The sequence below is a fragment of the Ruegeria sp. CDSB136 genome (genome assembly GCF_059610965.1).
The window spans coordinates 113,326-170,052 of record NZ_JBXWOP010000005.1 but is presented as its reverse complement, the minus strand read 5'-3'; the positions used below and the strand labels follow the sequence as shown (position 1 = coordinate 170,052).

Genomic DNA, 56,727 nt, shown 5'->3' with positions numbered 1-56,727 from the left:
CAGATGAGGATCCGATCGAAACCGCCAGCTTTCCGGTCAAAATCGAGACGCTGCGCGAGATTGATGCGTTTTCCCGCGATCTCGACCCCCGGGTGGTTCAGGTCAGCGCAACCATCGCAGCCGCAGTACAGGAGGTTGAGATTCTGCGCCCTGATGGCGTTCTGGTGCGCGACGTGCGCCCGATGACCCGTCTGAACATCTCGGTCATCGTGGAGCAGAACGGACGCCGCGAAAGCGGTTCGGCAGGCGGCGGTGGCCGTGTCGGTCTGGATGGGCTGATCGATCCGGCGGACTGGCAGGACAAGGCGCGCGAGGCATTGCGCATCGCTCTGGTCAACCTGGACGCAGTCCCTGCCCCGGCCGGTGTGATGGAAGTGGCCCTCGGCCCCGGCTGGCCCGGTATCCTGCTGCACGAGGCGATTGGGCACGGGCTTGAAGGGGATTTCAATCGCAAGTGCAGTTCAGCCTTTGCCGGGCTGATGGGGCAACCGATCGCGTCCAGGGGTGTGACTGTCGTCGATGACGGCACCATCGCGGACCGGCGTGGCTCGATCACGGTGGACGACGAAGGCACGCCCAGTTCCCGCACGGTTCTGATCGAAGACGGAATACTGACGGGGTATATGCAGGACCGCCAGAACGCACGGCTGATGAATGTCGCGCCCACCGGCAACGGGCGGCGGCAAAGCTATGCGCACAAGCCAATGCCACGCATGACCAACACGATCATGCTGGGAGGCGATGCGGACCCTGCCGCCCTGGTTGCGGACATCAAGGACGGTATCTGGGCCGTGGGCTTCGGCGGTGGCCAGGTGGATATCACCAACGGCAAGTTCGTTTTCTCCTGCACCGAGGCGTATCGGGTCGAGAACGGCAAGATCGGTGCGCCAGTCAAGGGCGCGACGCTGATCGGGGATGGCCCTTCCGCCCTGAAGCGCATTCGCGGGCTTGGGAATGACATGGAGCTGGACCCGGGCATGGGCACCTGCGGCAAGGACGGGCAATGGGTGCCCGTAGGGGTCGGCCAACCAACCGTTCTGATGGATGGCCTGACAGTGGGCGGATCGGCCGCCTGAGCGGGAATCAATTGGAGACTCAAGGGCGCAGGGTTAACACTGCGCCTGATTTTTTGATTTCTGCATTGGAATGACCGCGAACTGCGCAAGGAAAGCTATCGCGGTTTTTCTTTTTACTTTCCGATGGTTATCCTGCAACCAAAGTACACCACCTGTGCAAATAGCATATAATTTTCAACGATTTACAGGCTGTTAACCCCGCATCCCGTAAACCAGTTCTGCAATCAGGCGGAGCAACGGATGACTGAAGAGCAGCTTTCTTCCTATCACCCCCCACTCCCACCCACCACGGAAGAGGACCGGTTTTCCTGGCTCCGTCTGTTGCGCTCACGCAAGGTTGGCCCGGCAACATTCCGGCGACTGTTGCGCGAACATGGCTCGGCGCAGAATGCGCTGGCCGCGTTGCCGGAAATGGCACGCGCCGCCGGGATCGAAGACTATGAAATATGCCCACCCGGCGTGATTGAGGCGGAACTCAGGGCTGCAAAAGCCGCAAAAGCGCGGCTTCTGTGCCTTGGGGCCGCTGACTTCCCCGCTTCCCTGTCGACCCTGTCTGATGCACCCCCGATGCTGTGGGCCATCGGTGACATCAGCGTACTGGCAAAACCCGCAATTGCTTTGGTCGGCGCGCGCAACTGCTCGTCCCTCGGGGGGCGTATGGCCCGGAACCTGGCGAAAGAGCTTGGGGCGTGCGGTTATACGGTCGTCTCAGGCATGGCGCGCGGCATCGACACATCCGCGCACATCGCGTCGCTGGACACCGGGACGGTGGCTGTTCTGGCAGGCGGGGTCGACGTTGTTTATCCGGCGGAAAATACCGATCTTGCGAACGATATTGCACGCAAGGGCCTGCGATTGTCCGAACAGCCGATGGGGGTGACGCCGCAGGCACGGCATTTCCCGCGGCGCAACCGCATCATCTCGGGCCTCGCGCAGGCGGTTGTGGTGGTCGAGGCGGCGGCAAAATCCGGCAGTCTGATCACGGCGCGGGACGCGCTGGATCAGGGGCGCGAGGTTCTGGCCGTACCCGGCCACCCGTTCGATGCCCGCGCCGCCGGGTGCAATCTGCTGATCCGCGATGGCGCAACGCTGGTCCGTTCCGCGCAAGACGTGATTGACGCGCTGCCGCCGCAACAATCTGTGGCAGAGGCGCCGGAACTTCCGCTAAGCCTTCAACCTTCGTCTGACGCCCCTGCAATGCCAGAGGCGTCAGTCTTGCAGGCCGAAATTCTGGCGCGGCTGGGTCCTTCGCCAGTGGCCGAAGACCAGTTGATCCGGGACATTGCCGCCTCGGCCGAGGCCATCGCCCCGGCCTTGCTGGATCTGGAACTGGACGGACGAATCCAGCGGCAGGCGGGCGGCCTGCTTTCGCGAGTAGCCTGATCACCGGCTTTTGCTTGGCCCCGTCTGTTTGAAGAAATTTGGCCCGGCCAGAGCCCTGAAATTGCGGGAAAAACTGGATGCGGCAAGGTACGCATTGACAATTCGATCTTGCCGCACACATTTTGCACCGCCATACAAAGCGCAAAGCCTGTCGAGCAAGGATTCATCTTAAATGCCTGTAGTTGTTGTAGAATCTCCGGCCAAAGCAAAAACGATCAACAAATATCTGGGCCCCGACTACACCGTTCTGGCCTCGTACGGCCATGTACGCGACTTGCCGCCGAAGGATGGATCGGTTGATCCAGAGCATGAATTCTCGATGAAATGGGAAGTCGGCAATGACAGCCGCAAGCACGTCAAGGCCATCGCCGACGCACTTAAGGACGACAATGCGCTGATCCTGGCCACTGACCCCGATCGCGAGGGCGAAGCAATCAGCTGGCACCTGCAGGAAGCGCTGACCAAGCGGCGCTCGATCAAGAAAGACACACCGGTCAGCCGGGTTACATTCAACGCCATCACCAAAGAGGCTGTGACGCAGGCGATGCAGAACCCGCGTCAGGTGGACATGCCGCTGGTCGAGGCTTATCTGGCCCGCCGTGCGCTGGATTACCTGGTGGGGTTCAACCTGTCACCCGTTCTGTGGCGCAAGCTGCCCGGCGCGCGGTCGGCTGGCCGGGTGCAGTCGGTCTGTCTGCGGTTGATCGTCGAGCGCGAGATGGAGATCGAGGCGTTCAAGCCGGTCGAATACTGGTCGGTGCGGGCCTTGTTCGAAACGCCCCGCGGCCAGACCTACGAGGCCCGGCTGGTCACGCTGGCCGGAAAAAAGCTGGACACGCACGACCTGACCAATTCGACACAAGCCGAATTGGCAGTTCAGGCCATCACCAGCCGCGCGTTGAGCGTGACATCAGTCGAGGCCAAGCCTGCCGCCCGCAACCCAAGCGCGCCGTTCATGACATCCACGCTGCAGCAGGAAGCCAGCCGCAAGTTCGGCATGGGAGCCCGCCACGCGATGCAGGTGGCGCAGCGGCTGTATGAGGCGGGTTACATTACATATATGCGGACTGACGGCATCGACATGGCACCCGAAGCTGTGACTGCCACCCGCGACGCCATCGCCGACCGATATGGCGCAGAATACGTGCCAGACAGCCCGCGCATGTATAAGAACAAGGCCAAGAACGCTCAGGAAGCGCATGAATGTATCCGCCCGACGGATATGACCCGCGATGCCAAGGCGCTGAAGGTCACGGATGAGGATCAGCGCAAGCTTTATGATCTGATCTGGAAACGTACAATCGCCTGCCAGATGGCCGCCGCCCGGCTGGAGCGGACCACGGTCGAGATTGGCAGCGCCGACGGTCAGGTCGGTCTGCGCGCCACCGGGCAGGTGGTTTTGTTCGACGGGTTCATGCGCGTCTATGAAGAGGGCCGCGATGACGTCACGGATGACGACGAAAAACGCCTGCCTCAGATCATGAAGGGGGACCCTGCCCCGTTTGCCAAGACCTCATTGCGGGATCAGCACACAAAGGCCACGAACGATGACAAGGCCGCCATCCTGTCCGAGAATGAAGCCGTTCTGGCCCTGCAACATCACACCCAACCGCCCCCGCGTTACACCGAGGCCACTTTGGTCAAACGGATGGAGGAATTGGGGATCGGTCGCCCTTCGACCTATGCCTCGATCGTGACGACGATCCAGGACCGGGAATATGTGCGCAAGGACAAAAACCGGCTGATCCCTGAAGAAAAGGGCCGCATCGTCACCATCTTCCTGCTGAATTTCTTCCGTCAGTACGTGGGCTATGAGTTCACCGCCAATCTGGAAGAACAGCTGGACGACGTCAGCGCCGGGGATCGCGACTACAAGGATCTGTTGGGCAAGTTCTGGCGCGAGTTTTCGGCTGCAATTGGCGAGACCTCGGAGCTGCGCATTTCGGAAGTGCTGGACAAGCTGGACGAAGCGCTGGCACCGCAGCTTTATCCGCCGCGCGAGGACGGGTCGGATCCGCGTATCTGCCCGAAATGCGGCGTGGGGCAATTGCACCTGAAGACGTCGCGCACCGGCGGATTCGTCGGGTGCGGCAACTACCCGGAATGCACGTATACCCGTCCGATCGCCGGTGAAGGCGCGGAAGGCGACGAACGTCTTCTGGGCGAGGATGCGGGTGATGAGATCTGGCTGAAATCCGGCCGCTTTGGTCCTTATGTCCAGCGTGGCGAGCCGACGCCGGAGAACAAAAAACCACCCCGTGCGTCGCTGCCGCGTGGCTGGAGCAAGGATGACATGGATTTGGACAAGGCGCTGACCCTTCTCAGCCTGCCCCGCCAGATCGGCGAACACCCCGAAGGCGGAATGATCAGCGCGAATTTCGGTCGCTTCGGGCCTTACCTGATGCATCAACTGGCCGATGAAGCCAAACCGGTTTACGCCAACCTCAAAGACCCTAATGACGTGTTCGAGATCGGGATGAACCGGGCCGTGGAACTGCTGGCCGAAAAACGGGCCAACCCCGGTCGGGGCCGTAGTGCGGCGGCCAAACCGCTGAAGGAACTGGGCGAGCATCCCGATGGCGGCGCGATGCAGGTTCTGGACGGGCGCTACGGGCCGTATGTGAAATGGGAGAAAGTCAACGCGACCATTCCCAAGGACGTAAAACCCGAAGACGTGACGCAGGAAATGGCCGTTGAACTGGTCAACGAGCGTGCGGCCAAGAAGGGCACCAAGAAAAAAGCTGCGCCAAAGAAGAAGGCCGCTGCCAAGAAGACAGCCAAGAAGGCGGGCTGAGACGGGGCTAGGTAGAAATACCATTGCCCTCTGGTTTCATTGACTTCCCCGTGACGTGGCGGCACAACCTGCCGCATCACCATGTCATTGGGGGAGTTTTCCATGAAGAAAATCTATGCCAATGCCACTGAAGCGCTCGATGGGGTGCTGTCGGATGGCATGCTGATTGCGGCGGGCGGTTTCGGCCTGTGCGGTATTCCCGAACTGCTGCTTGAGGCGATCCGGGAATCGGGCGCCAAGGATCTGACTTTTGCCAGCAACAACGCCGGGGTCGACGATTTCGGTATCGGCATCCTGCTGCAGACGAAGCAGGTCAAAAAGATGATCAGCTCGTATGTCGGTGAAAACGCCGAATTCATGCGCCAGTACCTGAGCGGCGAGTTGGAGCTGGAGTTCAACCCGCAAGGCACTCTGGCCGAGCGTATGCGCGCAGGCGGCGCGGGCATCCCCGGCTTTTACACCAAGACCGGCGTGGGTACCGTGATTGCCGACGGCAAGGAACACAAGGACTTCAACGGCGAGACCTACATCATGGAGGAAGGCATTTTTGCCGATCTCGCCATCGTCAAAGCCTGGAAGGCCGATGACACCGGCAACCTGATTTTCCGCAAGACTGCACGCAACTTCAATGTACCTGCCGCGACCTGCGGCAAGATCTGCATCGCCGAGGTTGAAGAGATCGTGCCGCGCGGCTCGCTCGACCCGGATGGGATCCATCTGCCCGGCATCTACGTGCACCGCATCATTCAGGGGAGCCACGAAAAGCGCATCGAACAGCGCACCACCCGCAAGAAGGAGGACGCATAATGCCCTGGGACCGCAATCAGATGGCCGCACGCGCGGCGGAAGAGCTGGAAGACGGCATGTATGTGAACCTCGGCATCGGCATTCCGACGCTGGTGGCAAACTATGTGGGGGACAAGGACATCACTCTGCAATCCGAGAACGGCATGCTGGGCATGGGTCCATTCCCGTTCGAGGGTGAAGAAGACCCCGACCTGATCAACGCGGGCAAGCAGACGATCACCGAACTGTCCCGCACGTCCTACTTCGACAGCGCCACGTCCTTTGCCATGATCCGGGGCGGCAAGATCGCTGCGGCGATTCTGGGTGCCATGGAAGTGGACGAAAAGGGCGATCTGGCCAACTGGATGATCCCCGGCAAGCTGGTCAAGGGTATGGGCGGCGCGATGGATCTGGTCGCCGGCGTCGGTCGTGTGATCGTGGTCATGGATCACACCAACAAACATGGCGATTCAAAAGTGCTTAAGGAATGCACCTTGCCGCTGACAGGTAAGGGCGTCGTTGATCGCATCATCACCAATCTGGGCGTGCTGGATGTGGTTGAAGGCGGCCTGAAGATTGTCGAACTGGCCGACGGTGTCAGTGAAGACGATATGCGGGCCTCGACCCAAGCCACGATCGTCGGCTGATTGACCTGATATTGAATGGCCCGCCGACTCGCGGGCCATTTTCAGTTTAGCGTCTGAAATACGCAGCCATCCGAGATCAGTTCCGGCGGGGTCGAGCACAACGCGCGCGCCACCTGAAACGCCGCAAGCACTTTTGGCACGTAATCGCGGGTTTCCGCATAAGGCGGCACACCACTGTGTTTGCGAACGGCTCCTTCGCCCGCATTATATCCGGCCAGCACCAAAATCGGGTCGTTTTTGAATTCCCCCATCAGCCAGTTCAGGTATTTCACACCGCCCGCGATATTCTGCGAGGGCTGAAAACTGTCCTCAACACCGAACCTTTCGGCCGTGGCGGGCATCAGTTGCATCAGTCCTTGCGCACCGGCTGAACTGACAGCATCCGCCCGGCCGGCCGATTCCACGGAAATCACCGCAAGGACAAGCGCCGGGGAAACCTTGGTTCCCACTGTCGAGCGCAGAATGTCGATCCCCTGCAGCTGTGCGATATTTTGAAGGGTCTGCAAACGTGGTGAAGCAACATTTGTGGATGAAAGCGCATTGATCGCCATATCCAGCCGCCCTGCCCCGGCCTCAGCCAGTTCCGGCGAGATCTTGTCCCAGAAGGCGGTGTAGGAGCCGACAGGTTTTTCAGGGCTGTTCGACCCCGGCAGGTTCTCGGGCGGAAGCGCGGTGCGCTTGACCACTTCAGGCGTTTCAAGCTCGGCCCCGGTGCTGGGGGCAAAAGGCTGGGATGCATGTTCTTCAGCCGTGATCTGAACGGTGATACGCGGGCGCGCGCCGGGCTTTGGCGCCTTGATCCTTTTATAGACGCCTCTCGGCTCGATATCGGCGGCGATCACCGGAACCGTGCCCGATATCAGAAATGCCGACACGCCGGCGCATGTGATTGCGTACCGGAGATTCATTTTTTGCCTGCCTCTTGTTTTCTTTTTATGAATTTGAACCTCGAATCCGGCCGCAAGGCCAGAAAAACAAAGCGAATTGGGGCAATTTCGCCTCATTTGGCGCAATTTTGCATCTCTTGCGAAGGTCATCACCGTCACTTTGAAAATTTTTTTTGTTATTTTTCAATGCGGTGCCGAATTCGTCACCAAAAAGTTAAGAGGAGGCGCAAAAAAACTGTGTTTGGCCCAATTCCTGCCACGCACAACGGTCAAACATATATCCATACCGAGACGGTCATGAGCGGACTGAGAGAGAAAGCTCTGAAAGACGCCAAGGTTAATTGACTTAGATCCTTTAGGAGGGACGTAACATGATCAAGTTCATCAAGAACTTCCGCAAAGACGAAGACGGCGCCGTAACAGTGGACTGGGTTGTTCTGACCGCAGCAGTCATCGGTCTGGGCACCGTGGCTTACCAGCAGATCGCTAACGGCGCACAGGGCATGGCAACCGACGTGAACACCGCGCTGAGCAGCGCAACCATTAACACCGGCACCAGCGATGGTACCGTTACAGGTGGTATCACCGCTTCGGGCACCAACTAAGCCAGACAATTCCCAGAAATGGAAACAGGCCGCGCCAACACTGGCGCGGCTTTTCTTTTGGAACCGTTAACTCAAGAACCGGCCAGGCAAGGCATCGGCGATTTGGCAACCGAGCGAAAATCAGGCGCGGTCACGGCCATGCGCATCTCAAAGAAATCCAAATAAGTCATATTATTCAATGTTTTGCCCAATTCCCGCCATTCCGGCAAAGCAAAACATAATGAGTGCATCAGCAAAGGTTGTAAGTGAACAGATTCTATTGGTCGGTTCTGCCCCGACCCTGCTTTAATGGAGTGACCCGGAATGATCAGGTTCACGAAATCCTTTATCACCTCTGAAGACGGTGCTGTCACCGTCGACTGGGTCGTTCTGACTGCCATAATCATTGCGCTTGCGACACTGATTTACTTCGGTATCCAGACAGCAACCATCAGCCTGAGCGGGAACACCAACTCGGCGATGTCCAGCGCGACCATCAGTACCGGATCCAACAACGCGCCTGGCGGGATCGTTGTTTCAGGGACCGCGGGCGGCGGTAGCTGAGCTACTGCCTAAGGTTTCCAAGCATAGTTCAGCCAACTCTGGGCTCTTCACGCTGGACGTTTGAAACGTAGCCCCCCGGGGCCTGCGCTTGACCTGAGTGTGTTGCCAACTCGCCCTACAATCGTGGAACAGTGATAGAAATGTCTTCTTTGTCCTACATTTCGACACAATTCCTGTTTAGGAAATAAGCTGTTTCAAAGTTTCCCACTGGCCGAAATGACTCTGGCCATCGAAAATATGAGGTGCACGCATGCGAGCTGTGTTTGGTCTTGTTCTGATCGTCGGGGTGGCTCTGGCCGGCGGCGCGGTTTACATGGCGCGCAACTATATCACCGCCTATCAGGATGCTCTTGCACGCGAGCGCTTGGCAGCCCAGGAAGCTTTGGCAAACGCGAACGTCAATGTAATTCCGACCGTCAGCGTCATCGTGTCCAACCGTTCGCTAAAGTATGGCGAACGCGTGAAGGAAGAAGATGTGCGTATCGTTGATTGGCCGGAAAACGCGATCCCCGAGGGCACATTCACGGAAATGACCGTCCTGTTCCCCGAGACCGGAGACAATGAGCGTTATGTCATGAGGGCCATGGAAAAAGACGAAGCGATCATGGAGGTCAAGATTACCCGGCCGGGCGAAGCCGCGGGTCTGACCTCGCGCCTGGAAAAAGGCAAGCGGGCCTTTGCCATAAGCGTTGATGTTGCGTCCGGCGTGTCCGGGTTTCTACGCCCAGGAGACGACGTCGACATTATCTGGACCGGCTCGTTGCGGGGCGCGGTCGAGGGTGCCAGCGGTGAACTCACACGTTTGATCCTTCCTAGTATCAGACTGGTTGCCATTGATCAGTCCGCAGGCTCGGACGTCACAGGCACAACAATTGCACGTACAGTTACGGTTGCCGTTACACCGGAACAGGCGATCTCGCTGGCCCAGGCCCAGAGCACCGGCCGCCTGTCCCTCGCCCTGGTTGGGGTCGAGGACGAGGCCATCACCGCGGCAATCGAAGTCGACCAGCGAAAACTGTTGGGTATTAAAGAGGCGGCGCCCGCTCCGAAGAAAGCCCAGGAAAGAGTGTGTACGATCCGGACCCGCCGCGGCGGAGAGATCGTCGAAACCCCAATTCCCTGCACAAACTGACGTTAAATCAGAGCGTTACGGATTTGAGCCGCGCAGTCTGCGCGGCTCTTTCTGTTTTGATTGTTGCCCAATCCCCACATAAGGAACAATCCGGAAACCATTGATTATTGCAATAAATTCTGAATTCGCGCAGTGTTTCGTATCAGAGGGCGATAGACCCAAAAACGAGGCGTGATCGGAGAGGCAGGTCACATGACAATACGTTCCTGGATCAGCGCAACCCTGCTGGGGTTGGCGCTTGTTGTGAGCCCGGTCGGCGATGCCGCCTGGGCGCAGAATCTTCGCGTGGTGAAAAAGGGCACGGCGGAAACGCTGGATGTCCCTATGAATCGCGCAATTGTTGTTGAGAGTGAAGAGCCGTTCGCAGAACTGAGCATCGCCAACGCGGGCATCGCCGACATCTCGTCGCTTTCGGACCGCACGATCTATGTTCTTGGTAAGGCTCCTGGCATCACAACGCTGACGTTGTTCGATGGCGTCGGCAATCTGATCACGAACGTTCGCGTTCGCGTGGCACCAGATGTGACCGAATTCAAGGAAAGGCTGCGCCAGATCCTGCCCGATGAGCGGGTCGAGGTGCGTACGGCAAATGACGGCATCGTGCTGTCCGGCACCGTGTCCAGCTCAGCAAAGCTGGCCCGCGCGCTGGAACTGGCGGAACGTTATGCCCCGGATCGCGTTTCGAACCTTATGAGCGTTGGCGGCGTGCAGCAGGTCATGCTGAAAGTCCGCTTTGCAGAGATGAACCGCTCGGTCGCCAAGAGCCTGTCAGCATCGCTGGGCTTCGGTGGCGGCGATGTGACCGGCGGTATCAACACGCTGAACAACTCGCTGGCATTGCAGAACGCACTGAGCAACAACATTCCCGCCGTGCAGTCCAACACGGGTGCCATCCTGTTTGGATTTGGCGCAGGTTCGACCCAGGTTCGCCTGTTGCTGGAGGCCCTTGAGGCCAAAGGCCTGGCCCGCAGCCTGGCTGAACCCAACCTGTCTGCACTGTCCGGGCAAGAAGCGACATTCCTGGCCGGCGGTGAAGTACCCATCCCGGTTCCGCAGGACGATGGTGTCGTTACCATTGAATACAAGGCCTTCGGTGTCGAAATCGACTTCATCCCGCGTGTTGTCGACGGCGAGCTGATCAATCTGGAGATGGCCGCGTCCGTCTCGGCGATCGATAACAGCTCGAACTTCACGATCAATGGCGACAACGTTCCAAGCTTTATCACACGCCAGACCAGCACGACGGTTGAACTGCGCGACGGTGAGAGCTTTGCCATCGCCGGGCTGATCCAGGACAACTTTGCCGACCTGAACAACCAGATCCCGTGGCTTGGCGACGTACCGGTCCTGGGCGCCCTGTTCCGCAGCGCAGAATATCAGCGCGAACAAAGCGAACTGGTTATTATCATCACCGCACATCTTGTGTCGCCGACGCGAGGTGAAGCCCTGGCTCTGCCCACCGATCGGGTCAAACCGCCCAGCGAATTCGATCTGTTCGTGAATGGCAAGACCGCCCGGACAACACGTGCCGGTGCAGGTGCCGCAACAGAAGTGGCCAAACAGGGCTATGGCAGCTCTTACGGCTACGTCCTGGATTGATGAGGAGGATAGGACCCATGCAAAAGTGGATGATGACACTATGTCTGTCGGTCGCTGTCGCAGGCTGTACACGGGAAGCGGGATACGAAATTGATTCGGGCGCTTTCGGCAACGCAACTCTCAACAATATCCAGGTGATGAACGGTGAGTTGTCCTATGCCCAGATCCTGGCTCAGCGGTTTGCGGCAGAGGTTCCAACCCAGATCAACTTTGCCTTCAACAGTTCGCAACTGGATGCTTCGGCGCAGCGGATCCTGGCGCAGCAGGCGGCCTGGATCAAGCAATTCCCCGAAGCCCGGTTCCGGGTCTATGGTCACACCGACAGGGTCGGTTCCGCGTCCTATAACCAAAGCCTGGGACAGCGTCGCGCAAACTCAGCGGTCGCATTCCTGGTCAATCAGGGCGTTTCCCGGTCGCGGCTTGAAGCTGTGGTTTCTTTCGGCAAGTCACGTCCTTTGATCGACACACCGAATCGCGACCGCCGCAACCGGCGTACCGTGACCGAAGTGTCCGGATTTGTAGATAACCACCCCAACTTGCTGGACGGCAAATACGCCGAGGTTATCTATCGCAGCTACGTGGAAAGCGCCATTCCGCCCTCGGGTCTGGCATCCCAGACCAGCGTTGGCACCACACAAGAACAATAAAGCACAATTGGGCGGCATCGTCGCCCAATTCCCTACAATTTGTTCTTTTACGCCCAATTCTCGCCCAACTTCCAAGAGACGTTGTCAACAATTGGGTGACCTGCGGCCAGATTTGACCGCATCGGGGCGACAGCCAATCCGACCAGACCGCTTGTGTTTGTAAGATTTGCCAAGCCCTCACTACGAGGATTGTGTTAATGACAAGCGCCACGCCGCAAGACGAAAATAACGCCATTCTGGCCTGCACAATCAGCCGTGATGTCCAGAATTTCGATCTGTTGATCGAAGACATGGAAGTTGCGCTGGGTGAACGCTGGGGCGATCTTGGATTTGCTGAGGCACTGGCTTTTTTCAGCCAGCCCGAGGCAGATTCTCTTGAATTTGTGGCACTTGCAATCGACGGGGAAGACGAAGACAACCTGACGCTGATGGGTGAAATCATCACCCGCGCCAAGGACAAGAAAATCAAAGTTGTTCTGATCGCCGAAGATGTCACACCTGCGTCTCTGCATCAGCTGCTGCGCAAAGGTGCCGATGAATTTGTCCCCTACCCGCTGCCCGAAGGCGAGTTGCAGGAGGCCATCGAGCGCATGAAACAGCCCGATCCGGTTGCCGCGCCCCAGGCGGCGGCAGTCCCCCTGACCCAGGGCGAATCAAAAGAAGGCGCGCTGTTTGTGGTGCACGGCCTGGCCGGAGGCGTAGGCTCGACCACTCTGGCGGTCAATCTTGCCTGGGAACTGGCTACGGTTTCGGACAAAGAAGCACCGACCGTGTGCCTGATTGACCTGGATCTGCAATTTGGAACAGTTTCCACCTATCTGGACCTGCCGCGTCGCGAGACAGTGTTTGAAATGCTGTCGGACACGGCGTCCATGGACGACGATGTTTTTTCCCAGGCGCTGCAGACATATGAAGAAAAACTGCAGGTTCTGACCTCGCCTTCCGACATTGTACCGCTGGACCTGATTACGCCTGAGGATATTCAGCGCGTCATCGACACCGCGCGCAAGCATTTCGACTATGTGGTCGTGGATATGCCAAAAACGCTGGTGCACTGGTCCGAAACGGTGCTGGCGGCGGCGCATGTCTATTTTGCACTGATCGAGCTGGATATGCGGTCCGCCCAGAACGCGCTGCGCCTGAAGCGTGCCTTGCAGGCCGAGGAGCTGCCGTTCAACAAGCTGCGCTTTGCATTGAACCGGGCGCCAAAATTCACGGATCTGAACGGCAAGGGCCGGGTCAAGCGCATGGGCGAAAGCCTGGGAATCTCCATCGATCTGCAGCTGCCCGAAGGTGGCAAACCGGTGCTGCAAGCCGGCGATCACGGCCTGCCGCTTGCAAAATCTGCCGCCAAGAACCCACTGCGGCGGGAAATCGCCAAACTGGCCAAGTCGCTTCACAGCCTGGGCTCGAGCAACGCGGAAGCCGCGTAACAACTTCTCAAGGGGACAGCCGTCATGTTTTCGAGATACAAGAAGCAGCCTGATGCGCAGCCGGTCAAGACTGCGGCCAAAGCCCCCGAGGCCGCCCCGGCCGCGGCAAACGCTCCTGCCTCTGCCACAACGGCGGTTGTCCGCAAACCGGTGCAAAAAAAGGCCGCCGAGGCCTCATCTTCCGACCGTGACCGCAAGCGCAAGGAACGCTTGAGTGAAATCAAGATCGATCTGCATCGCGAATTGCTTGAAAACCTGAACCTCTCGGCGCTGGAATCAGCCGCCGAGGCTGAGCTTCGGGCTGAGATCAGTGCCATTGCCAGCGAAGTTCTCGAATCGCGCAACATCGTTCTGAACCGCGAAGACCGTTCGCAGCTCAACAAGGAACTTTATGACGAGGTCACCGGGCTTGGGCCTTTGGAAACCTTGCTGCAGGATGACACGGTCAACGACATTCTGGTGAACGGTCCGCAGCAGATCTTCGTAGAACGCGACGGCAAGCTGCAACTCAGCGACATCACCTTCAAGGACGAAAAGCACCTGATGCGGATCATCGACAAGATCGTGTCCGCCGTGGGTCGCCGGGTCGATGAATCTAACCCTTATGTTGACGCCCGTCTTGCTGACGGATCGCGTTTCAACGCCATGGTGCCGCCGATTGCGGTGGACGGATCTCTGGTATCTATTCGTAAGTTCAAAAAGGACAAGCTGGGCATCGATGATCTGGTCAATTTCGGTGCGTTCAGCGAAGAAATGGCTGCCTATCTTCAAGCTGCGGTGTCTACGCGCCTGAACGTTATCGTCTCGGGCGGTACTGGTTCCGGTAAAACGACCACCCTGAACGCCCTGTCCAGCTTCATTGACGACGCCGAACGCATCCTGACGATCGAAGATACAGCGGAACTTCAGCTGCAGCAGACCCATGTGGGCCGGATGGAAAGTCGTCCGCCCAACGTGGAAGGCAAAGGCGAAGTCAGCCCGCGCGACTGTCTCAAAAACGCCCTGCGGATGCGCCCCGACCGTATCATCGTGGGTGAGACGCGTGGTGCCGAGGTGATCGACATGTTGCAGGCCATGAACACTGGCCACGACGGGTCAATGACTACGATCCACGCCAACTCAGCCCGCGACGGGATCTCGCGCCTGGAAAACATGATCGCGATGGCCGGGATCGAGATGCCGATCAAGGCCGTGCGCAGCCAGATTGCCAGCGCTGTGAACCTGATCGTACAGGCCAGCCGCTTGCAGGACGGTTCGCGCCGCATGACATCGATCACCGAGATCACCGGGATGGAAGGCGATGTGATTTCCATGCAGGAAATCTTTCGTTTTCAACGTGTTGGCCTGACACCTGACAACAAGATTATCGGTCACTTCACCGCAACCGGCGTGCGCAGCCACTACTCCGAGCGCTTCCGCCTGTGGGGCTTTGACCTGCCCGCGTCCATTTACGACCCAACCACAATGTAGGAGATCAAGGATATGCAACTGCCTATGGAGGCATTGATCTATGTCGCGATCTTCGTGGGCGTTCTGGCCCTGGTCGAAGGTATCTACCTGGTCGCGTTCGGCAAATCCATCAGCCTTAACAGCCGGGTAAACCGCCGCCTCGACATGCTCGACAAAGGTGTCGGGCGTGAACAGGTTCTGGAACAGCTGCGCAAGGAAATGCAGCAGCATATGAAATCGCAGAGCATCCCGCTCTATTCCCTTCTGGCCGACAAGGCGCAGAAGGCGGCGATTGCGTTTTCGCCCCGGCAATTGATCATGATCATGTGCCTTGTATCCGGGGTCGCGTTCATGGGGCTTAGCATCGGCACAGCCACCGATACCGCCTTACGGGCGGCAATTTCCGTCGCAATCGGTGTTGGCAGCGTTTATGCGTGGGTGAACCAAAAGGCCAAGAAACGCATGGGCATGATCGAAGAACAATTGCCCGAAGCCGTGGAACTGATGGTTCGCTCGCTGCGTGTCGGCAACCCCTTCGTCTCAACGATTCAGGTTGTTGCTTCCGAGGTTCAGGACCCGCTGGGAACCGAGTTTGGCGTCATCGCCGATGAATGCGCCTATGGCCGCGACGTTGGCGAAGCCTTGAAAGACATGGCCGAACGTCTGGACATGCAGGATTTGCGGTTTTTGGCGGTTGCCGTGGGCATCCAGCAGCAATCCGGCGGTAACCTCGCAGAGATTCTGGCCGGTCTTGCACAGGTTATCCGTGCCCGATTCCGCCTGTTTCGCCGCGTCAAGGCGATCACGGCCGAGGCACAGTGGTCCGGTAAATTCCTGTCGGCCTTCCCGCTGGGCTGTCTGGCTTTCATACTGGTCAAGGATCCCGGTTATTATGACGGCGTTCTCGACCATCCCTGGTTCATTCCGATGTGTTTCTTTGTTGGCATCACGCTGACGCTGAACTTGATCGTCATGAAAATCATCACCAACATCAAGGTTTGAGGGCACGGCAATGGAATTCCTGACCCGCATCAATGACTTGCTGACCGAGCATCTGGGCGAGTTCGGACCACTGATCGTGGTCGGTGTTCTGGGGTTGTTCATGATCCTGGTCACTATCCCTCTGATGCTGAACCAGCCCGAGGATCCGCTCAAAAAGCTGCAGCGTTCGAATGCCGCGCCCAAGAAGGAAAAGAAGGCCAAGAAAGACCAGTTGCGGAACGCCGGTCGGAACGAGCAGCTTGAAAAATTCGCGACCTTTCTGGAACCGAAAGATCAGGAAGAACTGTCGGCAATGCAGCTCAAGCTGCGGCAGGCAGGGTACCAGACCAAGGACGCGGTGCGGTTTTTCCACTTTGCACAGTTCTCCCTTGGGATCATCGGCATCATTGTCGGCGTTCTGCTGGTAACGGTGTTCGCGGGAACGCAGGAGTTCACCACCCAGCAAATTCTGGTGCGCGTGCTGGTGCCCGGCGGTGTCGGCTACATGATCCCCAAATACTGGATCACGCGCCGCATCGAAGAGCGGAAAGAGAAGATTACGCAAGCCTTTCCCGACACGCTTGACCTGATGCTGGTCTGTGTGGAGGCCGGTCAGTCCCTCGATCAGGCCATAGTCCGGGTGTCAAACGAAATGAAAGCCTCGTACCCCGACATTTCGCAGGAGTTCGAGATCGTCGCTTACGAAATGAAAGCGGGTAAGGACAAGGATACCGTCCTGCGTGACTTTGGCACCCGTTGTGGCGTGCAGGACGTCAACTCGTTCGTCACAGTGATGATCCAGTCGGCGACCTTTGGTACATCGATTGCAGAAGCTCTGCGGGTGTATGCGGGCGAGATGCGCGACAAGCGCGTCATGCGCGCGGAAGAGGCTGCGAACAAGCTGCCAACCAAAATGACGCTTGTCACAATGGGACTGACAGTTCCGCCTTTGCTGGTTATTCTTGTCGGGCCTTCGGCAAACGTTATTTCGACTTTCGGCCGGTAGTAACCTGATGAACCCATTTCGATGCTGCGCCCGGACCGGGCTCCGCCGCATCTTTCAGGTCACCCTGGTTTTCGCCATGGTGGCCTCTTGCACAGAGACCGATCGTTCCGGCGATCTGGAGGCTCCGGGCATTGACCGCGGGGGACAGGCCGAAGACGAAATTGAGGTTGGTAACCGCTTGATGGCCGCCGGCGAGTACGAACTGGCGCTCAAGTCCTTTACCCGCGCCGCTCTGGAACAGGGGATGACGCCGCAAATCCTGACATCAATGGGCACGGCAAATCTGGGCCTGAAGCGCCTTGGCCAAGCCGAAACCCTGCTGAGACGGGCCGTCAAGGATGATACCGATTGGCCGGTGGCCTGGAACAATCTGGGCGTTCTGCTGATGGAAACCGGGCAATATCCGGAAGCGGCCCAGGTGTTTCAGCGCGCCTATGCGCTGGACAATGGCGAAAGTGACGCAATTCGCGACAATCTGCGGTTAGCACTCGCAAAAATGGAAAATCCTGATAATAATACCTCACAAGAACAAGAATATACGCTGGAGCAGCAAGGCGACGGGCAATTTACGCTTCGCAAGCTCCCGTAACCAGAGGCAAGAGCAGTAAAGGACGCAAAAATGCGCCAACAATTCTTGATTCCGTCGATCGTCATATGCGGATTGATTGTATCGGCATGCGCCAAAGAGACCGAAGAAGAAAAGGTCGAGCGTACATTTCAGGAAGTAAACGTCATTGATGAAACCAATCTGAATGACGTGTTGCTGAGCGCGGCCGACCCGAACGAGGCGGTCACATATTTCCACAATGCGGCCACCAAGAACCCTGATCGCATCGACCTGCAGCGGGGTCTGGCGATATCTCTGTCACGCGCCAAACGCACAACCGAAGCTTCTGCTGCCTGGAAGAAGGTCACAGGCATGAAAGGCTCGACCAACGCGGACAAAGTCGAGTATGCCGACGCGCTGGTTCGCGGCGGCAACTGGAAAGAGGCCGAGGCTGTGCTGGATTCAGTCCCACCCACATTTGAGACATTCAAGCGCTATCGTCTCGAGGCGTTGGTGGCGGATTCGCAGGAAAGCTGGAAGCGGGCAGATCATTTCTACGAAACCGCCGTGGGCCTGACGACGCGCCCGGGCAGTGTGATGAACAACTGGGGTTATTCAAAGCTGACACGCGGCCAGTATGCCGAGGCCGAACGCCTGTTTACTGAAGCGATCCGGCACGACAAATCCCTGTTCACCGCCAAGAACAACCTTGTCCTGGCCAGATCGGCCCAGAGAAACTACACCATGCCGGTCATTCCGATGACCCAGGTCGAGCGCGCCCAGTTGCTGAATACGATGGGGATCTCGGCGGTCAAGCAAGGGGATGTGAATACGGCCAAGAACCTGTTCCGCGAAGCCATTGCCACCCACCCGCAACATTTCGACGAAGCCGTCCGTTCGCTGCGTGCGCTCGAGGAAGCCTGATTGATGCATATCCCTGCGGTTGCAGCTGCGTGGTTCCTGCCATTTGTGCTGCCAATCTGCTTTTACGTCGCTTTCACTGATATGCGTGAAATGCGGATCAAGAATCACGCGGTTCTGGCGCTGGCGATAGTATATGCCGTCATCGGCCTGTTTGTCCTGCCGCCGTGGTCGCAGGAGTGGTTAAGCGGGAGTATTGGCCCCCTATCCGTCACTTTGCCCCTCTATCTGTGGCAACTGCTGCATATTGTCATTGTTCTGCTTGTTGGCATCGTCCTGAACGCGGCAGGGGTCATGGGTGCGGGAGACGCCAAGTTCCTTGCTGCAGCCTCTCCTTTCGTCTGGTTTGCCGACGCTTTTATCCTGTTGGCCGTTCTTACAGCGACCCTTCTGGCCGCCGTGGCAACCCATCGTCTGGCCAAGAACACCCGTCTGCGAAGTATTGCACCGCATTGGGAAAGCTGGGACCGTGGCCGGCAATTTCCAATGGGTCTGGCCCTGGCAGGCGCTTTGGCCATGTATCTGATTTTGGGAACTGTTTACGGTTCGTGAACTATCATCAGCGCGCCTTGCCCCCGCCTTGGTCCTGCCACAAAGGCGGGCCAAATTTTCCGCAAGCGGCCCGTTCAGGGCCGGTTGACGTGAAACCGGGATAGACGAGCCACGCTCATGAATATGCAGACCACTTCCGTTATGGCCCCCCCCGCCCCAAAGGGGCTGGGTGAAATGCAGCTTCCGCTGGTGATGATGCGGGACATTTTGCTCAAGACGATCTTTCGCAAGAACGTCGACACCGTGTCCGAGATCGCCGCAGCCATCTGTCTTCCGGGTTCCGTTACGCAGGAACTGGTCGATATCACCCGCGATCAGAAACTGCTTGAGGCGACCGGCACCCTGAACGCCAACAGCGGCAACGAAATGGGGTACCAACTGACCGATGCGGGAAAGGCACGTGCGTTGGACGCGTTGAGCCAGTCGGAGTATTTCGGCGCCATGCCAGTACCGCTGGACGTGTATCGCGAGCAGGTCAAGCGCCAGTCGATTCGCAACATTCAGGTTACGCGTGAGCAACTGACCGGTGCGATGGGTCATCTGGTTCTGCCCGACAGCCTGCTTGACCATTTGGGCCCGGCGGTCAGCGCCGGCCGGTCGATCCTGATGTATGGACCGCCGGGCAATGGTAAATCCTCGATCTCGAACGGTATCCGCGACGCGTTGGGGGACAATGTCTATGTGCCCTGGGCCATCGAATATGCCGGGCAGGTGATCACCGTCTATGACCCGATCGTCCATACCGCGATCGAACAGGAACCCGATGACCCCAACAGCCTGCGCCGCCGCAAACGGTTCGACTCGCGCTATGTTCAGTGCGAGCGCCCGACGGTTGTGACCGGGGGCGAACTGTCACTCAGCATGCTGGATCTGGTCTACAACCCGACCGCGCGCACCTATCAGGCGCCGCTGCAGTTGAAATCGACGGGCGGCATCTTCATTGTCGACGACCTTGGCCGTCAGGCGGAACCGCCTCAGGCGCTGGTCAACCGCTGGATCGTTCCGCTGGAAGAAAACAAGGACATCCTTGGCCTTCAATCGGGTGAAAAGTTCGAAGTTCCCTTTGACACGCTGGTCATCTTCTCGACCAACTTCCACCCGAACGAGATCTTTGACCAGGCCGCCCTGCGCCGGATCTTCTTCAAGATCAAGATCGACGGTCCGAACCAGGAAAACTTCCTGAAAATCTTCGCCATGGTTGCCCGCAAACGCGGCATGCCGCTGGACGAGGCCGCGCTGGTGCATCTGTTGAAGGTCAAATACCCCACGATCAACAACATCTATGCGAACTATCAGCCGATCTTCCTGATCGATCAGATGATCGCAATCTGCGAATTCGAAGGCATCCCTTATCAGATGAGCCCCGACCTGATCGACCGGGCCTGGGCAAACATGTTCGTCAAGGACGAGAAAATCGTCAAATAACGCCGTGCCAATCAGGCGCGAGGGCGGTTAATCTGCGCAAATGACGCAGATTCCCGCCCGGATCACCGACTGGTTTTCAGCCAAAGGCTGGTCCATCCATCCGCATCAGCAGGACATGTTCGACCGGGCACAGGACCCGGCGACATTGCTGATCGCACCCACAGGTGGCGGCAAGACCATGGCCGGCTTCCTGCCGACGCTGGCGGAACTGGCCGATGGCGCGCATGAGGGCCTGCACACACTCTATGTCTCGCCGCTCAAGGCGCTGGCGGCCGATATCCGGCGAAATCTGCGCGGCCCGGCAGACGAAATCGGCCTGCCGATCCGGATCGAAGACCGGACGGGCGATACCTCGGCCACGCAAAAAAAACGCCAGCGCGTGGATCCGCCGCATATCCTGCTGACGACGCCCGAAAGTCTGGCGCTGCTGACCTCGTACGAGGACGCGCCGCGCATGTTCAAAGGCGTGCAGCGGGTGATCGTGGACGAGATTCACGCACTTTCCGAAAGCAAACGCGGCGATCAGTTGATGCTGGCACTGGCGCGCCTGCAAAGCCTGTGCCCTGCCCTACGCCGCGTGGGCCTGTCGGCAACTGTCGAAGACCCCGATGCCATCGCCCGGTTTCTTGCCCGCCACCCTGGCACCTGCCGGATCATTCAGGCCGACCCCGGCCCTGACCCGGATATCTCGATGCTGGAAACAACCGAGATGCCACCATGGTCCGGCGGCGGCGCGGCCTATGCCATTCCGGCCGTGCTAGAGCAGGTCCGGCTTCACAAGACGACACTGATCTTTCACAACACCCGCGCACAGGCGGAAATCTTCTTTCACAACCTGTGGCTCGCAAATGACGAGGGTCTGCCCATCGGCATTCATCATGGCAGTCTGGACCGGCAGCAACGCGAAAGGGTTGAAGCCGCAATGGTGCGCGGAGAGTTGCGCGCCATTGTCTGTACCGGCAGCCTGGATCTGGGCATCGACTGGGGTGATGTGGATCTGGTGATCCAGATCGGCGCGCCCAAGAACGTCAAGCGACTGGTGCAACGCATTGGTCGCGCCAATCATCGATACAACGCCCCCTCCAAGGCTTTGCTGGTGCCTGCCAACCGGTTCGAGGTTGTTGAATGCGTTGCAGCGCTTGAAGCCGTCCAGGCGCATGATCTGGATGGCGAACCGCGCGGGCGCGGCCCAAGGGACGTGTTGTGCCAGCACATTCTGATTGCCGCCGCCACAGGGCCGTTCGATGCGGACGACCTTTATGCGGAAATGACGATGGCAGGGCCTTTTGCCCAACTGTCGCGCCTGGAGTTCGACGCCTGTCTGGAGTTCTGTGCCACTGGGGGATACGCCCTGCGCGCCTATGACCGCTGGCAACGACTGCAGCAACGCCCCGATGGCCGTTGGCAACTGCGCGACCCGCGCGCGGCGCAGCGCATCCGTATGAATCTGGGCACGATTCAGGATACCGACACCCTGAAAGTGCGCCTGAAACGCAACCGGGGCGGCAAACCCCTGGGTGAGGTCGAAGAGGGCTTTGCCGCTTCGCTGACGCAGGGTGATACCTTTCTGATCGGCGGGCAAATCGTCCGCTATGAAGGCCTGCGCGAAATGGTGGTCGAGGTCAGTCGCCGCGCTGATCGCAAGCCAAAGATCGCAACGTTTTCTGGTACGAAATTTGCCACTTCCACGCAGTTGAGCGACCGCATCCTGCGGATGTTTGCCCAGGACGACTGGCCGCAATTGCCGCCGCACACCGCCGAGTGGCTGGCCCTGCAACGCAACATGTCCCGACTGCCCCAACGCGACAGGCTGCTGATCGAAAGCTTTCCCAATGACGGGCGCGAAAATCTGTGTGTCTACGGATTTGCCGGGCGAAACGCCCAGCAAACGCTGGGCCTGCTGCTGACCAAGCGGATGGAGGAAACCGGGCTGGCACCATTGGGCTTTGTCGCCACCGACTATGCCACGCTGATCTGGGGTCTGGATGCGGTGACCGACCCGCGCCCCCTGTTCGAACACAGAGCATTGCGGGCGGGGCTCGAGACATGGCTGGCGGGCAACGCGGTGATGAAGCGTACCTTTCGCGCCTCGGCGACAATCGCGGGGCTGATCGAACGGAACACCGGCGGCCAGCGCAAGAGCGGGCGGCAGGCAACGTTCTCGTCTGACATACTTTATGACACGCTGCTGAAATATGACCCGGACCACCTGCTGATGCAGATCACACGCGAAGAGGCCATGCGCGGTCTGGTAGATTTCGGACGGATCGAGGAAATGATTGCGCGCATCGGCGACCGCATCGATCTTCTTCGGCTGGACAGAGTTTCCCCCCTGGCCGCGCCGCTGTTTCTTGAGGTCGGCAAAGTGCCCGTCAAAGGGGCCGCCGAAGAACGGCTATTGGCCGAGGAAAGCGCGCGGCTTTTGCAGGCTGCGGGGTTAGAGAGCGGTTAATCCGCTTGCCTTGGGTCGGGAAAAAGGCAAAGAACGGATCATGAACAGCCTGTTGTTTACCTTTGCCGGTCTATCCCTGCACGCTTTGGGGTCCGGGGCGTTGTGGTGGCCCGATCGGAAATTGCTGTGCGTGTCCGACCTGCATCTGGGCAAGTCCGAGCGGATGGCCCGGCGCGGCGGGGCCGCGCTGCCGCCCTATGACACACAGGACACGCTGACGCGGCTGGCGGCGGACCTGCACCACACCCGCGCCGAGACGGTCATTTGCCTGGGTGACAGCTTCGACGATCTGGACGCCGCACAGTCATTGATCCCGGACCATCAATTGCAGATCGTCACCCTGCAGGCCGGCCGGGACTGGATCTGGATCGAAGGCAACCACGATCCCGGACCTGTCGAACTGGGCGGAACGCATTTGTCCGAGTGCTCCTTTGGACCGTTGGTATTCCGCCACATCGCCGAACCCTCTGGCCGGGCCGAGGTTTCGGGCCACTACCACCCCAAGGCGAGCTTACGCGTGCGTGGCCGGTCCATCACCCGGCCGGCGTTCCTGCTGGATCAGGCGCGTTTGATAATGCCGGCCTACGGTACGTTTACGGGCGGTCTGCGCAGTACCGACGCGGCCTTGGCCGGCTTGATGGACAAACAGGCCAAAGCCATTCTGACCGGGCCACAGCCACAGATCATTCCCATGCCGCGCTAGTTCAGATCAGCCCGTCCTGTTCCAACATGGGTCTGTATTTTCGGCTGACCGGCACAAGGTCGCCGTTACGCAGCCGGACGAAAGTCTTTCCGTCGGTCCGTTCGGTGCTGACAATTGCATCATCAGTCACCCAATGGGATCGGTGTGTGCAATGACCGGGGATCGGCTCCATCTCGTCGATCGCATCCGTAAAACGCGATCGAATGGTAAACGTACCCTCAGAGGTGACGACATCCACATTGTGATCCCGAACCGTCAGACGATAGATCCGGCCCTGAAAACCCGCCGGAAGACGTCTGACCAGACGCGGCATCTGCTCTGGCACTCCGGTCGGCTTTGGATGTCCGGGTTCCGTCCGGCCGACCAGAATCAGGCCGGTCGAGAACAGCACCCCGTAAGGTAAGACCGCCAGCGCACCTGGGGCTTCCTGTCCGCCAATCGTGAACAGCAGCCAGGCCAAAAGCCACAATGCCGGTGTAAACAGGATCAGGATGACGGCAGAGAAGACAACGTCTCGGGCCGAAAGATAGTCCTGAGACAGATGTTCATAGATGAACTTTCTGGAAAGCCATGTCGCGGCGATTGCCAGTGCCATGACACCGGCCCAGAATGTCAATCGCATGCCGAACGGCAATGCGACGTCCAAAAAAGGTGGAAAAGTGTAAGCCAGCAGCGGAACGAAAACCAATCCAGCCACCACGCGTTGAAGGGTGCAAGCGGCTATGATCAGGTTCAGTTTTGACTTCATATTGTTCCGACGGGCAATCCGCTGAGGTCCGTTACAATCACTTCGAGCGGCATGCATTTCGCATTTAACCAACTGGATTTAATAACTTATCACCGATTTGATCACATTCAAACCCGTTTATTCAAAATTAATGTTGTCTCTCAATGAGGAAACGGCCGGGAAGGTTTCCCCTGCCCGGCCGTTCCAAAGCATCGGTTGCGCGCTTAAATTGCGCGGAATCTTTCGCGATCAGGCGGTCAGACCCTCGGGTTCAGGTAAACCGTTCGCGCGGCAGCACGCTGTCAGCGTGTTGGCCAGCAAGCAAGCGATGGTCATCGGGCCAACGCCGCCCGGAACCGGCGTGATCGCACCGGCGCGTTCGGCCGCACTGGCATAGTCGACGTCTCCGACCAGCTTGTTCTTGCCGTCGCGCTCGATCCGGTTGATGCCCACATCGATCACGGTCGCCCCTTCCTTGATCCAGTCGCCCGGCACCATCTCGGGGCGGCCCACGGCGGCAACCACGATATCGGCGCGGCGCACGACGTCCGGCAGGTCCTTGGTGCGCGAATGCGCGATGGTCACGGTGCAGCTGTCACCCAGCAACAGTTGCGCCATCGGCTTGCCGACGATGTTCGACCGGCCGATCACAACAGCATCCATACCCGACAGTGACCCATGGTGGTCGCGCAGCATCATCAGGCAACCCAGCGGGGTGCAGGGCACCATCGACTTCTGACCGGTACCCAACAGGCCCACATTCGAGATATGGAACCCATCCACGTCCTTGGCCGGGTCGATCGAGTTGATCACAAGATCCTCGTTCAGATGCTTGGGCAGCGGAAGCTGAACCAGAATCCCGTGCACGGCGGGATCGTTGTTCAGCTTGTCGATCAACGCCAGCAGGTCTGCCTCCGAGGTCTCGGCATCCAGCTTGTGCTCGTACGAGTTCATGCCGACTTCGACGGTCATTTTGCCCTTTGAACGGACATAGACCTGACTGGCCGGATCCTCGCCCACCAGAACCACGGCCAGGCCGGGCGTGATGCCGTTTTCCTCTTTCAGCTTTGCAACCTGATCGGCCACCTGCGCGCGGACTTTGGCCGCAAAGGCCTTGCCGTCGATGACTTGAGCTACCATCCTTTGATCCCTTCTTTCAAAAGCGGATCGGGCGCCAGAAGCGCCCGGTCATTCAGTCGGGGCCGAGCACACATTCTTCGCGTGCAATCGACCAATCAATCAAGATACGCCACAGATCTTCGGCAAGATCAGGGTCCATGCCCAGTCTGTCCGAGCTCACACGTACCTTTTGCACCACATCTTCAACTCGCTCAGGAATTCGGGCCGGAAGACCCTCGCCCGGCTTCAGCTCGGACGCGCGGTCAATGTAAGTTGCGCGCGTCACCAACATCTCAATCAGTTGGCGGTCCAGCTTGTCGATCTGAACCCGCAATTCCTGCATGGAAAGACAGTCTTGCGGCAGTGTCAGAGTGGGCATCGCAATCTCCTCATGGCCCGGGGATTCCCCGGACCACGAGATGTCTCATTCAGCGGCTTAGAACAAGCCCTCGATCTCACCTGCGTCATTGAGGCAGATGGTTTCTGCGGCGGGTTTGCGCGGCAGACCGGGCATGGTCATGATCTCACCACAGACAACCACGATGAAACCGGCACCCGCGGACAGGCGAACCTCGCGCACCGGAACCGAGTGGCCGGTGGGTGCGCCACGCAGGGACGGATCGGTCGAGAACGAATACTGAGTTTTTGCCATGCAGACCGGCAGGTTGCCATAACCGGCGGCTTCCCACTCTTTCAGCTGATTGCGGATCTTGGAATCAGCCAGTACCTCGTCAGCACGGTAGATGCGCTTGGCGATGGTCTCGATTTTTTCGAACAGCGGCATGTCGTCCGGGTAGATCGGTGCAAAGTTCGCGGTACCGGCATCGGCAAGTTCCACAACCTTTTTGGCCAGATTCTCGGATCCTTCCGAACCCAGTTCCCAGTGACGCGACAAAACCGCTTCAACCCCGTGCTCGGCGCAATAGTCTTTGACGGCCTGCACTTCGGCGTCGGTGTCGGTGACGAAGTGGTTGATCGCGACGACGACCGGCACACCGAAAGACTTCACGTTCTCGATATGGCGGCCCAGGTTGGCACAGCCCGACTTGACGGCATCAACATTCTCGGCACCCAGATCGGCCTTGGCAACGCCGCCGTTCATCTTCATCGCGCGCACGGTGGCAACCAGCACGACGGCAGACGGCGCAATGCCTGCCTTGCGGCATTTGATGTTCATGAACTTTTCGGCACCCAGATCGGCACCAAAGCCCGCTTCGGTCACGACATAGTCGGCGACTTTCAGAGCGGTCTTGGTGGCGATGACCGAGTTACAGCCATGCGCGATGTTCGCGAAAGGACCGCCGTGAACGAAGGCCGGGTTGTTTTCCAGCGTCTGCACCAGGTTCGGCTGCATGGCGTCCTTCAGCAGAACGGTCATTGCGCCTTCAGCCTTGATGTCGCGGCAGTAGACCGGCGTCTTGTCGCGACGGTAAGCGACGATGATGTCGCCCAGGCGCTTTTCCAAGTCCTTCAGATCGTTGGCCAGGCACAGGATCGCCATGACTTCAGACGCCACCGTGATGTCATAGCCTGCTTCACGCGGGAAACCGTTCGAGACACCGCCCAGCGAGCAGGTGATCTGACGCAGGGCACGGTCGTTCATGTCGACCACGCGGCGCCACACGACGCGGCGCATGTCGATGGCCTGCTCGTTGCCCCAGTAGATGTGGTTGTCGATCATGGCCGACAGCAGCGAGTGAGCCGAGGTGATGGCGTGGAAGTCACCGGTGAAGTGAAGGTTCATTTCCTCCATCGGAACAATCTGCGCGTAACCGCCACCTGCAGCGCCGCCCTTCATCCCGAAGTTCGGGCCCAGCGAGGCTTCGCGGATACAGATCATCGCATTCTTGCCGATGCGGTTCAGGCCGTCGCCCAGACCAACGGTGGTAGTGGTTTTGCCTTCACCTGCCGGGGTTGGGTTGATCGCGGTCACCAGGATCAGCTTGCCATCTTCACGGTCCTGCACCGCGTTGATGAAGTCCTGGCTGACCTTTGCTTTGTCGTGACCGTATGGCAGCAGGTCTGCGGACTCGATGCCGATTTTAGCGCCGATTTCCTGAATCGGCTTCTTGTTCGCTTCGCGGGCGATTTCGATGTCGGATTTGTAGCTCATTGGGCAGGGTCCCTGGTTGAATGCCGTGCAAAACCGACGCTGAGCGTCGGCGCTGTGCAATCCATACCGTCGTGTACAAAACGGATGGCTATGGATTCCGACATAATTGTGCCGCGAAACGGCGTCGGGGTGTTTACCGCGTTTCTAATCGGAAACGCCGGTACCGGAAGGTGCCCAGGCCCGCTGATCCGGCACGAATAGTTTCATGCTGTCACCCAGCTTCAATTGACCCGGACGTTCGACCCAGGCGGTCACGCCCCTGCGCCCCTGCGCCGCCGGTTTGAAGGCAGGGCCATGTCCCGGCAGGTCGGCTTCCACCTCGCGTCCCGGAATGATACAGGGGCGGTTTTCCATATCGATCGTTAGCGTCAGGCCATTTGCGGCCTGCAGACGGGAACTTGGCGGCACATGGGTGAAATCGGGAATTCCGCGCAACACCAGGCTGGCGCCCAGATAGGACGGGTCCAGCCGGGTCAGGCTCATCCCGGCGGCAATCTCGTCCAGTTCTTCGGCTGACAATACCGACAACTGCCGGACATTTCGAATTTCCGTTCCCTTTGGATACAGGTTTGTCATGCGAACGCAGGAGGCCCGGTTCACACCTTCGTGCCGCGCGCCGGGATCACCCGCGAAATCCAGATCCAGCCTCTCGACCGACTTGGCCCGAATGCTATTGCCGGCAGGAACGTGCCCCAGCCAGATAACTTCGGCGGTGTATTCGGTTTGGCGCAATACGGGCATGTCACCCCTTTCAGGCTGTGTGCGATAACGCGGCACAGAAACCCAGTTTCAGGTGATTGGAAAGAAAAAAGACCCGGGACATTGCCCGGGTCCGTTTGTTATGCCGAGGGTTCCGGCTCCATCCCGCCTTCGGGCGGAGACTTCTTGACCTTGGTTTTCGGGATCGCGGTGACACTGGGCGCGCTACCCTCGTCGGTGTTGTCGCCTTCGTCATCCCCCTCGCCGGGCGATTCGCCGTTCATGACGCGCTTTATCTCGTCACCTGTCAGCGTTTCGTATTCCAGCAAGCCCTGTGCCAGGCGTTCCCAGCTTTCACCGTTCTCGTGCAGGATTTCGAGCGCGCGCTCATAACCCTGCTGAATCAGGCGCTTCACCTCTTCCTCGATCAGTTCCTTGGTGTGGGCGGAAACCGAGAATCCGGCCGTGTTGCCTGAATACCCCTCATGCGCCTCGGCATAGTCGATATTGCCGACCTTGTCGGACATGCCCCAGCGCATCACCATGGCGCGCGCCAGCTGGCTGGCCTGCATGATGTCACCGGCCGGACCGTTCGACACATGGTCTTCACCGTATTTGATCACCTCGGCGGCTTTGCCCGCCATGGTCATGGCCAGCTTCTGCTCACACTCATCGCGGTGATAGTTCAGGCGGTCCATTTCCGGCAGCGAAACCACCATACCCAGCGCACCACCGCGCGGGATGATCGTCGCCTTGTAGACCGGATCGCACAGCGGCAGGGTCAGGCCGACCACGGCGTGACCGGCCTCGTGATAAGCGGTCTTTTCCTTCTGGTCCTGTGTCAGAACCATCGAGCGGCGCTCGGCCCCCATCATCACCTTGTCTTTCGCATTCTCGAAATCTTCCATGGTGACAAAGCGGCGGCCCACACGGGCGGCCATCAGTGCGGCCTCGTTCACGAGGTTCGCCAGATCAGCACCCGAGAAACCCGGCGTACCGCGTGCAATGATACGCAGGTCGACATCGGGGCCCAGAGGCGTCTTGCGGGCGTGGACACCCAGGATCTTCTCACGGCCTTTGATGTCCGGATTACCCACAGTGACCTGACGGTCGAAACGGCCCGGACGCAGCAGCGCGGGGTCCAGAACGTCTTTACGGTTGGTGGCCGCAAGAATGATCACGCCTTCGTTGGCCTCGAACCCGTCCATCTCGACCAGCAACTGGTTGAGGGTTTGTTCGCGTTCGTCGTTACCACCGCCATAACCGGCGCCACGATGGCGACCCACGGCGTCGATTTCGTCAATGAAGACGATACAGGGCGCGTTTTTCTTGGCCTGCTCGAACATGTCGCGCACACGGGACGCGCCGACACCCACGAACATTTCAACGAAGTCTGAACCCGAGATGGTGAAGAACGGCACGCCCGCCTCACCCGCAATCGCGCGGGCCAGCAGCGTTTTACCGGTACCCGGAGGGCCAACCAGCAGCGCGCCTTTCGGGATCTTGCCGCCAAGACGTGAGAATTTCTGCGGGTTGCGCAGAAACTCGACAATCTCTTCCAGTTCTTCCTTCGCCTCGTCGATCCCCGCCACGTCGTCAAATGTCACGCGGCCATGCTTTTCTGTCAGCATCTTGGCCTTCGACTTGCCAAAGCCCATCGCGCCGCCTTTGCCGCCGCCCTGCATCCGGTTCATGAAATAGACCCAGACACCGATCAGCAGCAGGAAGGGCAGCAGTGTGATCAGGAACGACTGGAAACCCGACTGTTGCTGCTTTTCAGCGCGCACGGGGATGTTCTTGTCGATCAGCAGTTTGGTGACTTCGGCATCGCCGGGCTTGATGGTGACATAGCTGGCACCACTTTGCGTGGTATAGCGAATCTGCTCGCCGTCCAGTGTCACATTCTTGACTTCGCCACCCTCAACAGCGCTGACAAAGTCGGAATAGGTTCTTTCGTTATTCTGAAGCGAACCGCCCGGTCCGCTGAACAGATTAAACAATGCCAGGATCAGCAGAAAAAGAACGACCCAGAAAGCGATATTACGAGCGTTGCCCAAGAAAAATCTCCCAACAGATTTCGGCAGGTGAGGATCCGCCGCTTGCTCCTTAAAATAGAGAGGATTGTGGCAGGTTCAATGCGATAAAATCATAGCATAAAACTCGGGCCAATTTGGCATCATTTCGGCATGCCAGCCATTTGGAGATCCGGAAAGCGGGGCAGACACGACCGTATCGCCTGTCCAGACCGCAGGCGTGGACATCAGTGCGCGCCGGGGCAAGCGTGCTTCACGCCAATCCAGCAGTTGTTTCAGCCCGTCCTCGCCCAGCGCGCGGATTTCGGCATCTGGAATTGTGGGGCCGGACACCACCCAGCGTCGGTCCCAAGGCTGGTTACACGCGGCCGTTACACCCTGAAGCGCCTTTAGTTCCCTGCAAATCCACGCATTATCGCGTTCTGTGAAGACCAGACAGCCTCCGATGGTGCTGGTCCGGCGATTCAATAATGCTTCCAGCGCCTGATCCACATTTGACTGGCGCGGCGGATACCCCTCTCCCGCGATCCAGTTGATGGTTGCGACCAGAAGGCGGCGCTGGATCTCGCGCGGCAACGCCGCAAAGCCTGCGGGATCAATGCAGACAGCGCCGTCTTTCACTTCGGTGATCTTGCGCGCGGATTCCTGCGTATACCGCGCCAAAGCATCACGGGCTTGTGCAAGATTTTCAGCCACCCGGGCCAGAGACTGCGCGGTGATGCCAATTGGTTCAAGGCTTGCCAGAGCCTGCCGCACCTTGATCCGGTCAAATCGGGTATCGTGATTCGACGGGTCCTCGATCCAATCAGCGCCGATCTCGCGTAGATAAGTGCGCAGTTCCTGACGCGAGATATCCAGCATCGGTCGAAGCAGCAAAACCCCGTCTCGTGCGCGAACAGACGGCATCGATGACAGGCCGGTGACGCCGGCCGCGCGCGCCAGCCTCATCAGAACGGTTTCGGCCTGATCGTCTGCCGTGTGCCCAAGGGCAATGGCCTCCACCCCATTGCGACCGGCCCATTCCGTCAGCAACGCGTAACGCGCCTGACGGGCCTGATCCTGCAGGTTTCCGCTGCCACCCCACCCTTGCCAGACCAGAGTATCATGCGACAGCCCAAGGCTTCCTGCCTGCGCGGCCACCGTTTCTGCCTCGGCCGCTGCTTCAGGCCGCAGGCCATGATTCACGGTTGCTGCCAGAACTGTCACCCCTTCAGCCTGTGCTATGCCATGCAGAAGATGCATCAGCGCAACCGAGTCGCCGCCGCCCGAAACCGCCACACCGATACGGCGCGGCAGTGTTTTCGGCAGTCGCTCGCGGATCTGAGCTGTCAGAGAAGCTGCACTTCGGGTCAAGAACAACCCAGAGACGCCATTTCCTGCGTGGCGTCCGAGACCGTGCTGGAGGATGGGAAACGCACCCCAACCTCGCCCAACGTGATACAGGCCTGATCGGTTTGTCCCAATCGCCCCAGCGCGGCCCCCAGTTCAAACAGCGCTTCGGGGGCAAAGGCCCCTTCGGAATCACCGGTAAAGCTCGCCAGGAATGCCCGGGCGGCTTCCCGGGTATCGCCCAGACCTTCCAGCGCCTGGCCACGTTTCAGATGCGCCTCGGGTGCAAGCGGACTGCCGGGATACGAGGTGTCGAATTGCGCGAATCCATCTGCGGCAGACTGAAAGTCACCATCAGCCAGCGCCTGCGACGCTGCATCAAAATCAGCGCGTTCACCCACGGCAAGTTCACCCTGACCCGAGTTGGTCGGCTCAATCGGCGTAGGAGCGACGGCGACATCGGTCGCGGTTTCCCCACCTAGGGTCGACGTTTCGCCCAACGTGCTGAGATCGCCCCCTTCCAGTTCGACCAGTCGGAATTCCAGATCGCCAATTCGATTGGTGCCATCGGTCACAACGCTCTGGATACGTTGGTTCAGCTGTTCAGTCTGCCGGGTCAGGCGCTGTAACTCGGCCTCGATGGCGTCAACGCGTTCCAGTACGGAACTGCCGGACAGGTTCGGAGCCGGGGAGCCGGTGGTCGAAAACTCGCGCTTTAGGCGCTGGATTTCCACGTGCAGCACTGTCAGTTCCTGCCGGATATCCGCCAGCGTCTGCTGATCCTGCGCCTTTGCCACGCCGGCGCTCAGCACGACCGCCGCCAGAACCCATCCTGCAATTCGCATCATCTTACCCCAGTGTTGAGCCGGTCAGCACCGTCACCGCGCGGCGGTTCTTGGAATAGCAATCCTCGGTGCTGCAAATCTCGATCGGGCGTTCCTTGCCATAGCTGACCGTGGTCAGACGGCTACCCGCCACCCCCCGCGAGATCAGATATTCACGCGCGGCGTTCGCCCGGCGCGCGCCCAGCGCAAGGTTGTATTCGCGTGTGCCCTGTTCGTCGGCGTGACCTTCGATCATCGCCACAAAATCCGGGTTTGCCATCAGCCAGTCGGCCTGCCCCTGCAGAACGGTCTGCGCCTGGGCGGTCAGGGTGGATTGGTCGACCTCGAACAGCACCCGGTCCCCGACCGTTTGCTGGAAATAGGCAGGCGAGCGTGGGTCGCTTGGCGATCCCGGCAGGATCGAACCGCTGCCGCCTGCGCCGCCGCCCAGTGCCGATGGATCATTGTTGGTACAGGCCGCGATCACGCTCAGCGCGCCCAAGGCCAGGATTTTGCCCAATACGTTCATTTCAGGTGCCTCGTGGATTTGTTTGTTTATTGCCGTCTCTTTAGCACAGCCAGAGTTTCATGTGAACTTTGCCGATCCGCTGACCCGATCAATTCTGCAAAGGCCCCCAGGACGGGTCGCTGCCGCCATCCGGCGTGCGGACCGGGCGCAGGTTCCGGCCCGAAATATCCACCGAATACAGCGTCGCCCGTCCGCTTGCGCCCTGGGTCTCGCGGGTGAACATGATCACGCGACCATTGGGCGACCATGTGGGGCCTTCGTCCAGGAAGGACGAGGTCAGCAAGCGTTCTTCACTGCCGTCCGTACGCATGACACCGATGTGGAAACGGCCCTTGTTCTGCTTGGTGAAGGCGATCAGGTCACCACGCGGCGACCAGACCGGCGTGCCATACCGGCCCTGCCCAAAACTGATGCGCGTCGGCTCACCCCCGCCGGCGGGCATGATGTAGAGTTGCGGCGTGCCCGAGCGGTCGCTTTCGAACACGATCTGCGAACCGTCCGGCGAATAGCTGGGGGCGGTTTCGATTGCGGGCGTGTTCGTCAGGCGGACGCTTTGGCCCGACGCAAGGTCCATCTTCCAAAGGTCGGTATTACCGCCCTGAATCAGCGAATAGACGATCGAGCGCCCATCCGGCGAGAAGCGCGGCGAGAAACTCATCGTGCCGTCCTGCGTCTTGAGTTCACGCCGTTTGACCCGGCCCACGTCCAGAACGTAAATCCGGGGGCTGCCGCTTTCGTAACTTGTGTAAAGCAACTGCTCGCCGGTAGGGGAAAAGCGCGGGGCCAGAACGATGGCAGAGCTGTCGGTCAGATACTGAACATTGGCTCCGTCGTAATCCATGATCGCCAGCCGTTTCAGGCGCTGGTCCTTGGGGCCGCTTTCCGACACAAACGCAACCCGGCTGTCGAAATATCCGCCCTCGCCTGTCACCCGGCTATAAACCTGATCGGCCACTTTATGCGCCATGCGCCGCCAGCCATCCGTGGTGCCTGCAAACTGCAACCCGCTGCCCAGTTCCTGACCCGAGAAAACATCCCAGACCCGGAAACGGACGGTCAGCTTTTTGCCTGACACGTTGACCGCGCCCGTCACCAACGCTTCGGCATTGATGGCCTTCCAGTCCGCAAACTGAAGCGGGGCCTCGAAGCTTGTCACCTGACTGATGAACGCATCCGATGAGATTTCGCGAAACAGCCCGGTGCCAGTCAGATCCGCCGCAACAACGCGCGAGATGTCCTGCGCGTATTGCGCCGCGGTAGGACTGTCCGGTACGAAATTTGGAACGGCAAAGGGCAAGGGTTCGATAATACCCTGATCCAATTCCAACCGCAGCGGCCCGCTTTGTGCAAAAACCGGCGCCGACAGAAGCGTCAGGCCAATAAAGAGGCTGGTCAGAAGTTTCATCATTTGATCCGCATCCTCTCGGGATTGAATGTAATCTCAATATCCTGCCACTGCGCGTATTTGTCAGCAGGCAGGTCGTATCCTTTGGCTCCGCAACGCAAAATAGCGCGCCGAGCGGCCTCGTAGGCCTGTTTTGCAGCCCCTGAAGAGCCGCCTGAGCTGTCGAGCAACTGCAAGCTGCCGCCAACAACCTTACCATCCGGGGTCAGAGAAAAGCCGACCACAACGACTGTCTGCAAGGCGTCCGTCGACAACGATCCGACATTCCAGCATTTCGATACCGCCAGCCGCATCGCGTCCTTTTCACCACTGGTCAGCGGTGGCCCCGATGGTTCGTCATTCTGTCCCAACGCATCGGCCAGCGCATCCTCGATGGCCTGCTGGTCACTTTGCGCCGGTTCTTCGGGGGCTTCCGGGGCTTCGGCCACCACGGGTTCGGCCGGAGGTTGCGGGCGGCTGGGACGCGTTCGGGGGCGCGGGGAAGTCTGGGGCGACAATTCCTGCGTCTCTTCCGCCTCGGTCACGATCTGATCCGTGGCTTCCTCGGGCGCGGTCTGATCCTGTTGCTCCTGCTGGGTCTCGGCCCCTTCATCCAGGGATACGGCGGGGGTTTCGATGTCATCCGGTTTTGCCTCGGGCGGCGGCGGGGCCACCGGCTCGGGCGCAACCTTGTCAGCGGAATTGGGCAGGGATTCCGGACCCGGCGTCGGCAACGCAGCGACTTCCGGATCAGGTTGGTCCAGCGTCGGGGGTTGTTCGATCACTTCCGGCTCGGGCGGGGCTTCCACCGGCTCGGGCAAAGGATCAGGCTCGGGCTCGGACGCGACAATCGGCTCGGGTTCTGGTTGTTCTTCGGGTGTCGGTTCAGGGGCGTTGGCCACTTCGGGCTCTTCAGGCGGCTGCAATTCAGCGGGCGGCGACGGAACCTGGGGCGCGTCAAGTTGCGCAGTCATCGCAGCAAACTGTTCAGCCGTGACCACAGATACCTCCTGAACGGCCATAGGCAAAGGTTCGGACCGGAACGTGCCGCCAAACAGCGCCCATCCGATCAGACCTACGTGGGCAATCGCCGAGATCTTGGTGCCGGTATCCACCGCGCGGCCTCACTCTCCACCTTCGTCAAATGTCGGCCCGCCGGAATCGGTCACAAGGCCCACATTCGAAAACCCGCCGGCATTCAGCGCCCCCATCACCTGCATCACCTGCGCGTAGGGAATTGCGCCGTCCGCCCGCAAGAACACCCGGTCACTGGTTCGCTCAACCGCAATGGCCCTGAGTTTTCCGATCAGATCGGCACGCGCGACGTCCGTGGTCTGGATCTGCACCCGCCCGTCTGCTGTCAGTGTTACGGTCAGCGGTTCCTCATTGTCACCCGGCAGGGCACTGGCCGCCGTCTTGGGCAGGTCCACGGGCACCCCCACGGTCAACAGCGGGGCCGCCACCATGAAGATGATGAGCAGCACAAGCATGACATCTACAAATGGCGTCACGTTGATCTCGGCCATCGGCTGGGCGCGACCACGCCGCCGCCCCCGCCTGCGGCCGTTTCCGCCCGAGGGTTGCTGAACCGCCGCACCCATCTCAGCTGTCCAACTGCCGCGACAGGATGGTGGCGAATTCGTCGGCAAAGGCTTCATACCCGCCAACGATCCGATCACTGTCCGCGCTGAGCTTGTTGTAGAAAATCACCGCCGGGATCGCGGCCAGCAGGCCCAGACCGGTGGCCAGAAGCGCTTCGGCAATACCGGGCGCGACAACGGCAAGGTTGGTGTTCTGCTGCTCGGCGATCTCAATAAAGGCGTTCATGATGCCCCATACGGTGCCGAACAAACCGATAAATGGCGCGGTCGAGCCGACCGTGGCCAATATGGGCAGACCTTTTTGCAGTGTTTCCGCCTCTTTTGCGATGGCCACATCCATCGACCGGTCAATCCGTGCCGTCGCGCCGGCAATCAAGCCGCCGTCGGTCCGGTGTGACCTGCGCCACTCGATCATGCCGGCGGCGAATATCTTCTCGGAACTGCCGTCCGGTCGCGTCCCGATCTGTTCAAACAGCTCATCCAGCGGATTGCCGGACCAGAAGGATTCATCAAAAACCTGCGCTTCGCGTCGCGCTGCGCGGTAATTGATCAGTTTTTGAATGATGATCGCCCAGGACCAGAACGATGCAACGACCAGTATCAGCATCACCAGTTTGACGATAAATGTCGCGCGGGCAAACAGCCCCCACATGGAGAAGTCGATCTCCTGCGCCAGCGCCAGCGTTTCAGCTTCCATGAACCTGCTCTTTGTTTTGCCTGACAGCCATTTGGCCTTGTTTTGCCAAACGCTAACGCAGTTGGTATCGAAAAGCCAACAGAACCACCCCGGCTGAGTAAATTGTTACATCAATGCGCGAATCTCTGCCGGAAGACGGATCGGCTTGCCCTCGCTATTGATGCAAACGGCGGTCACGGTGGCGCGGAAAATCTCGGTTTGGCCGCGCCGAACAAGCTGCGCCATGGTCAGGCGCACTCCTGAAATCGAAATCATCTCGGTCTCGACGATCAGTTCATCATCAAATTTGGCCGGCGACAGATAATCCGCCTCGATCCGGCGCACGACCCAGACAATCCCCTGATCCCGCATCGCGTTCTGGTCATTGCCGAGGTTGCGCACCCAGTCCGACCGTGCCCGTTCAATAAAACGCAGGTAATTCGCATGATAGACAACACCACCCATGTCGGTGTCTTCGTAATAGACACGAATGGGAAAGACGTGCTTCATTGTGGCTGCTCCAGACGCGCAAACAATCGCAATGCGTGGGACGCATCCTGCGCCATTCCCGGCAAAATCGGATCATAGGCGGCCCGGATCAGCGCAGCGATTTCAGGGCGCAGAATTGTCGTCTCGCCAGCCACGGCCAGCGGAGACTGCGACCGGAACGCAGCATCGGACCACAACAAAACGGTCTGTACCACCTGCCCCAGCGCAAGCGTTTCGGCAGGAATTTTGGACAATTCGCCATCCATCTTCAAAAACACGAACGCCGCCCGGATGGTCCCGTCCTCCTCGAACCGGAATATACGGTACTGGTTGGCATCCGCCTCCATCAGCCGCCCGACCAGAGGGGTCAGATCAGGGATCAGACGGTCCAGATCGGGCACCTCCTGCAATTCCTGCCAGTCGCGAAAAAAGAAGACCATGCAGTTCGCGCCCAGTTCCGGATCGGTCTCGGCCATCTTGTGGCCAGCCAGCGCGACAACCGCCTCGAACGCACCCTTGATCACTGAAAGCGTATCATCTTCGACGCCAAAGACGATCGGCACGATCGGTCGCCCCCAACGCGCGAACAGGAACTCGCCGTTTTCACGCGTAAAAAGTGCTTTGATTTCTTCCGGTGTCACGGCCGACCCTTCATCTTTTCAAAAATACTCTCGCCGAAGGCATAAAACCCATGGCGCACCGCATCAACCAAACAGATCGCTCTGCCCACGGGGCGCGGCCATTCCCAAATGGGTCCATGCCTTCTGCGCCAGCATCCGTCCACGCGGAGTGCGCTGTATCAGTCCCTGCTGCAACAAATAGGGCTCAATCACTTCTTCAAGCGAATCCCGGCTTTCTGACAGCGCCGCCGACAAGGTTTCGATTCCCACAGGGCCGCCCGTGTAATTCTCGGCGATCAGCTTCAGATAACGCCGGTCCGCGCCATCCAGCCCCAGGTTGTCCACACCCAGACGCGTCAGGGCACCATCGGCCAGATCACGTGTAATCCGTCCATCGCCCTCGACAATGGCAAAATCGACCACGCGCCGCAGCAGCCGCCCGGCGATCCGGGGGGTTCCACGCGAACGCCGGGCGATCTCGCGCGCGCCTTCATCATCAGCCGGAGCACCCAGCTTGCGCGCGTTGCGGGTGACGATCTCGTGCAGTTCGTCGACCGTGTAGAACTGCAACCGCGTTGGAATACCAAACCGGTCGCGCAAAGGCGTGGTCAGCAGCCCCATGCGGGTCGTAGCGCCCACCAGAGTGAAGGGCTGCAATTCGATCCGCACGGTGCGCGCTGCAGGACCTTCACCGATCACCAGATCCAGCTCGAAATCCTCCATCGCCGGATACAGCACCTCTTCAACAGCCGGGTTCAGACGGTGGATTTCGTCGATGAATAATACGTCCCGAGATTCCAGATTGGTCAGGATCGCCGCCAGATCGCCCGCCTTGGCCAGCACGGGGCCCGAAGTCATGCGGAAATTCACCCCCAGCTCGCGCGCCATGATCTGCGCCAGCGTGGTTTTCCCAAGCCCCGGCGGGCCATGGAACAACGTGTGATCCATCGCCTCGCCCCGCTGGCGGGCTGACTGGATGAAGATGCGCAGATTGGCTCTTGCCTCGGCCTGACCGACAAATTCGTCCAGCCCCTGCGGACGCAGCGCACGGTCATTGTCTTCCGGCAACGGGTCAGGGCGCAGGGCGGGATCGGCGTCTACCATTCATTCACCCTTTCGGAGCAAGCAGTTTCAAAGCGGCCCGGATCAGTTCCGCCTCATCCGCGTCGGGCAGGTTGGCTGCGGCTTCGGCCACGGCCGATGCTGCCTCGGACGGTCCATACCCCAAGTTGGACAGGGCCGACAAAGCCCCCGCAGTAGCAGCCGCCGAACCCGAGACTGGCCTGACCGTCGGTTTGGCGACTGGTGCAGGTTCGGACGATTCGACCACTTCCAGTTCGGGACCGTTCATCGCCTCTGTCACCGTGCCGCCCATTGCCATCACGCCCGGAGCCTTGTCCTTGAGGTCCAGCACAATTCGCTGCGCCGTCTTAGGTCCGACACCCTTGGCCACCTTGACCGCACCCCAGTCACCCAACGCAATGGCGCGGCTGACCCCGTCCGGTCCCAGTGCGGACAGAATGGCTAGCGAGACCTTGGCCCCAACGCCCTGCACCGAACACAGCAAGCGATGCCATTCCTTTTCGACCAGCGACAGAAACCCGTAAAGCTGCATGAGGTCCTCACGCACGACCATCTCGGTGTAGATCGAGACGCCCTCACCCACACCCGGTAGTGCCGCCATGGTCCGGTCCGAACAGTAGACGATATAGCCGACCCCGCGCACATCAATCAGCACGTGGTCTGCCGCGCGATAATCCAGCCGCCCGGTCAATTTTCCGATCATGCCCGCACCTCTTTCATCCGCGCCTGAGGCGCCGCGCCGTAATAGGAATGACAGATAGCAATCGCCAGCGCATCCGCCGCGTCCGCCCCTTTGGGCTGACACCCCGGCAGTTGCAGCTTGACCATATGCAGCACCTGCTCTTTTTCGGCGTGACCCACACCGACCACGGTTTTCTTGACCCGGTTGGGCGCATATTCCCCGACCGTCAAACCGGCCTTCGCCAGCGTCAGCAACGCCACGCCGCGCGCCTGACCCAGTTTCAGCGTTCCGGCCCCGTCCTTGTTGACGAATGTCTGCTCGATCGCGGCCTGATCCGGTCGATACTCGGCTATGACCTCGACGATCTGGTTGTGCAGGGACAAAAGGCGTTCACCCAGATCGTCCCCGTCCGACTTGCACAACCCGTTGGCGACATGGCTCAGACGGCTGCCATGTGATTCGATGATGCCCCATCCCAGGGTTCTCAGCCCCGGATCAATGCCTAGAATTCGCATGTTGTGCCTTTGGCCTGCTCGGGTTCGTGTGATTTTTTTATCAACTAGCACGAAGCAAGAACATTTTCCAAGCGAATTGACCCAAAGGCCAAAAACGACAGACCTGTCTCAACGGCGACGGATGGACCCTTTTTGCGACCCGGAATGTCCTGTTTCCGCCACCTAATGAAAGGGAAATTCATCAATGATTTAAGGGAATTTAATGAAACTCGAGCTCTGCAGAAATTGCATAGGACACATGCAAATTCCGCTCTTGTGCCGGCGATATGACATCACTAGATGCCCGGCAGATCGCAAGATCAGACAGTAACACAAACCAGAAGGAAACAGGATATGGCTGCACTGGACACAACCCGCACCGCCACTGGCTCGTTCGGCCTCGTTGGCCGTATCGGTGAAACTTTCGCAGCGGTCGTCAACGCCGTTGTCGAATGGAATGACGCCCGCGTTACCCGCAACGCGCTGAGCGGTCTGACCGACCGTGAACTGGAAGATATCGGCCTGTGCCGTGGCGACATCGACGTCGTTGCCGAAGGCCGCCGCTAAGACGGCAAACGCCCACTCACAGCTCCTTTACGGAGCAAAAAAAACACCGCGCAGCCAGAAGCAGCGCGGTGTTTTTTGATTCAGGCCAAGTCAGTAGAGGACTTTGTTAAGCTGAACCGAGAGAAACTCTGTCATCGGGTCCACCTGCATGATCCAGGCTCCCGCCTGCTCAACCGAGGTGCCCTGGCTTAGGGTGTCAATGCGGTGGTCATAACCGTTCGGACCAAGGCTGGACAGCAGAAACGCCTTGAAGGCAAAGAACCCGCAGATGCAGAACAGCAGAACCTTTGCAGGGATCGCCGATCTGACGCGTTGTGGTTTCATCACCACCAGACCATCCTTGCGCATCGTCGCACGATAGCCGTGGCTCATCTTGCTGTGCTTCTTGTTCAGGCGATTGACGCGCTGATCGAACTCCAGTTGTTTTACCGTCATGGCAGCCTCCTAAAACCGCCCCCCGCTGACTTGAATGACGGTAGAAACAGATTGCGACAAAAAAGAGGCAAAAAACCACAAAACTCCTGCAAATGGCCCTGAATTAGCCCTGTTTGCTTAAGATCAGCGTCGTCCAGTCACCAATCTGGCCGCGATGATGGGTATTGAACCCATTTTGTAAATAAACGGAAACGACGTCATCGGCCTGTTCGTTCAGAATCCCTGACAGAATCGCGTAGCCTCCAGAGCGCAGATTCGCTGAAATTTCCGGTGCCAGAGCCACCAGCGGACCTTTCAGAATATTCGCAAAGATCAGGTCATAGGGCGCATGCGATTGCAGTTCGGGGTGATCGAAGCCCGCCGCCTCGATACAGAGCACCTGACCGGACATCCCGTTTGCCTTCAGGTTGGCCTCGGCCACGTCAACCGCGACCTGATCAATATCGCTGGCCAGAAACTGCCCGTTCCAGACCCGCGCGGCGGCCATTGCCAGAACAGCGGTGCCACAGCCGATATCTGCCACTTTCGCCGCCGAGAACCCTTCGTCAAGCAACCGATCCAACGCCTTGAGGCATCCAAGGGTCGTGCCATGGTGCCCCGTGCCAAACGCCATCGCGGCCTCGATCAGCAGAGGGATACGGCCTTCGGGCAGCTTGTCCGCATCATGGCTGCCATAGACAAAGAACCGCCCCGCCTCGACCGGTGCCAGTTCCCGGCGGACATGCGCGACCCAGTCGGTTTCGGGCAGTTCCGAAACGACAAAGGGCTTCGCCCCGAACGCAGCGGCCAGAACGGCCAGCGCGGTTTCATCGGGGGCTTCGGTGAAGTAACCGCCAACCTCCCACAGGCCCGAGTCGTCTTCGACCTCGAACACGCCCACGCCAGTTGGTTCCGGGTCCAGACGCTCCATCGCTTCGCCCAGGCTTTCGGCGGCTTTCTTCCCGTTCAGTGTCGTGAGCGCAGTGAATGTGGGCATCGAGGCCTCCTGTCCAATCTCGCACTTCGCCTAGGGCCACCGGCCGCCAAGGTCAAGCGCTGGCGCCTATTCGGCGGGGGCGGGGGCGTATTTCGACAGGATGGTTTCGTTGCCCGGTTCCGGGTGACGCGGGATCAGCAGGGACAGACCCAGCGAGACCAGCGCCATGGCAGCAGCCAGCCCGAAAACGGCGCCGGGCGAGACAACCCACAGGAGCCCCAGCAATGCAGGCAGGAACACAGCCGCGATATGGTTGATCGTGAAAGCCACCGCCGCCGTGGGCGCAATATCCGCCGGGTCGGCGATCTTCTGGAAATAGGTCTTCAACGCCAATGCCAGCGCGAACAGTACGTGGTCGATCACGTATAGGATTGCGGCCAGCAGCACGCCCCAGCCAAACCAGTAGATACCGCCATAGGCCGCGAACACGATCGCCAGACCGGTATACTCAAAAATCAGCGTGCGGCGTTCGCCGAACATCGCCACCGCTTTGCCCAACATGGGCGCAGCGGTCATGTTGATCAGCAGATTGATCAGATACAGCCCTGTCAGTTCGTGCACGTCAAAACCGAACTTCTCGACCATCATGAAACCGGCGAAAACAATGAAAATCTGCCGCCGGGCCCCGGCCATGAATTGCAGCGCATAGTACAGCCAATACCGGCGGCGGAGTATGATCTTCTTTGTCTGCGGCGTCGGCGCATCGAATTGCGGGTAAGCGACCAGGCACAACAAGCCGAGCAGCGCCGTCAGCCCCCCGGCCGCCATGAATACGGTGTTGTAGGACAGATCGAACCGGTCCCATGTCAGAACGATCAGGCCGTAGACCACCAGAGTCGAGGCAGACCCCATCGCCACCAGCCATCCCAGCACTTGCGGCGCGCGGTCTTTGGGCAACCATTGCAGTTGCAGCGACTGGTTTACCGTTTCGTAGTAGTGAAAGCCGATCGAACTGAACAGCGTCACAAACAGCAACCCGCCAAGGCTGGGAAACCAAGCGGTGACGGCCGTTGCAACACCCAGCAGCATCAGGGAGATCATCGCCAGCACCTGTTCGCGAATGAACAGGATCACGGCAATCACGCCGACGGCGAGAAAGCCCGGAATTTCCCGCACCGTATGCAGCAAACCGATATCCGCACCGTCAAAATTCGCCACCTCGATGACAAAGTTGTTCAACAGCGCGCTCCACGCGTTGAACGCGATGGGCATGGTCAATGCCATCACGAAAAGGAGCGTGACCGGACGGCGCCAGAACGGAAGGCTCTGCGCCTCAGAAAGCGGCATGGGTTTCAGCATGGGACTCCCTCTACGCCCATTTGAACAGTTTGGCGAGAGGGAAGCGGCATGCGCACAGCAGGCCTGCGCAGATGCAGACGTCAGTAGAAGCTTTGCGGGTCGATATCCACGGAAAGTCGGATATCGCCTTTCAGGCGCAAAGGCGCGATCCAGCGCGCGATGGCGTCCTGAATGGGCGCGCCCTTCGGCGCTTTGACCAGCAGCCGCACCCTGTGGCGGCCACGGATGCGGGCGATGGGCGCCGGGGCCGGACCAAACACCTGCGCGCCCACGTCACGCAGCGGCGCGTCATTGCGGGCCATGGCATTGCCGATGTCGAAAACCGGGCCGACCTCTGGGCCCGACAGAACAATTCCAGCCATGCGGCCATAAGGCGGCACGCCTGCCGCCTGCCGCCCGGCGGCCTCGGCCTTCCAGAAACCTTCTTCATCGCCGGACAGAATGGCGCGGATGACAGGATGTTCCGGTTGAAAGGTCTGCAACAGCGCCTGCCCGGGCTTGTCGGCCCGACCGGCCCGACCCGCAACCTGCCGCATCAACTGGAAGGTCCGCTCGGCAGCCCGCAGGTCTGCGCCATGCAGGCTGAGATCCGCGTCGATAACTCCGACCAGCGTCAGCTTTGGAAAGTTGTGCCCTTTGGCCACCAGCTGTGTCCCGATGATAAGATCCGCGTCGCCTTCGGCAATCTCTGCAATCTTGGCCTTCAGCGCCCGCGCCGAGCCGAACAGGTCGGAACTGAGCATCGCGATCTTCGCCTCGGGAAAGGTCGCTTCGGCCTCTTCCGCCAGCCGCTCGATTCCCGGCCCGACCGGGGCCAGTTTGCCTTCGACCCCGCAGGACGGACAGGTCTCGGGCATCGGTTTGGTTTCGCCGCATTGATGGCACATAAGGCGTTTCAAAAAGCGATGCTCGACCATCCGCGCGTCACAGTGATCACAGGCAATCTGTTCACCGCAAGCGCGGCAGAGCGTCACCGGCGCGTAGCCACGGCGGTTGATGAACAGCAGCGATTGTTCACCCTTCTCGATCCGCTGCCGCACGGCCTGCCGCAGGGACGGGGAAATCCACGTCCCTGCCTGCATCTGTTCGGCGCGCATGTCGATGGGCTTCATCTCGGGCAGGACTGCCGCCCCGAACCGCGACGTCAGATCGAGACGCTCGTATTTCCCGGCCTCGGCGTTGGCCCAGCTTTCCAATGAGGGCGTGGCACTGGCCAGAATCACCCGCGCGCCACAGATCGCCGCGCGCAGGACCGCCATGTCGCGGGCGCTGTAATGCACGCCATCCTCTTGCTTGTAAGAGGTATCATGTTCCTCATCGACGACAACCAGGCCCAGATTGCGAAACGGCAGGAACAGGGCCGACCGGGCGCCGACCACCAGTTGCGCATCCCCCTGCCCGACCATCCGCCAGACCCGGCGGCGTTCGGTCATGGTCGCGCCCGAGTGCCATTCGGCCGGCCGCGCGCCAAACCTTGCCTCGACCCGGGTCAGAAACTCGGCAGTCAGGGCAATCTCTGGCAGCAAGACCAGCGCCTGCCGCCCTTGCCGCAAAGTCTCGGCCACCGCTTCCAGATACACCTCGGTCTTGCCGGACCCGGTCACGCCCTTCAGTAACGTCGTGCCATAATTCCCCGTCCGCTGCCCGGCTTGCAGCCGCGCGACCGCCTCTGCCTGATCATCTGTCAGCTCCTTTCCAGGTAAATCCGGGTCCAGACGCGGATAGGGCAGATCTCGCGGGCTGTCCTCTTCCCGAACCGCGCCTTGCTTGACCAAGCCCTTGACGACCGAGGACGTCACCCCCGCCTGTTCAGCCAGCTCCTTCAGCGTAAAGGCCAGCCCTCCATAGTCGCGCAACACTTCCAGCACGCGGGTACGTGCATCCGTCATCCGGTCAGGTTGACCTTCGCCAAGGCGATATATCTTGCGCATAGACGGCGGATCACCCAGCCCCGGCGCGCGGGTCGCCAGACGCAGCATCGCGGGCATCGGCGTCAGCGTGTAATCGGCCACCCGCCCCAGAAACACGCGCATCTCCTCTCGCATCGGCGCAACCTCGAGCACACGTATGACCGACCGCGCCTTGGCAAGGTCAAAGCCCCCCTGCCCCGGCCCCCAGACCACGCCAAGAACCTTGCGCGGCCCCAATGGTACTTCGACAAACGCCCCCAGAAAGCACCCACCCTCGGGCACCTTATAGTCCAACGTCCGGTCCAGCGGCTGCGTCGTCAGCACCGCAACCAGGTCTCCTTCGTCGAAAAATCCGTTAGCGCTCACGGCATATCCTTCGCAGGGGGTTCCAGCATGGGTCTCTTTGAGGTAAAGCCATCCGCAACCAAGGCCAACCCATCAAAGGACTGCCCTCATGAAATTCTTTGTAGACACCGCCGAGATCGATGCCATCGCCGAACTGAACGATCTGGGCATGGTGGACGGCGTAACCACCAACCCGTCGCTGATCCTGAAGTCGGGCCGCGACATTCTGGAAGTGACCAAGGAAATCTGCGATCTGGTCGACGGGCCTGTGTCTGCCGAAGTGGTCGCAACCGAAGCCGACGACATGATCGCCGAAGGCCGCAAGCTGGCCAAGATCGCCCCCAACATCGCTGTAAAAGTGCCGCTGACATGGGCTGGTCTGAAAACATGCAAAACGCTGACCGACGAAGGCCAGATGGTCAACGTGACTCTCTGCTTCTCCACCAACCAGGCCATTCTGGCAGCCAAGGCTGGTGCGACCTTCATCTCGCCCTTCATCGGACGTCTGGACGACATCAACCTCGATGGCATGGATCTGATCGCCGACATCCGTCAGGTTTATGACAATTACGGGTTCGAAACTGAAATTCTGGCCGCCTCGATCCGCACCGTGAACCATGTGACCGACAGCGCGCGCATCGGTGCCGACGTGATCACAGCACCGCCCGCCGTCATCAAGAAACTGGCCGATCACCCGCTGACCGACAAGGGTCTCGAGACCTTCCTGGCCGACTGGGCCAAGACCGGCCAGAAAATCCTCTGATCCATTGCACAACCGCGCGGCGCCGTCTGGCGGCGCGCCCGGCCCAACGGCCGAGGCCTGATCCCCGATCAGGCGCAGGCAGGCGGGAGCCCCCGCATCAGACCTGAGAAAACCCGTCAAAGCTGCATTTTTTCCAAGGCAATCGCGGCAAGCCATGTTATAGTCCGGCAAAACAAAAAAAGACCGGACGGGATATGAGCAGTAACCCCAAACTCGAGGATAGCCTTCGCGCCGCGATTCTGGCTGAACCAGACGCTGTGCTGGATGACAAGGACCTGATGCAGGCCCTGGTGGCCGCGAACGAACAGGCGCGTGGCGAAAATGTCATCGACCTGCGCGGCATCGCCATGCAGCGGCTTGAAGCGCGGCTGGACCGGCTGGAAGACACCCACCGCTCGGTCATCGCGGCGGCTTACGAGAACCTTGCGGGCACAAATCAAGTACACCGCGCCATTTTGCGCCTGCTGGAGCCCGTCGAGTTCGAAGAATTCCTGCGCGCCCTGGGCAGTGACGTGGCCGATATTTTGCGCGTGGACCAGATCACTCTGGTTCTGGAAACCACAATCGAACAAAACGATCCCGCCATCGAAAAGCTGGGGGGCGTTCTGGCTGTGGTCGAGCCCGGCTTTGTCGACGCGTACCTCAACAGTGATCGCAGCAGATCCGCGCGGGATGTCATCTTGCGCGAAACCCGTCAACACAGCCGCAGGATCTATGGTGCGCAGGCGGGGCATTTGCGGTCCGAAGCCTGCCTGCGGCTGAACCTGGGCACTGGTCGCCTGCCGGGCATGATCGTTATGGGCGCCCGGGATCCACGACATTTCACTCCACAACTGGGCACCGACCTTCTGACCTTTTTCGCAGGCGTATTTGAACGCTCCATGCGCCACTGGCTGTCGTGAGCCTGATTTCTCCGGCCTGCCGCGATGCGCTGCAGCACTGGCTTGACGGGCTTGCCGCGCTGGCCGGACGGTCGGAGAACACGCAATCCGCCTATCGCGGCGATGTCACCGACTTTTTGTCCTTCATGACCCTGCACCATAACGGGCAGCAGGGGCTGGCCGCGCTTGAACGGATCACGGTTTCGGACATGCGGGCCTGGATGGCGGATCAGCGCGGTAGCGGCGTGGGGGCACGGTCGCTGGCACGCAAACTGTCCGCCGTCAAAAGCTTTTATCGCTGGCTGGCCGAGCGCGAAGGCTTTGAACCCACCGCCGTTCTGTCGACCCGCGCGCCCAAATACACCCAAAAACTGCCCCGTCCGCTTGCCGAAGATGCGGCGCGCGCGATGATTGATACGGTCGAACTGCAATCCAGCTCGGATTGGGTCGCGGCCCGGGACATGGCGGTGGTCACACTGCTTTACGGGTGCGGATTGCGGATATCCGAAGCCCTGTCCCTGACGGGTAGGGATGTGCCTCTGCCAGCAACACTGCGGATTCTGGGCAAGGGCGGGAAGGAGAGGATCGTGCCGGTTCTGCCAGTCGCCCGGCAGGCCGTGGAACGGTACACGTCGCTTTGTCCTCATTCCCTGGTGCCCTCAGAAGCTTTGTTTCGCGGTGTGCGAGGCGGGCCGCTGAACCCACGCGCAATCCAGGGCGTCATGGCGAAGGCACGGATGCAGCTGGGCCTGCCTGCCACAGCCACCCCACATGCACTTAGGCACAGCTTTGCTACGCATCTTCTGTCGGCGGGTGGTGATCTGCGCGCAATTCAGGAATTGCTGGGGCATGCGTCGCTTTCGACCACGCAGACCTACACGGCAGTCGACAGCGCGCGCCTGATGGAAGTCTACAACCGGGCTCATCCCAAGGCCTGAACCGGATCACCACAGCCATTCGCCGGCGTTTGGTCATTGGAGACTTTTTGCTTTGCATCTCGTGGCCGCATCGTCCATGACACCCCCATGACATTGAGATTCAAAGCCCTTAGCGTTCATCTGTTCACCGCCACCGGTGCCGTTTTTGCAATGCTTGCCATGCTGGCCGCCGTCGAAGAAAAATGGAGCCTGATGTATCTCTGGCTTGTGGTCTCGTTCATCGTGGACGGTATCGACGGCCCGCTGGCCCGCCACTATCACGTCAAGAAAAACGCGCCCGAGTTCGATGGCGTCCTGCTGGACCTGATCATCGACTACCTGACTTACGTGTTCATCCCTGCCTTTGCACTGTTCAAATCGGGTCTGATGGACGGCTGGACCGGCTGGTTCGCCATCATCGTTATCACTTTTGCCAGTGCCATGTATTTCGCGGATACGCGAATGAAGACCAAGGACAACTCGTTTTCGGGTTTCCCCGGCTGCTGGAACATGTTCGTCATCGTGATCTTCGCACTCGAACCGAATTTCTGGGTGATCCTGCTGCTGGTCACGCTGCTATCATTGGCAATGTTCCTGCCGCTAAAATTCGTTCATCCGGTCCGGACCGAACGCTGGCGCAATCTGACGTTGCCAATGGCCCTGGCCTGGACGTTCTTTGCAGGATGGGCGGCTTGGGTCGATTTCCATCCCGAAAGCTGGGCCCACTGGGGGCTGGTCATCACCAGCCTGTACCTGACCTTCGCGGGCATCGCTCAGCAGATGGTACCCGCGCGCGATAGCTGAAATTACAGGACCTCCTGCACTTCGAATTCGGTGCCATTATGGGTGAACACATCACCCTCCTGCAGGCCCGCCATGGCCAGATAGATCGGGCTTTGCATGGAAATGCCCATATAGGTGTTGCCGTCGACGTCAAACCGCGTCGTTGAAACACACACAACAAACCGCCGGTTGTTGAATTTGATCACCGCGCCGGGCTGCACCGTGTCGGTCAGGCTGAAATCAGTGTTTTCGATCACGTCGATCTTGGCATGATGGGCATGGACCGGCGCGTCGAAAGCTGCCGCCAGATCTGCATTCTCGCGCGAGGCAGCGATGTCGTCCTTGTCATGTCCTTCACGGTCATCCAGCTGCGAATCTTTCAGAAACGCATCATAATGCGCCTGCGCCGTGGCAAGCTCCTGCGCTTCAAGCGACATCAGCCGGTCGATAATTGCCTTTTTGCGGGCTGCAAGGTCTGCTTCAGTGGTCATTCAATGCGGTCCTTCAAATTCAGTATCGAATATAAGTTGGGCCGCAATCCGGGCGATTGCAACAGGTTTCCACTGTTCAGATAAGCAGGCTGGCAGCTCCTTCGTGGCGCAACAGGGCAACCTTGGTCTCGACACCCCCGCACCCGGAAAACCCGACCATCCTTCCATTTGCCCCCAAAACGCGGTGGCATGGGATGATCACCGGGATCGGATTGCCGCCACAGCCGCGCCCCACCGCCTGCGCCGAATAACCCAGCTCCGCCGCCAACTCGCCATAAGTCCGGGTCTCACCCAGCGGGATCGCGAACATTGCGTCGCAGACCCGGCGCTGAAACTCTGATCCCTTTACGTGATAGGGCAGATCGAACCTTTGCAGGCGCTTCTGGTCGTAGGCCCGCATCTGCGCCGCCGCCTCGCGGAGCAACGGCGTATCAGGGGCATCGTCGGACCCGTCCCAAATCAGCCCCGTGATTGCCTCGTCTTCCTCGACGATGCCGAGGCGCCCAAACCGTGTGTCTACCGCAATCGTTCCCATGCGGTCATGCTGACAGACAGGTCACAGCCACCGCAACCCGATTCCGGACAATTCGCCCGTCTTTTGTTCAATATACCTTTCGGAGAAAGGCAGAGCCTCACTAAAGGCCCTGCCCCATAGCCGCCGGTAACGGATCAGCCCAGCGCTTCGTCGCAGCGCCCGCAAACGTCGTCATGCGCGTGGCGGCCCACGTCAGGCAGGATCTTCCAGCACCGTTGGCACTTCGCGCCTTCCGCCTTTTCGAACACCACTCCGACGCCTTCGATCTCGGGCACGCGAAACGCCTCGGCCGGGGCCGGATCGCCGGTCACCGACAGACCAGAGGTGATGCACATGTCATCCACATCAAACGTTGCCAGCAGATCGCGGGTTTCGGAGTCTTCGATATATACGATCGGCGCCGCCTCCAGGCTGGAGCCGATGACCTTGTCCTGGCGCTGCACTTCCAGCGCAGCGGTCACAGCACGGCGCACCCGGCGGATCTTGGCCATGGCTGTCTCAAGCTCGGCGTTGCGCCAGTCGGCAGGCGTCTCGGGGAAGTCCACCAGATGGACTGAACTGTCGTCGCCCGGGAACCGTTCCAGCCAGACTTCCTCCATGGTGAAGACCAGGACCGGCGCCAGCCAGGTGGTCAGGCGGTGGAACAGGGTATCCAGCACGGTGCGCGCGGACCGGCGGCGCAGCGTGTCGCCATCGCAATACAGCGCATCCTTGCGAATATCGAAATAGAACGATGACAGATCGACGGTCGCAAAGGTGAATACGGCACTGAACACGCCCTGGAAGTCGAACGCGGCGTAGCCCTTGCGTACTTGCTCATCCAGATCGGCCAGACGGCTGAGAACCCAACGCTCCAGTCGCGGCATATCCTCGGGCGCGACGCGATCCGCCTCGGAGAAGTCAGCCAGCGAACCCAGCATGAACCGCATGGTGTTGCGCAGGCGGCGATAGCTGTCGGCGGTGCCTTTGAGGATTTCCGGCCCGATCCGCTGGTCGGCGGTATAGTCGGTCTGAGCCACCCAAAGGCGCAGGATATCGGCACCATATTGCTTGATGACCTCTTCCGGCACGATGGTGTTGCCCAGCGATTTGGACATCTTGTTGCCCTTGGCATCCAGCGTGAAGCCGTGGGTCACAACGTTGCGATAAGGCGCCCGGCCTTTGGTGCCGCAGGCCTGCAGCATGGACGAATGGAACCAGCCACGATGCTGGTCGGTCCCTTCCATGTAGACATCGGCGATGCCGTCTTCGGTGCCGTCCTCGCGGTCGCGCAGAACAAAAGCGTGGGTCGAGCCTGAGTCGAACCACACGTCCAGCACGTCGAACACCTGATCGTAGTCGTCCGGGTTGGCAATGCCGTCCAGCACCTGCTCATTGAACCCGTCAGTGTACCAGATATCCGCGCCATCCTTCTCGAACGCCGCTTTGATACGCGCGTTCAGGTCTGCGTTGCGCAGCAGATAATCTGCGTCGGTCGGCAGAGCACCCTTTTTGGTGAAGCAGGTCAGCGGCACGCCCCAGGCGCGCTGGCGGGACAGAACCCAGTCCGGGCGCGCTTCGATCATCGAATACAGGCGGTTGCGACCGGTCTGCGGGGTCCACTTCACCAGCTCGTCGATGGAGCGCAGGGCCCGTTCGCGGATGGTGTCGCCCATCTCGCCCATACCGTCATCCAGCTTGCGGTCGACCGAGGCAAACCACTGCGGCGTGTTGCGATAGATGATCGGAGCCTTCGAGCGCCACGAATGCGGGTAGCTGTGTTTGATCTTGCCCCGCGCCAGCAGTCCACCAACCTCGACCAGCTTGTCGATCACGGCTTTGTTCGCATCACCCTCACCGCCCTTGCGGGACAGGATGAATTTGCCTCCAAAGAACGGCAGATCAGCACGGAATGAGCCATCGTCCATCACGTTGTAGGTGATGACCTGTTCCAGCATCCCCAGATCGCGGTACAGCTCGAATTCTTCCATCCCGTGGGACGGTGCACAGTGAACGAAACCTGTGCCTTCGGTGTCGGTTACGAACTCAGCGGCGCGGAAGTCACGGATGTCGTCCCATTCACCATTGCCACCCTCGGCGCCGGCCAGCGGGTGGGTCAGCTGGACACCTTCCAGTTCATCGGCAGTCACATCGCGGACGCGGGTCCATTGGTCGTCGTTCAGGCGGGCGCGGCCAAGCACATCGGCGGCCAGATTGTCGGCCAGCAGGAATTTGTCGCCCACATTGGCCCAACATTCCTCCGGCGCTCCGGTGACTTCATAAAGGCCATAAGAGATGTCCTTGCCGTACACGACCGCTTTGTTCGACGGCATGGTCCAAGGCGTCGTGGTCCAGATCACCACAAAAGCGTCATCCAGATCGCCCGCATTCACGACCTTAAACTTCACCCAGATGGTGAAGCTTTCCTTGTCGTGATATTCGACCTCAGCCTCGGCCAGCGCAGTTTTCTCGATGGGCGACCACATGACGGGCTTCGAGCCCTGATAGAGCGTGCCGTTCATCAGGAACTTCATGAACTCGTCGGCGATCACGGCCTCGGCATGATAGTCCATGGTGATATAGGGATCGGGCCAGTTGCCTGTGATACCCAGACGCTTGAACTCTTCGCGCTGGACGTCGATCCAGCCCTCGGCAAACTTGCGGCATTCCTGACGGAAGTCGACGATGTTCACCTCATCCTTGTTTTTGCCCTTCTTGCGATACTGCTCCTCGATTTTCCATTCGATGGGCAGGCCGTGACAGTCCCAGCCGGGCACGTAACGCGCGTCGAAACCCATCATCTGATGGGATCGCACGATCATGTCCTTGATGGTTTTGTTCAGCGCGTGACCGATATGCAGGTGACCGTTCGCGTAAGGAGGGCCATCATGCAGCGTAAAGGGCGTGCGGCCCTCTTTTTCACGCAAGCGGTCATAGACGCCGATGGATTCCCACCGCTCCAGCCATGCGGGCTCGCGCTTGGGCAGGCCAGCGCGCATCGGGAACTCGGTTTTGGGCAGGTTCAGCGTGTCTTTGTAGTCAGGTGTCTGGATCGTGTCGGCGCACATTTGGGGCGTCCCTTGGATGATCTGGTCTTACTAGGATCGAAGCGTTCGGTGCGAAGTCTCAAACACCTTTGCCCGGCGTCTCAGAGGGTCAGAGCGCCGGGAATATAATTCGAATAATGATGGCCAGACGGTCATGCATGGCAGGCTTATAAGACGCCTTCCCGCAATGGTCCAGAGGTTCTGCCGCCCGGTGTGAAGAGCGGTGAACAAGTCATTTTCACACCAATTCCCCACGGCCAACCGGGCCGTCAGGGGTGAAACAGGGACCCGACAAGGTAGGCAATCAACGCCGCCGTTCCGCCGATCAACAAGGTCTCAAACCCCGACCGCCACCAAGGTGCCAGCGACCACCGGCTTTTCATCGCACCGATGGCGAAGAAAACCGCAAGGGTCAGTGAGACCGAGACCGCAAAGGCATTCTGGACGGACACCAGGAACGGAACCAGCGGAACCATCCCGGCTACCAGAAACGCGAGGAACGTCGCCATTGCAGCCTTGAGCGGATGAGGCTCGACACTGCCCAGACCGTATTCGCCTTCGATCATCAGGTTGATCCAGTTTTCCCGATTATCGGTGATGGCATCCGTCGCCTCGTTCAGAACGCGGCCCGAAAGTCCTTTCTGAGCCAGAATCTCGCGCACTTCGCCGCGCTCGCCTTCGGGATAAAGGTCGATATGGCGTTCCTCGACCGCGCGAATGCGGCGGATATTGTCCAGTTCGGCCTTGGTGCCCGAATAGTTCCCCGCCGCCATCGAAAACCCGTCGGCCAGCACGTTCGCAAGGCCAAGCGCCACGATGACAAAGGGCGACAGACCCGCCCCGGCGACACCGGACACAATGGCAAAGGTCGTGACCGACCCGTCCAGCCCGCCATAGACAAGATCCCGCAGGACGCCGCGACCGGGCGGGGCATTGATCCGGGCGGAAATCTCTTTCTGGCTGTGACCGTGGTCGATCATGGCTGGCCCTCCGTCGCCATTAGCTTGGCGGAAGGATAGCACTATGGCCTTGCGTCAGATCAATCTTTCGAGAACAGGCCGCTCAGTGCACGCCGGATCATGCCGCGGGTCGACGGCTTGTGCCGTTTGGAAAAGGGCAACGGACGGCAGACTTCCATCGCGGCCACGCCAACACGGGCGCTCAGCGCGCCGTTTACCAGACCCTCACCAAAACGGCGGGACAGTTTGCTGAGGACTGAGCCGCCCAGAACCGGCTCCAGCAGATCATCACCCACAGCGACGGCACCCGTGGCGACCAGATGCACAAAGACTGCCCGCGTCAAACGCCATCCGCCAAAAAAACCGGCGCGGCCTCCGTAGATTTCGGCAATGCGCCGGATCATCCGCAGGGACGCCAGCATCGCCGTTGCGACATCCGCCAGCGCCAGCGGTACAAGCGCGGTCACGGTGGCCACCTGCCTGGCCGCGGCTTCGACCTCACGGCTGGCGGCAGCGTCGAGCGGGGCAAGCAATTCGTCCTCGGCAAGGGACAGCAGACCGCTGGCATCGAATTGCTCACTCATGCGCTCGGCCAGCCTGTCGCGGCCCCATCTCGTGTCTTCGCGGCCCTTGTAGAACGCGACCAGCCTGTTCGTGACCGACCGCGCCTGCGCCAGATCAGCTTCGGCCAGCGCGGCATCGGCGGCGCGGCGCATTCCATCCACGCGCGACAACCGTCCAATAGCCGCCAGTTCACGGATCACGATGATCAGCGTCACCAATACCAGCGCCGCAATCAGCCCGGTGACGATCCACCCCAGAACAGGCGAACGCGCCACCAGCGACGTTGCAAAATCCCACGCTGCAATCGAAACCGCCGCGCCCACAACGGCCAGCGCCAGCCCCCAGAACCACCGGGACAGGGCAGAATGCTTTCGGGCCGCAAGCCGGGCCGCGGCCTGCATTGCCTGACCTTGCGGCTGCGCAACATCGGGAACGGGCGGCGCCTGTGCTACGTCGGCAGCGGGTTCATCCGCTTCCAGATCGATCAGAACCGGGCCTTTAGCCATTGTTGCCGTCCTCCGCATTCCAGACAAACCTGATATCCGGCAGGTTTTCGTCGTTGTCCGATCCGTCGCCGCGCGCGACCTCGACAAATCCGTGACGCTCATAAAACCTGAGCGCGGGCCTGTTTGCCTCAAATGCGTACAGCGACAGCTGAGATCGTTCGATTTTAGCCCGGTCCAGCAATTTCCGCCCAATCCCCTGCCCCCGCGCCGCAGCAGCAAGATAGAGGGAGTGAACCTCGTCACCATGACGCGCCAGAAAACCCACGACGCCCTTGTCCGTCTCGGCAACTGTGACCCAACCCTGATCGATCATCCTGCCGCAAAACGCGATGGTTTCAGCGCAGGAATGCAGCTCGGGCATCCAGTCGTTTTCGCGCGCGAATCCATGCAGGATTTCACCGGTTGTGCCGGCATCCGTACTGCGGGCGGGGCGGAGTTTTACGGTCACAGGCGGTCTCCGATCAAAAACTGGGCGGCCCGGTCCAGCCGGATGTGCGGCGGCCCGTCCCCGGGGCGAAGGGTCAGATGCGCCGGGGCAAATGTCATGAAACCGAAATCATCGTTCAGCCAGTTCTCAGCCCCGTCGCGGGCCGGGCCCAGCAGATGAGCGGGATCCGACGGCAGATCCCCGGCATAAAAGGCAGCCTGGTTCCCGGTATCCAACAGAGTGCCACGCACGCAGGGCAGTTCCGACCCGTTGTGATTGCGCATTTCTTCCGTCGTGGCACGCAGCGACGCCAGCGACAGGGCGGCGGTCTCGGCTCCGGCGAATTTGGCCCTGTCCTGCGCTTCGCGCGTCAGCGCCTCCATGATCGCGGTCAGGCGTGGGTGTTGCAAGTGGTGCAGATGATCGGCCTTGGTGGCAGCAAAGAGAATACGCTCGACCCGTTTGCCCAGCAGCAGCTGGCTGAGCCACGCATTTCGGCCGGGACGGAAAGCCGACAGGATATCTGCCATCGCGCGGCGCATGTCCTCGACCGCCTTCGGGCCCTTGTGAATTGCGCCCAGCGCGTCGACCAACACAACCTGCCGGTCGATGCGCGAGAAATGATCACGGAAGAACGGTTTGACCACCTGCGACTTGTACGCCTCGAACCGCCGTTCCATCTCGCGGTGCAGCGAGCGCCTGCGCGACGGGCCGTCAACCGGCAACGGCGCAAAGGTCAGAACCGGTGATCCGGCCAGGTCGCCCGGCAGCAGGAACCGCCCCGGTGTGCAGTCGTAATACCCGCTGTCCCGCGCCCTGTTCAGATAATCCGTGAACGCCGCCGACAGTGCCTGAGCCGTCGGCTCATCGTGGTTCTCAGTGTGATCGGTTGCCCCGATCTGTGACAGGAAAACCGCTGCTTCGGACCGGTCTTCGATGCGAGTCAGCGTGTCCTGCGACCATTCCGCATAGGATTTCTCCAACAGGGCCAGATCCAGCAGCCATTCCCCCGGATAGTCCACGATATCAAGATGAACGGTGCGCGGTCCCTGCAACCCGGCCAGCAAACCGGCGGGGCGCGCCTTGAATGACAGGCGCAGTTCGGACACCGCGCGCGTGCTCTCGGGCCAGTGCGGCGCGGGGCCGGTCAGGTCGGACAGATGAGATTCAAAGTCGAACCGGGGCACCGTGTCATCAGGCTGTGGTTGCAGATAGGCGGCGTTGATCCGCCCCTCCTGCTGGGCGACAAGCCCCGTCATGCGGCCCCGATCCAGAAGATTGGCCACAAGCGAGGTGATAAACACCGTTTTGCCGGACCGCGCCAGCCCGGTGACGCCCAGACGTATGACAGGCTCGAACAGGGTTTCAGACAC

General features: G+C 59.9%; 56 protein-coding genes (2 of these 56 cut by a window edge). 25 read left to right on the top strand and 31 right to left on the bottom strand.

Going from position 1 to position 56,727, the window contains the following annotated elements; all coding sequences use genetic code 11:
* From tldD to AC2FIR_RS07605, 5 genes are all read left to right on the top strand, one after another.
* Positions 1-1,076 carry the 3' portion of a metalloprotease TldD gene (tldD, locus tag AC2FIR_RS07625; RefSeq protein ID WP_496715423.1) on the top strand. Its footprint begins 346 nt before the window's first position, so the window shows 1,076 of its 1,422 coding nt (coding positions 347-1,422); its start codon lies beyond the left edge, outside the window; the stop codon is at positions 1,074-1,076.
* 240 nt (positions 1,077-1,316) lie between these two features.
* Positions 1,317-2,459, top strand: coding sequence for a DNA-processing protein DprA (gene dprA / locus AC2FIR_RS07620; protein WP_170825134.1), 1,143 nt, complete (start codon positions 1,317-1,319; stop codon positions 2,457-2,459).
* A gap of 172 nt (positions 2,460-2,631) precedes the next feature.
* Entirely contained in the window at positions 2,632-5,253 is a 2,622-nt protein-coding gene (topA, locus tag AC2FIR_RS07615; protein WP_496744796.1) for a type I DNA topoisomerase, read from the top strand.
* 102 nt (positions 5,254-5,355) lie between these two features.
* Entirely contained in the window at positions 5,356-6,060 is a 705-nt protein-coding gene (locus tag AC2FIR_RS07610) for a CoA transferase subunit A (protein ID WP_170613262.1), read from the top strand.
* Positions 6,060-6,686: a 3-oxoacid CoA-transferase subunit B gene (locus AC2FIR_RS07605; RefSeq protein WP_170613264.1), complete on the top strand. Its 627-nt coding sequence runs from the start codon at positions 6,060-6,062 to the stop codon at positions 6,684-6,686. Before AC2FIR_RS07610 ends, AC2FIR_RS07605 begins: the two co-directional genes overlap by 1 nt.
* A 41-nt stretch (positions 6,687-6,727) precedes the next feature.
* On the opposite strand, the gene AC2FIR_RS07600 is transcribed toward AC2FIR_RS07605, so the two are convergent.
* Entirely contained in the window at positions 6,728-7,594 is an 867-nt protein-coding gene (locus AC2FIR_RS07600) for a lytic transglycosylase domain-containing protein (RefSeq protein WP_170613266.1), read from the bottom strand.
* Positions 7,595-7,944: 350 nt separating this feature from the next.
* Between AC2FIR_RS07600 and AC2FIR_RS07595 the strand changes: the two genes are divergently transcribed.
* Positions 7,945-8,178, top strand: a complete 234-nt coding sequence (locus tag AC2FIR_RS07595; RefSeq protein ID WP_170613268.1) for a Flp family type IVb pilin — start codon at positions 7,945-7,947, stop codon at positions 8,176-8,178.
* A 71-nt stretch (positions 8,179-8,249) separates the two neighbouring features.
* Here AC2FIR_RS07595 and AC2FIR_RS07590 read toward each other — a convergent pair whose 3' ends face one another.
* A complete protein-coding gene (locus AC2FIR_RS07590) occupies positions 8,250-8,495 on the bottom strand; it encodes a hypothetical protein (RefSeq protein ID WP_496715427.1) in 246 nt (81 codons plus the stop codon).
* Here AC2FIR_RS07590 and AC2FIR_RS07585 point away from each other — a divergent pair.
* From AC2FIR_RS07585 to pdeM, 14 genes are all read left to right on the top strand, one after another.
* Positions 8,482-8,721 carry a hypothetical protein gene (locus AC2FIR_RS07585; RefSeq protein WP_496744797.1) on the top strand — a complete coding sequence of 80 codons (240 nt, stop codon included), beginning with the start codon at positions 8,482-8,484 and terminating at the stop codon, positions 8,719-8,721. The two genes, AC2FIR_RS07590 and AC2FIR_RS07585, sit on opposite strands and share 14 nt — an antisense overlap.
* Positions 8,722-8,971: 250 nt before the next feature.
* Positions 8,972-9,853 (top strand): Flp pilus assembly protein CpaB, encoded by an 882-nt coding sequence (gene cpaB / locus AC2FIR_RS07580; RefSeq protein WP_170613274.1) that lies wholly within the window; start codon positions 8,972-8,974, stop codon positions 9,851-9,853.
* Positions 9,854-10,045: 192 nt separating this feature from the next.
* Positions 10,046-11,452: a type II and III secretion system protein family protein gene (locus AC2FIR_RS07575; RefSeq protein ID WP_170613276.1), complete on the top strand. Its 1,407-nt coding sequence runs from the start codon at positions 10,046-10,048 to the stop codon at positions 11,450-11,452.
* A gap of 17 nt (positions 11,453-11,469) precedes the next feature.
* Positions 11,470-12,099 carry an OmpA family protein gene (locus AC2FIR_RS07570; protein WP_170613278.1) on the top strand — a complete coding sequence of 210 codons (630 nt, stop codon included), beginning with the start codon at positions 11,470-11,472 and terminating at the stop codon, positions 12,097-12,099.
* Between the two features lie 197 nt (positions 12,100-12,296).
* Positions 12,297-13,532: a CpaE/TadZ family protein gene (locus AC2FIR_RS07565; protein WP_170613280.1), complete on the top strand. Its 1,236-nt coding sequence runs from the start codon at positions 12,297-12,299 to the stop codon at positions 13,530-13,532.
* A gap of 24 nt (positions 13,533-13,556) precedes the next feature.
* A complete protein-coding gene (locus AC2FIR_RS07560) occupies positions 13,557-15,002 on the top strand; it encodes a TadA family conjugal transfer-associated ATPase (protein ID WP_170613282.1) in 1,446 nt (481 codons plus the stop codon).
* 12 nt (positions 15,003-15,014) lie between these two features.
* Positions 15,015-15,983: a type II secretion system F family protein gene (locus AC2FIR_RS07555; RefSeq protein ID WP_170613284.1), complete on the top strand. Its 969-nt coding sequence runs from the start codon at positions 15,015-15,017 to the stop codon at positions 15,981-15,983.
* A gap of 10 nt (positions 15,984-15,993) precedes the next feature.
* Positions 15,994-16,968 (top strand): type II secretion system F family protein, encoded by a 975-nt coding sequence (locus tag AC2FIR_RS07550; protein ID WP_170613286.1) that lies wholly within the window; start codon positions 15,994-15,996, stop codon positions 16,966-16,968.
* A 7-nt stretch (positions 16,969-16,975) separates the two neighbouring features.
* Positions 16,976-17,557, top strand: a complete 582-nt coding sequence (locus tag AC2FIR_RS07545; protein ID WP_170816791.1) for a tetratricopeptide repeat protein — start codon at positions 16,976-16,978, stop codon at positions 17,555-17,557.
* A gap of 30 nt (positions 17,558-17,587) precedes the next feature.
* Entirely contained in the window at positions 17,588-18,439 is an 852-nt protein-coding gene (locus AC2FIR_RS07540) for a tetratricopeptide repeat protein (protein ID WP_170678150.1), read from the top strand.
* 3 nt (positions 18,440-18,442) lie between these two features.
* On the top strand, positions 18,443-18,988 hold the full coding sequence (locus tag AC2FIR_RS07535; RefSeq protein WP_496715550.1) for a prepilin peptidase: 546 nt from the start codon (positions 18,443-18,445) through the stop codon (positions 18,986-18,988).
* A gap of 117 nt (positions 18,989-19,105) precedes the next feature.
* Positions 19,106-20,413, top strand: coding sequence for a DUF8689 domain-containing protein (locus AC2FIR_RS07530; protein WP_170613292.1), 1,308 nt, complete (start codon positions 19,106-19,108; stop codon positions 20,411-20,413).
* Between the two features lie 40 nt (positions 20,414-20,453).
* Entirely contained in the window at positions 20,454-22,865 is a 2,412-nt protein-coding gene (locus tag AC2FIR_RS07525; protein ID WP_496762095.1) for a ligase-associated DNA damage response DEXH box helicase, read from the top strand.
* A 40-nt stretch (positions 22,866-22,905) separates the two neighbouring features.
* Positions 22,906-23,568, top strand: a complete 663-nt coding sequence (gene pdeM, locus AC2FIR_RS07520) for a ligase-associated DNA damage response endonuclease PdeM (RefSeq protein WP_170613296.1) — start codon at positions 22,906-22,908, stop codon at positions 23,566-23,568.
* Between the two features lies 1 nt (position 23,569).
* Here the strand turns inward: pdeM and AC2FIR_RS07515 are convergent, their stop codons facing one another.
* From AC2FIR_RS07515 to ruvC, 18 genes are all read right to left on the bottom strand, one after another.
* Entirely contained in the window at positions 23,570-24,316 is a 747-nt protein-coding gene (locus tag AC2FIR_RS07515) for a LytTR family DNA-binding domain-containing protein (RefSeq protein ID WP_170613298.1), read from the bottom strand.
* A 228-nt stretch (positions 24,317-24,544) separates the two neighbouring features.
* Complete coding sequence (gene folD / locus AC2FIR_RS07510; RefSeq protein ID WP_170613300.1) at positions 24,545-25,435, bottom strand: bifunctional methylenetetrahydrofolate dehydrogenase/methenyltetrahydrofolate cyclohydrolase FolD; 891 nt, start codon at positions 25,433-25,435, stop codon at positions 24,545-24,547.
* A 52-nt stretch (positions 25,436-25,487) separates the two neighbouring features.
* On the bottom strand, positions 25,488-25,793 hold the full coding sequence (locus AC2FIR_RS07505) for a chorismate mutase (RefSeq protein WP_496715438.1): 306 nt from the start codon (positions 25,791-25,793) through the stop codon (positions 25,488-25,490).
* Positions 25,794-25,850: 57 nt separating this feature from the next.
* Positions 25,851-27,527 carry a formate--tetrahydrofolate ligase gene (locus AC2FIR_RS07500; protein ID WP_496715439.1) on the bottom strand — a complete coding sequence of 559 codons (1,677 nt, stop codon included), beginning with the start codon at positions 27,525-27,527 and terminating at the stop codon, positions 25,851-25,853.
* A gap of 144 nt (positions 27,528-27,671) precedes the next feature.
* On the bottom strand, positions 27,672-28,268 hold the full coding sequence (locus tag AC2FIR_RS07495) for an MOSC domain-containing protein (protein ID WP_480911492.1): 597 nt from the start codon (positions 28,266-28,268) through the stop codon (positions 27,672-27,674).
* Between the two features lie 98 nt (positions 28,269-28,366).
* Complete coding sequence (gene ftsH / locus AC2FIR_RS07490) at positions 28,367-30,283, bottom strand: ATP-dependent zinc metalloprotease FtsH (RefSeq protein ID WP_170613308.1); 1,917 nt, start codon at positions 30,281-30,283, stop codon at positions 28,367-28,369.
* Positions 30,284-30,358: 75 nt separating this feature from the next.
* Positions 30,359-31,612 carry a tRNA lysidine(34) synthetase TilS gene (tilS, locus tag AC2FIR_RS07485; RefSeq protein WP_170613310.1) on the bottom strand — a complete coding sequence of 418 codons (1,254 nt, stop codon included), beginning with the start codon at positions 31,610-31,612 and terminating at the stop codon, positions 30,359-30,361.
* Positions 31,609-32,433, bottom strand: coding sequence for a tol-pal system protein YbgF (ybgF, locus tag AC2FIR_RS07480; protein WP_170613778.1), 825 nt, complete (start codon positions 32,431-32,433; stop codon positions 31,609-31,611). Before ybgF ends, tilS begins: the two co-directional genes overlap by 4 nt.
* Before the next feature lie 4 nt (positions 32,434-32,437).
* Positions 32,438-32,941 carry a peptidoglycan-associated lipoprotein Pal gene (pal, locus tag AC2FIR_RS07475; protein WP_170613312.1) on the bottom strand — a complete coding sequence of 168 codons (504 nt, stop codon included), beginning with the start codon at positions 32,939-32,941 and terminating at the stop codon, positions 32,438-32,440.
* A gap of 88 nt (positions 32,942-33,029) precedes the next feature.
* Positions 33,030-34,349 carry a Tol-Pal system beta propeller repeat protein TolB gene (gene tolB, locus AC2FIR_RS07470; protein ID WP_170613314.1) on the bottom strand — a complete coding sequence of 440 codons (1,320 nt, stop codon included), beginning with the start codon at positions 34,347-34,349 and terminating at the stop codon, positions 33,030-33,032.
* Entirely contained in the window at positions 34,346-35,440 is a 1,095-nt protein-coding gene (gene tolA / locus AC2FIR_RS07465) for a cell envelope integrity protein TolA (RefSeq protein ID WP_496715440.1), read from the bottom strand. Before tolA ends, tolB begins: the two co-directional genes overlap by 4 nt.
* Positions 35,441-35,449: 9 nt before the next feature.
* Positions 35,450-35,926, bottom strand: a complete 477-nt coding sequence (gene tolR / locus AC2FIR_RS07460) for a protein TolR (RefSeq protein ID WP_170613318.1) — start codon at positions 35,924-35,926, stop codon at positions 35,450-35,452.
* Position 35,927: 1 nt separating this feature from the next.
* Entirely contained in the window at positions 35,928-36,623 is a 696-nt protein-coding gene (tolQ, locus tag AC2FIR_RS07455) for a protein TolQ (protein ID WP_170613320.1), read from the bottom strand.
* Positions 36,624-36,728: 105 nt separating this feature from the next.
* The gene (gene ybgC / locus AC2FIR_RS07450) at positions 36,729-37,112 is read right to left on the bottom strand and encodes a tol-pal system-associated acyl-CoA thioesterase (protein ID WP_170613322.1); all 384 of its coding nucleotides are present in this window, start codon (positions 37,110-37,112) and stop codon (positions 36,729-36,731) included.
* Positions 37,109-37,732, bottom strand: coding sequence for an RNA methyltransferase (locus tag AC2FIR_RS07445; protein ID WP_170613324.1), 624 nt, complete (start codon positions 37,730-37,732; stop codon positions 37,109-37,111). The genes ybgC and AC2FIR_RS07445 overlap by 4 nt, the downstream gene beginning before the upstream one ends.
* Positions 37,733-37,795: 63 nt before the next feature.
* The gene (gene ruvB / locus AC2FIR_RS07440; protein WP_170613326.1) at positions 37,796-38,815 is read right to left on the bottom strand and encodes a Holliday junction branch migration DNA helicase RuvB; all 1,020 of its coding nucleotides are present in this window, start codon (positions 38,813-38,815) and stop codon (positions 37,796-37,798) included.
* A 4-nt stretch (positions 38,816-38,819) separates the two neighbouring features.
* Positions 38,820-39,497: a Holliday junction branch migration protein RuvA gene (ruvA, locus tag AC2FIR_RS07435; RefSeq protein WP_496762093.1), complete on the bottom strand. Its 678-nt coding sequence runs from the start codon at positions 39,495-39,497 to the stop codon at positions 38,820-38,822.
* On the bottom strand, positions 39,494-39,991 hold the full coding sequence (gene ruvC, locus AC2FIR_RS07430) for a crossover junction endodeoxyribonuclease RuvC (protein ID WP_170613330.1): 498 nt from the start codon (positions 39,989-39,991) through the stop codon (positions 39,494-39,496). The genes ruvA and ruvC overlap by 4 nt, the downstream gene beginning before the upstream one ends.
* Before the next feature lie 333 nt (positions 39,992-40,324).
* Here ruvC and AC2FIR_RS07425 point away from each other — a divergent pair, with 333 nt between their 5' ends.
* On the top strand, positions 40,325-40,537 hold the full coding sequence (locus AC2FIR_RS07425; RefSeq protein ID WP_170613332.1) for a DUF1127 domain-containing protein: 213 nt from the start codon (positions 40,325-40,327) through the stop codon (positions 40,535-40,537).
* A 90-nt stretch (positions 40,538-40,627) separates the two neighbouring features.
* Here AC2FIR_RS07425 and AC2FIR_RS07420 read toward each other — a convergent pair whose 3' ends face one another.
* From AC2FIR_RS07420 to AC2FIR_RS07405, 4 genes are all read right to left on the bottom strand, one after another.
* Positions 40,628-40,972, bottom strand: a complete 345-nt coding sequence (locus tag AC2FIR_RS07420) for a hypothetical protein (RefSeq protein ID WP_170613334.1) — start codon at positions 40,970-40,972, stop codon at positions 40,628-40,630.
* Between the two features lie 103 nt (positions 40,973-41,075).
* Positions 41,076-41,948: a 50S ribosomal protein L11 methyltransferase gene (locus tag AC2FIR_RS07415; RefSeq protein WP_170613336.1), complete on the bottom strand. Its 873-nt coding sequence runs from the start codon at positions 41,946-41,948 to the stop codon at positions 41,076-41,078.
* Positions 41,949-42,014: 66 nt separating this feature from the next.
* Positions 42,015-43,247 carry an MFS transporter gene (locus AC2FIR_RS07410; RefSeq protein WP_170678188.1) on the bottom strand — a complete coding sequence of 411 codons (1,233 nt, stop codon included), beginning with the start codon at positions 43,245-43,247 and terminating at the stop codon, positions 42,015-42,017.
* Between the two features lie 80 nt (positions 43,248-43,327).
* Positions 43,328-45,523 carry a primosomal protein N' gene (locus AC2FIR_RS07405; RefSeq protein ID WP_496715442.1) on the bottom strand — a complete coding sequence of 732 codons (2,196 nt, stop codon included), beginning with the start codon at positions 45,521-45,523 and terminating at the stop codon, positions 43,328-43,330.
* 88 nt (positions 45,524-45,611) lie between these two features.
* Here AC2FIR_RS07405 and fsa point away from each other — a divergent pair, with 88 nt between their 5' ends.
* The 4 genes from fsa (at position 45,612) to AC2FIR_RS07385 (ending at position 48,867) form a co-directional block, all read left to right on the top strand.
* Positions 45,612-46,265: a fructose-6-phosphate aldolase gene (gene fsa / locus AC2FIR_RS07400; protein ID WP_170613342.1), complete on the top strand. Its 654-nt coding sequence runs from the start codon at positions 45,612-45,614 to the stop codon at positions 46,263-46,265.
* Positions 46,266-46,459: 194 nt separating this feature from the next.
* Positions 46,460-47,167, top strand: coding sequence for a DUF484 family protein (locus tag AC2FIR_RS07395; RefSeq protein ID WP_170807737.1), 708 nt, complete (start codon positions 46,460-46,462; stop codon positions 47,165-47,167).
* Entirely contained in the window at positions 47,164-48,084 is a 921-nt protein-coding gene (locus AC2FIR_RS07390; RefSeq protein ID WP_170807736.1) for a tyrosine recombinase XerC, read from the top strand. The genes AC2FIR_RS07395 and AC2FIR_RS07390 overlap by 4 nt, the downstream gene beginning before the upstream one ends.
* Before the next feature lie 87 nt (positions 48,085-48,171).
* Positions 48,172-48,867 carry a CDP-alcohol phosphatidyltransferase family protein gene (locus AC2FIR_RS07385; RefSeq protein ID WP_170613347.1) on the top strand — a complete coding sequence of 232 codons (696 nt, stop codon included), beginning with the start codon at positions 48,172-48,174 and terminating at the stop codon, positions 48,865-48,867.
* Between the two features lie 2 nt (positions 48,868-48,869).
* Here AC2FIR_RS07385 and AC2FIR_RS07380 read toward each other — a convergent pair whose 3' ends face one another.
* The 7 genes from AC2FIR_RS07380 to AC2FIR_RS07350 form a co-directional block, all read right to left on the bottom strand.
* Positions 48,870-49,337, bottom strand: a complete 468-nt coding sequence (locus AC2FIR_RS07380; RefSeq protein ID WP_170613349.1) for a hypothetical protein — start codon at positions 49,335-49,337, stop codon at positions 48,870-48,872.
* Between the two features lie 76 nt (positions 49,338-49,413).
* Positions 49,414-49,872 (bottom strand): methylated-DNA--[protein]-cysteine S-methyltransferase, encoded by a 459-nt coding sequence (locus tag AC2FIR_RS07375; RefSeq protein ID WP_170613351.1) that lies wholly within the window; start codon positions 49,870-49,872, stop codon positions 49,414-49,416.
* A gap of 134 nt (positions 49,873-50,006) precedes the next feature.
* The gene (gene ileS, locus AC2FIR_RS07370) at positions 50,007-52,919 is read right to left on the bottom strand and encodes an isoleucine--tRNA ligase (protein WP_496715446.1); all 2,913 of its coding nucleotides are present in this window, start codon (positions 52,917-52,919) and stop codon (positions 50,007-50,009) included.
* Between the two features lie 248 nt (positions 52,920-53,167).
* A complete protein-coding gene (locus AC2FIR_RS07365) occupies positions 53,168-53,878 on the bottom strand; it encodes a VIT1/CCC1 transporter family protein (RefSeq protein WP_170613355.1) in 711 nt (236 codons plus the stop codon).
* A 59-nt stretch (positions 53,879-53,937) separates the two neighbouring features.
* A complete protein-coding gene (locus AC2FIR_RS07360; protein ID WP_480490491.1) occupies positions 53,938-54,927 on the bottom strand; it encodes a YcjF family protein in 990 nt (329 codons plus the stop codon).
* Positions 54,920-55,375 carry a GNAT family N-acetyltransferase gene (locus AC2FIR_RS07355; protein WP_170807730.1) on the bottom strand — a complete coding sequence of 152 codons (456 nt, stop codon included), beginning with the start codon at positions 55,373-55,375 and terminating at the stop codon, positions 54,920-54,922. The genes AC2FIR_RS07360 and AC2FIR_RS07355 overlap by 8 nt, the downstream gene beginning before the upstream one ends.
* Positions 55,372-56,727, bottom strand: partial view of a YcjX family GTP-binding protein gene (locus AC2FIR_RS07350; protein WP_170613780.1) — the 3' portion only. The gene runs 60 nt beyond the window's last position; 1,356 of the gene's 1,416 nt are visible here — the last part of the coding sequence; its start codon lies beyond the right edge, outside the window; the stop codon is at positions 55,372-55,374. Before AC2FIR_RS07350 ends, AC2FIR_RS07355 begins: the two co-directional genes overlap by 4 nt.

What these genes read in the sequence shown, in the direction of transcription:
- dprA (WP_170825134.1), top strand. Translation starts at nt 1,317, where the DNA reads ATGACTGAAGAGCAGCTTTCTTCCTATCACCCCCCACTCCCACCCACC.
- topA (WP_496744796.1), top strand. Translation starts at nt 2,632, where the DNA reads ATGCCTGTAGTTGTTGTAGAATCTCCGGCCAAAGCAAAAACGATCAAC.
- AC2FIR_RS07610 (WP_170613262.1), top strand. Translation starts at nt 5,356, where the DNA reads ATGAAGAAAATCTATGCCAATGCCACTGAAGCGCTCGATGGGGTGCTG.
- AC2FIR_RS07605 (WP_170613264.1), top strand. Translation starts at nt 6,060, where the DNA reads ATGCCCTGGGACCGCAATCAGATGGCCGCACGCGCGGCGGAAGAGCTG.
- AC2FIR_RS07600 (WP_170613266.1), bottom strand. Translation starts at nt 7,594, where the DNA reads ATGAATCTCCGGTACGCAATCACATGCGCCGGCGTGTCGGCATTTCTG.
- AC2FIR_RS07595 (WP_170613268.1), top strand. Translation starts at nt 7,945, where the DNA reads ATGATCAAGTTCATCAAGAACTTCCGCAAAGACGAAGACGGCGCCGTA.
- AC2FIR_RS07585 (WP_496744797.1), top strand. Translation starts at nt 8,482, where the DNA reads ATGATCAGGTTCACGAAATCCTTTATCACCTCTGAAGACGGTGCTGTC.
- cpaB (WP_170613274.1), top strand. Translation starts at nt 8,972, where the DNA reads ATGCGAGCTGTGTTTGGTCTTGTTCTGATCGTCGGGGTGGCTCTGGCC.
- AC2FIR_RS07575 (WP_170613276.1), top strand. Translation starts at nt 10,046, where the DNA reads ATGACAATACGTTCCTGGATCAGCGCAACCCTGCTGGGGTTGGCGCTT.
- AC2FIR_RS07570 (WP_170613278.1), top strand. Translation starts at nt 11,470, where the DNA reads ATGCAAAAGTGGATGATGACACTATGTCTGTCGGTCGCTGTCGCAGGC.
- AC2FIR_RS07565 (WP_170613280.1), top strand. Translation starts at nt 12,297, where the DNA reads ATGACAAGCGCCACGCCGCAAGACGAAAATAACGCCATTCTGGCCTGC.
- AC2FIR_RS07560 (WP_170613282.1), top strand. Translation starts at nt 13,557, where the DNA reads ATGTTTTCGAGATACAAGAAGCAGCCTGATGCGCAGCCGGTCAAGACT.
- AC2FIR_RS07555 (WP_170613284.1), top strand. Translation starts at nt 15,015, where the DNA reads ATGCAACTGCCTATGGAGGCATTGATCTATGTCGCGATCTTCGTGGGC.
- AC2FIR_RS07550 (WP_170613286.1), top strand. Translation starts at nt 15,994, where the DNA reads ATGGAATTCCTGACCCGCATCAATGACTTGCTGACCGAGCATCTGGGC.
- AC2FIR_RS07545 (WP_170816791.1), top strand. Translation starts at nt 16,976, where the DNA reads ATGAACCCATTTCGATGCTGCGCCCGGACCGGGCTCCGCCGCATCTTT.
- AC2FIR_RS07540 (WP_170678150.1), top strand. Translation starts at nt 17,588, where the DNA reads ATGCGCCAACAATTCTTGATTCCGTCGATCGTCATATGCGGATTGATT.
- AC2FIR_RS07535 (WP_496715550.1), top strand. Translation starts at nt 18,443, where the DNA reads ATGCATATCCCTGCGGTTGCAGCTGCGTGGTTCCTGCCATTTGTGCTG.
- AC2FIR_RS07530 (WP_170613292.1), top strand. Translation starts at nt 19,106, where the DNA reads ATGAATATGCAGACCACTTCCGTTATGGCCCCCCCCGCCCCAAAGGGG.
- AC2FIR_RS07525 (WP_496762095.1), top strand. Translation starts at nt 20,454, where the DNA reads ATGACGCAGATTCCCGCCCGGATCACCGACTGGTTTTCAGCCAAAGGC.
- pdeM (WP_170613296.1), top strand. Translation starts at nt 22,906, where the DNA reads ATGAACAGCCTGTTGTTTACCTTTGCCGGTCTATCCCTGCACGCTTTG.
- AC2FIR_RS07515 (WP_170613298.1), bottom strand. Translation starts at nt 24,316, where the DNA reads ATGAAGTCAAAACTGAACCTGATCATAGCCGCTTGCACCCTTCAACGC.
- folD (WP_170613300.1), bottom strand. Translation starts at nt 25,435, where the DNA reads ATGGTAGCTCAAGTCATCGACGGCAAGGCCTTTGCGGCCAAAGTCCGC.
- AC2FIR_RS07505 (WP_496715438.1), bottom strand. Translation starts at nt 25,793, where the DNA reads ATGCCCACTCTGACACTGCCGCAAGACTGTCTTTCCATGCAGGAATTG.
- AC2FIR_RS07500 (WP_496715439.1), bottom strand. Translation starts at nt 27,527, where the DNA reads ATGAGCTACAAATCCGACATCGAAATCGCCCGCGAAGCGAACAAGAAG.
- AC2FIR_RS07495 (WP_480911492.1), bottom strand. Translation starts at nt 28,268, where the DNA reads ATGCCCGTATTGCGCCAAACCGAATACACCGCCGAAGTTATCTGGCTG.
- ybgF (WP_170613778.1), bottom strand. Translation starts at nt 32,433, where the DNA reads ATGCGAATTGCAGGATGGGTTCTGGCGGCGGTCGTGCTGAGCGCCGGC.
- pal (WP_170613312.1), bottom strand. Translation starts at nt 32,941, where the DNA reads ATGAACGTATTGGGCAAAATCCTGGCCTTGGGCGCGCTGAGCGTGATC.
- tolB (WP_170613314.1), bottom strand. Translation starts at nt 34,349, where the DNA reads ATGATGAAACTTCTGACCAGCCTCTTTATTGGCCTGACGCTTCTGTCG.
- tolR (WP_170613318.1), bottom strand. Translation starts at nt 35,926, where the DNA reads ATGGGTGCGGCGGTTCAGCAACCCTCGGGCGGAAACGGCCGCAGGCGG.
- tolQ (WP_170613320.1), bottom strand. Translation starts at nt 36,623, where the DNA reads ATGGAAGCTGAAACGCTGGCGCTGGCGCAGGAGATCGACTTCTCCATG.
- ybgC (WP_170613322.1), bottom strand. Translation starts at nt 37,112, where the DNA reads ATGAAGCACGTCTTTCCCATTCGTGTCTATTACGAAGACACCGACATG.
- ruvB (WP_170613326.1), bottom strand. Translation starts at nt 38,815, where the DNA reads ATGGTAGACGCCGATCCCGCCCTGCGCCCTGACCCGTTGCCGGAAGAC.
- ruvA (WP_496762093.1), bottom strand. Translation starts at nt 39,497, where the DNA reads ATGATCGGAAAATTGACCGGGCGGCTGGATTATCGCGCGGCAGACCAC.
- ruvC (WP_170613330.1), bottom strand. Translation starts at nt 39,991, where the DNA reads ATGCGAATTCTAGGCATTGATCCGGGGCTGAGAACCCTGGGATGGGGC.
- AC2FIR_RS07425 (WP_170613332.1), top strand. Translation starts at nt 40,325, where the DNA reads ATGGCTGCACTGGACACAACCCGCACCGCCACTGGCTCGTTCGGCCTC.
- AC2FIR_RS07420 (WP_170613334.1), bottom strand. Translation starts at nt 40,972, where the DNA reads ATGACGGTAAAACAACTGGAGTTCGATCAGCGCGTCAATCGCCTGAAC.
- AC2FIR_RS07415 (WP_170613336.1), bottom strand. Translation starts at nt 41,948, where the DNA reads ATGCCCACATTCACTGCGCTCACGACACTGAACGGGAAGAAAGCCGCC.
- AC2FIR_RS07410 (WP_170678188.1), bottom strand. Translation starts at nt 43,247, where the DNA reads ATGCTGAAACCCATGCCGCTTTCTGAGGCGCAGAGCCTTCCGTTCTGG.
- fsa (WP_170613342.1), top strand. Translation starts at nt 45,612, where the DNA reads ATGAAATTCTTTGTAGACACCGCCGAGATCGATGCCATCGCCGAACTG.
- AC2FIR_RS07395 (WP_170807737.1), top strand. Translation starts at nt 46,460, where the DNA reads ATGAGCAGTAACCCCAAACTCGAGGATAGCCTTCGCGCCGCGATTCTG.
- AC2FIR_RS07385 (WP_170613347.1), top strand. Translation starts at nt 48,172, where the DNA reads ATGACATTGAGATTCAAAGCCCTTAGCGTTCATCTGTTCACCGCCACC.
- AC2FIR_RS07380 (WP_170613349.1), bottom strand. Translation starts at nt 49,337, where the DNA reads ATGACCACTGAAGCAGACCTTGCAGCCCGCAAAAAGGCAATTATCGAC.
- AC2FIR_RS07375 (WP_170613351.1), bottom strand. Translation starts at nt 49,872, where the DNA reads ATGGGAACGATTGCGGTAGACACACGGTTTGGGCGCCTCGGCATCGTC.
- ileS (WP_496715446.1), bottom strand. Translation starts at nt 52,919, where the DNA reads ATGTGCGCCGACACGATCCAGACACCTGACTACAAAGACACGCTGAAC.
- AC2FIR_RS07365 (WP_170613355.1), bottom strand. Translation starts at nt 53,878, where the DNA reads ATGATCGACCACGGTCACAGCCAGAAAGAGATTTCCGCCCGGATCAAT.
- AC2FIR_RS07360 (WP_480490491.1), bottom strand. Translation starts at nt 54,927, where the DNA reads ATGGCTAAAGGCCCGGTTCTGATCGATCTGGAAGCGGATGAACCCGCT.